Origin of the sequence: Leptothoe kymatousa TAU-MAC 1615, assembly GCF_018739865.1 — a bacterium.
Lineage (GTDB): Bacteria > Cyanobacteriota > Cyanobacteriia > Phormidesmidales > Phormidesmidaceae > Leptothoe > Leptothoe kymatousa.
Genome location: NZ_JADOER010000016.1, coordinates 1 through 57,671, shown reverse-complemented (window position 1 = coordinate 57,671; position 57,671 = coordinate 1). Strand labels below are relative to the sequence as shown.

Annotated in this window: 55 protein-coding genes and 1 tRNA gene (1 of these 56 running past the window's edge); 36 read left to right on the top strand and 20 right to left on the bottom strand. The window is 49.6% G+C overall.

Annotated features, from left to right (window positions below):
- Positions 1-1,055, bottom strand: the 5' portion of a protein-coding gene (gene lepA / locus IXB28_RS16035) for a translation elongation factor 4 (RefSeq protein ID WP_215619616.1). It extends 751 nt beyond the left edge of the window; the window shows 1,055 of its 1,806 coding nt (coding positions 1-1,055); the start codon lies at positions 1,053-1,055; its stop codon lies off the left edge, out of view.
- Positions 1,056-1,514: 459 nt separating this feature from the next.
- Here lepA and IXB28_RS16030 point away from each other — a divergent pair, with 459 nt between their 5' ends.
- Positions 1,515-3,278 carry a GAF domain-containing protein gene (locus tag IXB28_RS16030; protein ID WP_246559831.1) on the top strand — a complete coding sequence of 588 codons (1,764 nt, stop codon included), beginning with the start codon at positions 1,515-1,517 and terminating at the stop codon, positions 3,276-3,278.
- Between the two features lie 157 nt (positions 3,279-3,435).
- Here IXB28_RS16030 and IXB28_RS16025 read toward each other — a convergent pair whose 3' ends face one another.
- Positions 3,436-4,299 carry a prephenate/arogenate dehydrogenase gene (locus tag IXB28_RS16025; RefSeq protein WP_216863060.1) on the bottom strand — a complete coding sequence of 288 codons (864 nt, stop codon included), beginning with the start codon at positions 4,297-4,299 and terminating at the stop codon, positions 3,436-3,438.
- A gap of 134 nt (positions 4,300-4,433) precedes the next feature.
- Between IXB28_RS16025 and IXB28_RS16020 the strand changes: the two genes are divergently transcribed.
- The 5 genes from IXB28_RS16020 to IXB28_RS16000 all read left to right on the top strand — a co-directional run bounded on the left by IXB28_RS16020 (position 4,434) and on the right by IXB28_RS16000 (position 9,082).
- Positions 4,434-6,002: an ATP-dependent DNA helicase gene (locus IXB28_RS16020; protein WP_215619614.1), complete on the top strand. Its 1,569-nt coding sequence runs from the start codon at positions 4,434-4,436 to the stop codon at positions 6,000-6,002.
- A gap of 31 nt (positions 6,003-6,033) precedes the next feature.
- Positions 6,034-6,249: a DUF2839 domain-containing protein gene (locus IXB28_RS16015; RefSeq protein WP_215619613.1), complete on the top strand. Its 216-nt coding sequence runs from the start codon at positions 6,034-6,036 to the stop codon at positions 6,247-6,249.
- A 481-nt stretch (positions 6,250-6,730) separates the two neighbouring features.
- The gene (locus IXB28_RS16010) at positions 6,731-7,072 is read left to right on the top strand and encodes a DUF1815 family protein (RefSeq protein ID WP_006517269.1); all 342 of its coding nucleotides are present in this window, start codon (positions 6,731-6,733) and stop codon (positions 7,070-7,072) included.
- Between the two features lie 99 nt (positions 7,073-7,171).
- Entirely contained in the window at positions 7,172-8,038 is an 867-nt protein-coding gene (locus tag IXB28_RS16005; RefSeq protein WP_215619612.1) for an alpha/beta fold hydrolase, read from the top strand.
- A 498-nt stretch (positions 8,039-8,536) separates the two neighbouring features.
- Complete coding sequence (locus IXB28_RS16000; protein ID WP_215619611.1) at positions 8,537-9,082, top strand: FHA domain-containing protein; 546 nt, start codon at positions 8,537-8,539, stop codon at positions 9,080-9,082.
- A gap of 78 nt (positions 9,083-9,160) precedes the next feature.
- On the opposite strand, the gene recA is transcribed toward IXB28_RS16000, so the two are convergent.
- On the bottom strand, positions 9,161-10,267 hold the full coding sequence (recA, locus tag IXB28_RS15995; protein WP_215619610.1) for a recombinase RecA: 1,107 nt from the start codon (positions 10,265-10,267) through the stop codon (positions 9,161-9,163).
- A gap of 300 nt (positions 10,268-10,567) precedes the next feature.
- Here recA and xseA point away from each other — a divergent pair, with 300 nt between their 5' ends.
- Positions 10,568-11,788, top strand: coding sequence for an exodeoxyribonuclease VII large subunit (xseA, locus tag IXB28_RS15990; RefSeq protein ID WP_215619609.1), 1,221 nt, complete (start codon positions 10,568-10,570; stop codon positions 11,786-11,788).
- A gap of 48 nt (positions 11,789-11,836) precedes the next feature.
- The gene (xseB, locus tag IXB28_RS15985; protein ID WP_215619608.1) at positions 11,837-12,064 is read left to right on the top strand and encodes an exodeoxyribonuclease VII small subunit; all 228 of its coding nucleotides are present in this window, start codon (positions 11,837-11,839) and stop codon (positions 12,062-12,064) included.
- A 7-nt stretch (positions 12,065-12,071) separates the two neighbouring features.
- On the opposite strand, the gene IXB28_RS15980 is transcribed toward xseB, so the two are convergent.
- The 5 genes from IXB28_RS15980 to IXB28_RS15960 form a co-directional block, all read right to left on the bottom strand.
- Entirely contained in the window at positions 12,072-12,791 is a 720-nt protein-coding gene (locus tag IXB28_RS15980) for a DUF4276 family protein (RefSeq protein ID WP_215619607.1), read from the bottom strand.
- On the bottom strand, positions 12,752-13,708 hold the full coding sequence (locus IXB28_RS16870; RefSeq protein ID WP_326521084.1) for an AAA family ATPase: 957 nt from the start codon (positions 13,706-13,708) through the stop codon (positions 12,752-12,754). The genes IXB28_RS15980 and IXB28_RS16870 overlap by 40 nt, the downstream gene beginning before the upstream one ends.
- 82 nt (positions 13,709-13,790) lie before the next feature.
- Positions 13,791-14,540: a sensor histidine kinase gene (locus tag IXB28_RS15970; protein ID WP_215619605.1), complete on the bottom strand. Its 750-nt coding sequence runs from the start codon at positions 14,538-14,540 to the stop codon at positions 13,791-13,793.
- 138 nt (positions 14,541-14,678) lie between these two features.
- On the bottom strand, positions 14,679-16,181 hold the full coding sequence (locus IXB28_RS15965) for a UDP-N-acetylmuramoyl-L-alanyl-D-glutamate--2,6-diaminopimelate ligase (RefSeq protein ID WP_215619604.1): 1,503 nt from the start codon (positions 16,179-16,181) through the stop codon (positions 14,679-14,681).
- A gap of 164 nt (positions 16,182-16,345) precedes the next feature.
- Positions 16,346-16,642 carry a glutaredoxin family protein gene (locus tag IXB28_RS15960; RefSeq protein WP_215619603.1) on the bottom strand — a complete coding sequence of 99 codons (297 nt, stop codon included), beginning with the start codon at positions 16,640-16,642 and terminating at the stop codon, positions 16,346-16,348.
- Positions 16,643-16,800: 158 nt separating this feature from the next.
- Here IXB28_RS15960 and cysH point away from each other — a divergent pair, with 158 nt between their 5' ends.
- From cysH to IXB28_RS15940, 4 genes are all read left to right on the top strand, one after another.
- The gene (cysH, locus tag IXB28_RS15955; RefSeq protein WP_215619602.1) at positions 16,801-17,547 is read left to right on the top strand and encodes a phosphoadenosine phosphosulfate reductase; all 747 of its coding nucleotides are present in this window, start codon (positions 16,801-16,803) and stop codon (positions 17,545-17,547) included.
- Positions 17,531-17,671 (top strand): hypothetical protein, encoded by a 141-nt coding sequence (locus tag IXB28_RS15950; protein WP_215619601.1) that lies wholly within the window; start codon positions 17,531-17,533, stop codon positions 17,669-17,671. The genes cysH and IXB28_RS15950 overlap by 17 nt, the downstream gene beginning before the upstream one ends.
- A gap of 96 nt (positions 17,672-17,767) precedes the next feature.
- A complete protein-coding gene (locus IXB28_RS15945; RefSeq protein WP_215619600.1) occupies positions 17,768-19,372 on the top strand; it encodes a glycoside hydrolase family protein in 1,605 nt (534 codons plus the stop codon).
- A gap of 50 nt (positions 19,373-19,422) precedes the next feature.
- Complete coding sequence (locus IXB28_RS15940) at positions 19,423-20,883, top strand: pyridoxal phosphate-dependent decarboxylase family protein (RefSeq protein WP_215619599.1); 1,461 nt, start codon at positions 19,423-19,425, stop codon at positions 20,881-20,883.
- Here the strand turns inward: IXB28_RS15940 and IXB28_RS15935 are convergent.
- Entirely contained in the window at positions 20,880-21,290 is a 411-nt protein-coding gene (locus IXB28_RS15935; protein ID WP_215619598.1) for a hypothetical protein, read from the bottom strand. The two genes, IXB28_RS15940 and IXB28_RS15935, sit on opposite strands and share 4 nt — an antisense overlap.
- 341 nt (positions 21,291-21,631) lie before the next feature.
- Here IXB28_RS15935 and sbcD point away from each other — a divergent pair, with 341 nt between their 5' ends.
- Positions 21,632-22,927 (top strand): exonuclease subunit SbcD, encoded by a 1,296-nt coding sequence (gene sbcD / locus IXB28_RS15930; protein WP_215619597.1) that lies wholly within the window; start codon positions 21,632-21,634, stop codon positions 22,925-22,927.
- Here sbcD and IXB28_RS15925 read toward each other — a convergent pair.
- Entirely contained in the window at positions 22,922-23,770 is an 849-nt protein-coding gene (locus tag IXB28_RS15925) for a M28 family peptidase (RefSeq protein ID WP_215619596.1), read from the bottom strand. The genes sbcD and IXB28_RS15925 overlap by 6 nt on opposite strands.
- Before the next feature lie 526 nt (positions 23,771-24,296).
- Between IXB28_RS15925 and IXB28_RS15920 the strand changes: the two genes are divergently transcribed.
- Positions 24,297-25,358, top strand: coding sequence for a septal ring lytic transglycosylase RlpA family protein (locus IXB28_RS15920; protein WP_246559830.1), 1,062 nt, complete (start codon positions 24,297-24,299; stop codon positions 25,356-25,358).
- A gap of 59 nt (positions 25,359-25,417) precedes the next feature.
- Here the strand turns inward: IXB28_RS15920 and IXB28_RS15915 are convergent, their stop codons facing one another.
- Positions 25,418-25,660, bottom strand: coding sequence for a 2Fe-2S iron-sulfur cluster-binding protein (locus IXB28_RS15915; protein WP_215619664.1), 243 nt, complete (start codon positions 25,658-25,660; stop codon positions 25,418-25,420).
- An 83-nt stretch (positions 25,661-25,743) separates the two neighbouring features.
- Positions 25,744-26,175: a hypothetical protein gene (locus IXB28_RS15910; RefSeq protein ID WP_407659218.1), complete on the bottom strand. Its 432-nt coding sequence runs from the start codon at positions 26,173-26,175 to the stop codon at positions 25,744-25,746.
- 177 nt (positions 26,176-26,352) lie between these two features.
- Here IXB28_RS15910 and IXB28_RS15905 point away from each other — a divergent pair, with 177 nt between their 5' ends.
- Positions 26,353-26,628, top strand: a complete 276-nt coding sequence (locus IXB28_RS15905; protein WP_215619595.1) for a DUF2470 domain-containing protein — start codon at positions 26,353-26,355, stop codon at positions 26,626-26,628.
- A gap of 38 nt (positions 26,629-26,666) precedes the next feature.
- Here IXB28_RS15905 and IXB28_RS15900 read toward each other — a convergent pair whose 3' ends face one another.
- Complete coding sequence (locus tag IXB28_RS15900) at positions 26,667-27,305, bottom strand: pentapeptide repeat-containing protein (protein WP_215619594.1); 639 nt, start codon at positions 27,303-27,305, stop codon at positions 26,667-26,669.
- Positions 27,306-27,642: 337 nt separating this feature from the next.
- Between IXB28_RS15900 and IXB28_RS15895 the strand changes: the two genes are divergently transcribed.
- The 3 genes from IXB28_RS15895 to IXB28_RS15885 all read left to right on the top strand — a co-directional run bounded on the left by IXB28_RS15895 (position 27,643) and on the right by IXB28_RS15885 (position 31,258).
- Complete coding sequence (locus tag IXB28_RS15895; RefSeq protein ID WP_215619593.1) at positions 27,643-28,347, top strand: DUF3747 domain-containing protein; 705 nt, start codon at positions 27,643-27,645, stop codon at positions 28,345-28,347.
- A 52-nt stretch (positions 28,348-28,399) separates the two neighbouring features.
- Positions 28,400-29,632 (top strand): DUF3747 domain-containing protein, encoded by a 1,233-nt coding sequence (locus IXB28_RS15890; protein WP_215619592.1) that lies wholly within the window; start codon positions 28,400-28,402, stop codon positions 29,630-29,632.
- Positions 29,633-29,923: 291 nt separating this feature from the next.
- Entirely contained in the window at positions 29,924-31,258 is a 1,335-nt protein-coding gene (locus tag IXB28_RS15885; protein ID WP_215619591.1) for a TrkH family potassium uptake protein, read from the top strand.
- Between the two features lie 9 nt (positions 31,259-31,267).
- On the opposite strand, the gene IXB28_RS15880 is transcribed toward IXB28_RS15885, so the two are convergent.
- The 4 genes from IXB28_RS15880 to IXB28_RS15865 all read right to left on the bottom strand — a co-directional run bounded on the left by IXB28_RS15880 (position 31,268) and on the right by IXB28_RS15865 (position 35,425).
- Complete coding sequence (locus IXB28_RS15880; protein WP_215619590.1) at positions 31,268-31,870, bottom strand: hypothetical protein; 603 nt, start codon at positions 31,868-31,870, stop codon at positions 31,268-31,270.
- A gap of 10 nt (positions 31,871-31,880) precedes the next feature.
- Complete coding sequence (locus tag IXB28_RS15875) at positions 31,881-33,362, bottom strand: M16 family metallopeptidase (protein ID WP_215619589.1); 1,482 nt, start codon at positions 33,360-33,362, stop codon at positions 31,881-31,883.
- 77 nt (positions 33,363-33,439) lie between these two features.
- On the bottom strand, positions 33,440-34,987 hold the full coding sequence (locus tag IXB28_RS15870; RefSeq protein ID WP_246559829.1) for a M16 family metallopeptidase: 1,548 nt from the start codon (positions 34,985-34,987) through the stop codon (positions 33,440-33,442).
- A 159-nt stretch (positions 34,988-35,146) separates the two neighbouring features.
- On the bottom strand, positions 35,147-35,425 hold the full coding sequence (locus tag IXB28_RS15865; RefSeq protein WP_215619587.1) for a hypothetical protein: 279 nt from the start codon (positions 35,423-35,425) through the stop codon (positions 35,147-35,149).
- A 470-nt stretch (positions 35,426-35,895) separates the two neighbouring features.
- On the opposite strand from IXB28_RS15865, the gene IXB28_RS15860 reads away from it, so the two are divergent.
- Entirely contained in the window at positions 35,896-36,681 is a 786-nt protein-coding gene (locus tag IXB28_RS15860) for an MlaE family lipid ABC transporter permease subunit (RefSeq protein WP_215619586.1), read from the top strand.
- A gap of 9 nt (positions 36,682-36,690) precedes the next feature.
- Here IXB28_RS15860 and IXB28_RS15855 read toward each other — a convergent pair whose 3' ends face one another.
- Positions 36,691-37,134, bottom strand: coding sequence for a RuvC family protein (locus IXB28_RS15855; RefSeq protein ID WP_215619585.1), 444 nt, complete (start codon positions 37,132-37,134; stop codon positions 36,691-36,693).
- A 362-nt stretch (positions 37,135-37,496) separates the two neighbouring features.
- Between IXB28_RS15855 and smc the strand changes: the two genes are divergently transcribed.
- From smc to ftsE, 4 genes are all read left to right on the top strand, one after another.
- Complete coding sequence (gene smc, locus IXB28_RS15850; RefSeq protein WP_215619584.1) at positions 37,497-41,234, top strand: chromosome segregation protein SMC; 3,738 nt, start codon at positions 37,497-37,499, stop codon at positions 41,232-41,234.
- 206 nt (positions 41,235-41,440) lie between these two features.
- On the top strand, positions 41,441-42,238 hold the full coding sequence (locus IXB28_RS15845; RefSeq protein WP_215619583.1) for a PRC-barrel domain-containing protein: 798 nt from the start codon (positions 41,441-41,443) through the stop codon (positions 42,236-42,238).
- A 161-nt stretch (positions 42,239-42,399) separates the two neighbouring features.
- Positions 42,400-43,161 carry a WecB/TagA/CpsF family glycosyltransferase gene (locus tag IXB28_RS15840; RefSeq protein ID WP_215619582.1) on the top strand — a complete coding sequence of 254 codons (762 nt, stop codon included), beginning with the start codon at positions 42,400-42,402 and terminating at the stop codon, positions 43,159-43,161.
- Between the two features lie 187 nt (positions 43,162-43,348).
- The gene (gene ftsE, locus IXB28_RS15835) at positions 43,349-44,182 is read left to right on the top strand and encodes a cell division ATP-binding protein FtsE (RefSeq protein WP_215619581.1); all 834 of its coding nucleotides are present in this window, start codon (positions 43,349-43,351) and stop codon (positions 44,180-44,182) included.
- A gap of 87 nt (positions 44,183-44,269) precedes the next feature.
- Here ftsE and IXB28_RS15830 read toward each other — a convergent pair whose 3' ends face one another.
- Both IXB28_RS15830 and IXB28_RS15825 read right to left on the bottom strand, forming a co-directional pair.
- Positions 44,270-44,671 carry a hypothetical protein gene (locus IXB28_RS15830; protein WP_215619580.1) on the bottom strand — a complete coding sequence of 134 codons (402 nt, stop codon included), beginning with the start codon at positions 44,669-44,671 and terminating at the stop codon, positions 44,270-44,272.
- Between the two features lie 9 nt (positions 44,672-44,680).
- Entirely contained in the window at positions 44,681-45,277 is a 597-nt protein-coding gene (locus tag IXB28_RS15825; RefSeq protein ID WP_246559828.1) for a CPBP family intramembrane glutamic endopeptidase, read from the bottom strand.
- 637 nt (positions 45,278-45,914) lie between these two features.
- Between IXB28_RS15825 and IXB28_RS15820 the strand changes: the two genes are divergently transcribed.
- The 13 genes from IXB28_RS15820 to IXB28_RS15760 all read left to right on the top strand — a co-directional run.
- The gene (locus IXB28_RS15820) at positions 45,915-46,199 is read left to right on the top strand and encodes an Npun_R1517 family heterocyst differentiation transcriptional regulator (RefSeq protein WP_215619579.1); all 285 of its coding nucleotides are present in this window, start codon (positions 45,915-45,917) and stop codon (positions 46,197-46,199) included.
- Between the two features lie 132 nt (positions 46,200-46,331).
- A tRNA-Glu gene (locus tag IXB28_RS15815) sits at positions 46,332-46,404 on the top strand.
- A 297-nt stretch (positions 46,405-46,701) separates the two neighbouring features.
- Positions 46,702-47,103: a hypothetical protein gene (locus tag IXB28_RS15810; protein WP_215619578.1), complete on the top strand. Its 402-nt coding sequence runs from the start codon at positions 46,702-46,704 to the stop codon at positions 47,101-47,103.
- Between the two features lie 315 nt (positions 47,104-47,418).
- Complete coding sequence (locus IXB28_RS15805; protein ID WP_215619577.1) at positions 47,419-47,775, top strand: CU044_2847 family protein; 357 nt, start codon at positions 47,419-47,421, stop codon at positions 47,773-47,775.
- Positions 47,776-49,614, top strand: a complete 1,839-nt coding sequence (locus tag IXB28_RS15800) for a VMAP-C domain-containing protein (protein ID WP_215619576.1) — start codon at positions 47,776-47,778, stop codon at positions 49,612-49,614.
- A complete protein-coding gene (locus tag IXB28_RS15795) occupies positions 49,611-50,633 on the top strand; it encodes an AAA family ATPase (RefSeq protein ID WP_215619575.1) in 1,023 nt (340 codons plus the stop codon). Before IXB28_RS15800 ends, IXB28_RS15795 begins: the two co-directional genes overlap by 4 nt.
- Positions 50,633-53,620, top strand: coding sequence for a formylglycine-generating enzyme family protein (locus tag IXB28_RS16955; RefSeq protein ID WP_326521073.1), 2,988 nt, complete (start codon positions 50,633-50,635; stop codon positions 53,618-53,620). The genes IXB28_RS15795 and IXB28_RS16955 overlap by 1 nt, the downstream gene beginning before the upstream one ends.
- A gap of 28 nt (positions 53,621-53,648) precedes the next feature.
- On the top strand, positions 53,649-54,716 hold the full coding sequence (locus IXB28_RS15785; protein WP_215619574.1) for a formylglycine-generating enzyme family protein: 1,068 nt from the start codon (positions 53,649-53,651) through the stop codon (positions 54,714-54,716).
- 59 nt (positions 54,717-54,775) lie between these two features.
- Positions 54,776-55,600: a formylglycine-generating enzyme family protein gene (locus IXB28_RS15780; protein ID WP_215619573.1), complete on the top strand. Its 825-nt coding sequence runs from the start codon at positions 54,776-54,778 to the stop codon at positions 55,598-55,600.
- Positions 55,601-55,839: 239 nt separating this feature from the next.
- On the top strand, positions 55,840-56,064 hold the full coding sequence (locus IXB28_RS15775; RefSeq protein WP_215619572.1) for a hypothetical protein: 225 nt from the start codon (positions 55,840-55,842) through the stop codon (positions 56,062-56,064).
- Between the two features lie 132 nt (positions 56,065-56,196).
- The gene (locus IXB28_RS15770; RefSeq protein WP_215619571.1) at positions 56,197-56,574 is read left to right on the top strand and encodes a transposase; all 378 of its coding nucleotides are present in this window, start codon (positions 56,197-56,199) and stop codon (positions 56,572-56,574) included.
- 7 nt (positions 56,575-56,581) lie between these two features.
- Complete coding sequence (locus tag IXB28_RS15765; protein ID WP_215619570.1) at positions 56,582-56,890, top strand: transposase; 309 nt, start codon at positions 56,582-56,584, stop codon at positions 56,888-56,890.
- Positions 56,890-57,671 (top strand): IS3 family transposase (locus IXB28_RS15760; RefSeq protein WP_326521083.1); only part of this gene is annotated, 782 nt, incomplete at its 3' end. The genes IXB28_RS15765 and IXB28_RS15760, both read left to right, overlap by 1 nt.

The following is a 57,671-nucleotide window of genomic DNA, read 5'->3' as shown; positions in this document are numbered from 1 at the left end:
TGCAGCAGTCCTAAAAAGCCGCAGCGAAAGCCAAACCCCATCGCGCTGGAGGTTTCGGGTTCGTATTGTAGGGCGGCATCGTTGAGCTTTAGTTTTTCGAGAGCCTCCCGCAGGTCTTCGTACCGGTCGGAGTCGGTGGGGAAAAGACCGCAAAACACCATGGGATTTGCTTCTACGTAGCCGGGCAGAGGCTCTTCGGCTTTTCGTTTCACTAGGGTGATGGTGTCCCCCACTCGGGCATCGGCTACGGCTTTGATGGATGCAGAAATATACCCCACTTCGCCAGCGTGGAGTTCGTCGACTTCTACCTGGTGGGGGGATAGGACGCCAAGTTCATCGATTTCATATTCTTTGCCGGAGGCCATCAGCCGAATGCGATCGCGGCGGCTTAAGGTGCCATCTACCACTCGGAAATAGACAATCACTCCACGATAGCTGTCGTAATAGCTATCAAAAATCAGGGCACGTAGCGGTTTTTTCGTATTGTCTTCCGGTTCGGGCACTGTCTCGACAATAGATTCGAGGATGTCCTCAATGCCAATACCGGCTTTGGCAGATGCCTCAATGGCGTTGCTGCAATCGAGGCCCACAATAGTTTCGATTTCCTGCTTTACCCGTTCTGGATCGGCACCGGGCAAATCCACCTTATTTAAAACCGGGATAATTTCTAAATCGTTTTCCAGTGCCAAGTAAACATTGGCTAGGGTTTGTGCTTCTACACCCTGGGAGGCATCCACGACTAGCAGCGCCCCTTCGCAAGCGGCCAGTGCTCGCGAGACTTCGTAGGAAAAGTCCACATGCCCAGGCGTATCAATCAGATTTAGCACATACTGCTCGCCATCCTCACCTTGATAGTTCATGCGAGCGGCCTGGAGCTTAATGGTGATGCCCCGTTCCCGTTCCAGGTCCATGGTATCCAGGACCTGGGCTTTCATATCCCGTTCACTGATGGTTTTCGTTTGCTGCAGTAACCGATCGGCCAGGGTCGACTTTCCATGATCGATATGGGCAATAATCGAAAAATTGCGGATGCGAGAAACGGGTGCGTCGGTCATGGAAAGGAAAATCCGGAGGGGTCATCATAGAAGCGCTTAGCTTATCTTAATGCTTCATTTCAATACTTTGCCTATCCGTGGAGCGAAAGGATTATTTGCAGTCATCGTAAAAAGCCATGCCTTGTTTGTATCTTATTTAGTCAGTAGTGCTTCCCCTTGGGTGTGTGTTGATTAAAAATTGGACTAAGGGATGACCATTGAGAAATCCCGTGACAAGATGAAAGAGACATGTGGGGTCTTACCCATGAAAAATTTTGGTGTGACCAAAATTTTTTAGTTTGCCTAAATTGTTGAAAATTAGTCTTTCGTGGCTAGAAAACTTAGGCCATAGGGCTGCATGTGAATCAAGATCGGTGTAGATGTTTCTGATCTAGACAGGGCAAACTCGTAAGCAGTAGAGACAGGGCCCATAATTTCTTCCGGATTATGCGATCGCAATTGACAGCTGACTCAGAGCCTATGGTCGTTCCCGCTACAGTTGATAATTTGTCCCTAGAAATTATTCATGATCCTAGCGGTCGAATTGTTTCGATTCATTGGCCTCAAACGATTCCAGGTGAGTCCGATCGCTATCTCCATGAATCCATTACTAAGTTGCTTGGGCCTGTTGCTACTGTTCCCTATCTACAGCGAGTTAACCAAGTTCTGGCAGATGGTCAACCTCAGCAGTTTCAGTGTGTCGCTCGCTGCGGCCCCCATCCCGTTGGCCTCGACTTTAGTCTGAGCGTAGCTGAGGACATCGATGAATCGGGTCAGCAGTACCTGAGGGGAAAGGGCTCCGTCTTGTCGGGGGCAGGATCGGTGATGATGCCGTTACATTTGCACACCATGGGTGTGGTGGCGGATCCGGCTGCGAATGCCCAAGCGGGCCTACTGGCCAATCTTTCGAATTACCACGGTGTCCTCACTAGTATCGCGTCCAATATTCGTAAAACGCTTGATTTAGAAACCATCTGGCAGCAAACCGTAGATGGTCTCGGTTCCCTGCTCGATTTACATCGCTGTTTGGTCTGTGATTATTCGGTGGCGATGCAGACACTAGATGTCGTGGCCGAGTTTTACCAGCCCACGCTGGAACCTTGTTTGGGGCAGACGTTTGAACTATCCAACAAAAACGACTTTCGCTGTACCATCCATACCCTCAAGCCAGTGCTATCCGACTTTGATCGGAAAGATACCGATGCCGGCCCTTACACAGTTCTAACGGTTGCCACTTGCTACCGCGACGAGCCTAACAGTGTCTTGCTGTTGCAGATGCCCCCCGACCGCCCCTGGCATCCTTTGGAAATCGAGTTGGTCAGTGAATTAACCGATCAGGTGGGCACGGCCATTGCCCATGCCAAACTATTTCAAGCCAGTCGTACCCTGGCGGACGATCTCCAAAAGGCCAATGAAAAGCTCATCGATAAAAATGATGAGCTAGAAGAAGCGAGACGATATGCGGAAGAAGCATCCCGCCTAAAAAGTGAATTTTTAGCTAATACATCCCACGAGTTGAGAACGCCCCTCAATGGCATGATTGGCTTTTTGCGACTGGTGCTGGATGGCATGGCCGATGATCCAGAAGAGCAGGAAGAATTTATCGAAGAAGCTCATAAGTCGGCGCTCCATCTGCTCAATCTAATTAACGATGTTTTGGACATCGCCAAGATTGAAGCAGGCAAAATGGAAATCGATCTGAGTGCCATTAGCCTGCAAGAGCTGTTTTGTGATGTGGAGAATTTTACGCGTCCGCAGGCAGAACAGCGCGGGCTGTATTTTGACATGAAGCTGCCTGCCACTTTGGATGAGATCAAGCTCTATGGCAACTATCAGCGTATTTTGCAGGTCTTGCTCAATCTCATCGGGAATGCCATCAAATTTACCCCTGAGGGCGGCGTGACCGTCAGTGCTGAAGTGAAGACTCAAGAAGTGCGCTTCCAAGGGCGGAAATGGCCCGGACATATCAAAATCAGCGTTGAGGATACTGGGATTGGTGTTTCCTTGGAAAAGCAAAATCGTCTCTTCCAGACCTTTAGTCAGGTCGATGGTGAGCGCACTCGTCAATATGGTGGCACCGGCCTAGGATTAGCAATTTCCCAGAGGCTGATTGAGGCCATGGGAGGCAAGGTGCAGTTTATTAGCATGGGTGAAGGTCTAGGCTCCACGGTGACCTTTACGGCCATCCTGTACCAAGAGCCAGTCATTATGGCAGAAGCGGAAGGCAAGCAACCTGCCGCTTAGGAACGCGAAATCAATTAAATTCATCGTTTTCACAACTAGCCATAGAAGACTGAGCGGAGTCCTTGGTGCAACGTCTCCCTCGGAGTGAGTCCGGCAAAATTGGAATTTATGTAATCGCCATTTTTTATGGTTATTTTCAGTGTCGGCAGGTGACGCATCACAGGTAGTGGGGGCGTTCTTGCTGGCTGCGGCTTAGATGTTGGTTGAGCGTGTCCCAGTCTTCTTTTTCAATTATTTGGGTGATGTCGTCTAACTGATGACGATATCTTTGCAGGGTTTTTAGCAATGCCGTGCGGTTGTACTGAGCCATCATGGTGCCTAGGTCTGGATTGCCACCTCCGACTCGGCTGGTATCGCAAAAACCACTGCTAGCTAGATTCTGAGCCAAGGTTTTAATGAGTTCATTGTCTTCGTTGAAGCAGGTGTGGAGCAAACTTGCGCTCACCATTACGGGTAGATGGGAAATGGCGGCTACGGCATGATCATGCTCTGTTGGGCTGGCGGTATACAGCCGGGCGTTGAGCTGTGTGGCGATCTGTTTTATTTGGGCGAGGGCCTGGAGGCGCGTGGTTTTAATGGGCGTCACAACATAGGGGCGGTGGTCAAACAAGCCGGGTTCAGCGGCTGCTAGACCAGCCTCGGCTTTGCCTGCCATGGGATGTCCCCCCACAAAGTTTGGCCAGAGTGCAGTTGCTGCTGCCACAATTTCCGCCTTAACCGAGCCGACATCTGTGACCACTGTGGAGGTAGATAAATGCTGGGCTAGCTGTCCTACTGTGGGCACAATAGCGGCCATGGGCGTGCATACGAACACGACATCTGTTTGCCCCATCAGCGCTAAATCGCAGCTCGCGCGGGTAACGAATCCTTGCTCTAGTGCCGTTTGAGCCGTGGCTTCACGGCGAGTTACTCCATATACTCGATAGCCCAATTGCTGTAGGTCTAACGCTAAACATCCACCGATGAGGCCTAAGCCCACAATGCCAATGGTGATCGCCTTGTCTGAGGTTGGGGTATTCATAGGTGGGAACGACTCTAGGGTCAGTAAGAATCAGAGTGCAATAATGAGTGGGGATCTGGGATTGTCAGCCATAGACTGCCTCCCCCAAGGGAGTATGTCACAATGAAATACAGCTAACGAGAGTCACCGTAAACGTGATTGAAGCAGAGGTTCACCAACTACTTCGACAATTTCTACGCCATCAAGGGGCTAGTCAGTGGCCCCATCATTTGACCATGGCAAGGTTGGTGGCTAGGGCTTTGCGTTTGGGGCGTAGTGCTTTGCTACAAACCGGTAGCACTGCTGCCTATCGAGGGCGCTATCGTTTGAGCTATCTGATGCCGGCGCTAGTATGGCCTGGGCCTATCGTGTTAGTGCTGCCCCAGGCTATTCATCAACAGTTGGTACAAAATGAGATCCCCACGCTGTTGCAGACAGTACCGACGATTAAGTCTGTTCATGTGGGTGATCACTGGCCGAGTGAAACGTTTCAAGGGCTTTTAATTACTACCCCCGAGGCCTGGCTATCTGCCCAGCTGCAGGCCACAGGTCAAGGGCACGGATACGGTGGCAGTGGTCACGCTTTCCCGAGGGATATCGTGACTATTATCGATGGTTTGGATGCCATGGTGGATTGGGTGCGCCATGAGCTGACCTGTAGCTTGGAGGATGAAGATTGGCACCAGTTAGGGTTGGCCTATCCATCGCACCAAGCATCCATTCGGGATTTGCGAGTGCGTCTGACCCATTTAGCATTTCAGCATCCTGACAATCCCTATAGCTGTTACCTTGCCGATGCCGAAGAGCGTGACTTACTGTCTCAGCTCTATGATTTGCTGGCTGAGACCCCATTAGGCTTAGAGGCTTTGCCCCATGTGTGGCAGCAGTTTCGGCAACAATTTTTAGAGCAAGATGATGGCCTGGCCTGGTTGCAGCTCAACCGAGACTCTGGTCAGGTGACGTTGCAATGTGTGCCGGTAAATTTGGCAGAGATGATGGGGCCCATTTGGCAGCGGCAACCAGTAGTTTTAATTGGGGCTGCTGTGGATGAGGATCCTCGAGCAGAAAATTATCGTCAACGTCTCGGTTTAGAGGACCTGACCTGTCTTCGGTTTACCCCTGATCGCCATCAAGATGGCATTTTGCTATATTCTCCCGACCGGTTGCCGATGCCCAACAGCCATGAGTTTTCTAATGCTGTTTTGCAGGAAATTCGTGGATTGTTGCAGCTGCCAGAAACCCGACACCAGCCCACGGTGATTTTGGTGGGAGATAATCCCTTAAAGGCCCAAATCGGTTCAATTTTAGCGGCGGAATATGGATCGCGGGTCCAGGTAGAGCGTTCGGAGCTGGCTGAAAATGGAATTTTGGTGGCTGGTTGGGAATTTTGGCAAGACTATCGGTTACGTTGTCCGCCGCCAGGCTTGCTGATTGTGACGACGTTACCGATTCCGTCCTTGGAAAATCCTTTGGTGGCTGGACAAGTTGCCTATTACAAGCGACGGCGCCAAGATTGGTTTCGGTTATTTCTATTGCCGGCGGCGTTGCAAACACTACAGCTTGCGATCGCGCCCATCAGTGCTAGGCAAGGAAAAGTGGCCTTGTTAGATAATCGCATCAACCATCGCAGCTATGGCCGTACTATTCTGGAAACCCTAAATCCCATTACCCATAGTAATTATCTAGATCCCAACTGGTTAGCGCCTATGAATCAAGCGCTATAATTATTCCTGCACTACAAAACTGGTTCAAATTATGGGAGAGGCAAAGCGACGGCAGTCAAAGCTAGGTGACGACTATGGACAGCCTGAACGCATTTTGCCCTGGCTGCCAATTACTAAACAGCAATCTGAAGCTTTCGTCACTTGGACAACCCGTGGCGCATGGTTGGGTATTGCCTTGATGGTACTGTTTTGGGTAACAGTGCGATTTATTGGCCCGGCGGTAGGTTGGTGGACCTTGGTTGAATAATTCCACAATATTTATAAAGGTAATCCGTAAAAACTACTATTTTTGGAGAAACCGTTACAAAGGAGACCTTATCCCTAGACAGATAAGCCTAAGGTAGTTATTGTGTGGCTAATGTCATAGTTTAATGACTAAAAACGTCGCGCATCTTACCTGAAGTAGTCTGAGTTTTTGATACTATTCTTTACAGATAGGTTGATAATTCAGGACCTTTGTGATCCTTTTGTGGGTGTATCAGCGTCGCTGGGTACTTTTAGAGAAGCTCACATACCAACAGCATTTGAAATTATTGCTAGGTGTGGGTCTGTATCAGCTTCGCTATTATGATGCAGTTAAAAAAATCAATAAATACTCAATTGTTTTGGCCTGAATTACGGCACCCACAATTGGAAGTTAAGGAAAGCTAATCAAATAGTTTATAAAAAATATTAAGCAAGATTTAAGATTCAACCTTACAATGTGACCGGTGGGAAGGAGAACGCAAATGTTTGTTCGACTTGCAGAGCAGCACCGCCAATTCGTAAAAGATTTGGTCCTTAACCTAAAAGCGCTAGCCATTGTCCTTGAAAATCAAGGCTATTTAGCGTCGTGTTATACCTGCGGTGATCAGCTCAATAGTGCTTCATTTATGGTCAGTCTTGGGAATGATCATCTTATCCGTTTCTTAGTGTCTGACTATGGCATTACTTGGACGGAAATGCGTGATGATCGAGAGCTGATGAAGTTGGAAGGCGCTGAAGCAATTAATCAGCTTCAGGAGTTAGCGAATTTGGTCAAGTATCGCATTCAGCCTGTTGAGTATCAGGTCGCATATCGTTCCGCGTAGCTAACGTTAGCTGAGCTTGGGCGATAGCCATGTATTCTATAGGCAAATCCGTGACTCATCTAGCAGTCACGGATCTGTTTTTGTGTTGGAGCCGTAGCTTTGAGTTGGGAACATAAGTACGTAAAAGCTAATTCGGTAAAGCTGCATTATGTGACCCAGGGCAAAGGGAAGCTTGTGATTTTGCTCCATGGCCTGTTTGAATTTTGGTATTCCTGGCGCTATCAGCTCCCCTATTTATCTCGTCATTTTAAGGTTGTTGTACCAGATCTACGCGGCTACAACGATTCTGATAAACCCCATAATGGCTATGACTTAGACACGCTGAGTTCTGATATTTGTGCTCTGATCCAGGGATTGGGCTATGAAAAGGCCCATATCGTTGGTCATGATTGGGGCGGGAGTATTGCTTGGCATCTCGCTCGTCGCTTTCCTGCTAGCGTTGATAAGCTGGCTGTGCTCAGCACCCCTCAGCGCTGGCAAGCGGTTTTAAGTAATGGTTTATCCAATGGTTGGGGGTATTTGCAAAACAACTGGCATTTATTGGCATTGCAAACACCGGGAGTGCCCCAGTGGTTAATTAAGGATAACTTGCCGTCTTTGCTGACATATTTATTTCAGCAACAGGCAGTACGTAAGAGCCCTTTTACTCGTGCCAACGCTGAACTTTATCGTGCGGCACTGCAAAAGCCTGGTGTTGTGCCTGCGGTCTTGCAGCATGTTCGTCATTGCTTGAATTTGAACGATTGGTTGGGCAGTTGGTTGGGAAATGCTCGCTTAGGGCAGTCAGTTCTCCCTACCCTGATTATGTGGGGGGAAGATGATGTGTTGCTCCCTTCGGCGATCCCAGGAGTGCAGGGATTATCTGGGGACTGTGTGATTAAGCGTTCAATACCCGACTGTGGGCATTGGATTCAGCAAGAAGCGCCGAATAGCGTCAATCGCGAACTGATTGAGTTTCTAACCTGATGATCGTCAAGGTTTTGCTACGTGGCAGGATTTTCTGCCGTTGCTGATTTAGGGCATAAACGGCTCAGGGAATACTGCAAGTTATTGCACTCTCCTTGAGAGAAGTATTCTGAGGATTAGCCAGGCCGGTTTTCTAGTGGGAATGCGTTGTGTAGTTGTTGTCGGTCACCAAGTGGACTGCCACTTTGGTGGTACTGATTATTAATATTGATCGCTAAGATGACTACCTTCGAAATGTCATCTTAGCTATTGAGCATTTGCATCCTATCAGAACGATTAATCCGGATAATTAACGGTCTTTTCATAATCTATCCGATCAAATTCAAGGTTTTATAGGAAAAACATAAGATGTCCCATATTACGTAGGTCTTGACGAATACTAGAACTATAAATCTATTTATTTAAATCTGTTATCGTCACGCAATTCAACAAGGTTCTGACTAAGCATTCTATTTGACCATTTTTATGGCTTATCCACACGACCTAGCGGAGTATCGTATGATGCTTTCTGGTGAAGACGAAATCGACTCCCCATCATCTAAGCTAGGCATATTTCAAGCATTTTCTAAGCTGTATGAGCATGATCGTGAGTTGCTAGACAGCATGATGGCGCTTGATGCTAATGCTCCGCTGAAAGTAGCGACCTACATTCAGGGTATGGTTTGCGATCAGCAGGTATATATCATTAGTAATCTGGCGACTGGGAAGTCTAAGCGCTTTAACTCCGTGGATGGACTCTGGACGCTAGGTCGCGATCCTCGTCAGTCGGATATTGCCATGCCTGATAAGCGGTTGTCTCGATGTCACGCGGCATTGCAGTATAGTGCGGAACAAGAATGCTTCATTCTGTCCGATTTAGAAAGTACGAATGGCACTTATGTGAATGGGGACAAGTTAAAACGGGTATATGCGCTACGTGATGGAGATCGCATCCGTATCGGCAGCTCTTTATTTAACTTCTTTACTTGTACAACCGAATCGGGCTCAGTTGATATCCCTGAGCATGCGTCTGAAGGTACAGAGGATAAGAGGACGCTGCACTGATTCTCCCTGACACCTAAAAGTGTGCAGAAAACTTAGGAAACGAGTGCTCCAAACGTTACGTGCAGTCCTCTTATTTTCCTAGGCTTTTTCTTTCGCTTTTCTCGGTGTTTTAGCCTTACTGGCCGGTTCTTCCTCTGCAACAGGTTCAGTTTTTGCTTCTGGAGAAGCCGTCGCCTCATCGCCATTAATGTCTAGCGCTATGCGTAGCTGCTGTTCAATATCAACGGTAATTTCAGGATTGTCCATCAGATAGCGAATGGCATTATCTCGCCCTTGGCTGATGTTATCTCCTTTGTAGCTATACCAGGCACCCTTACGAGTAAGAATATTCTGCTCTTCTGCCAGGTCTACAATGCAGCCTAAGGTGGAAATTCCTTCACCAAAAATAATGTCAAACTCAGCAATTCTGAAGGGTGGGGCAATCTTATTTTTGGCTACCTTTACTTTGGCCCGAATTCCAAACTGCTCATTGCCCTTTTTGAGCGTTTGAATGCGTCGGATATCTAAGCGAACCGATGCATAAAATTTCAGGGCATTGCCCCCACTGGTGGTTTCAGGATTACCGTAGGTGACACCAATTTTGAGACGTAGCTGATTTAGAAAAATTACCGTACAGCCAGATTTGCCGATATTACCGGTGATTTTTCGTAGGGCCTGACTCATTAGACGAGCTTGGAGGCCCACATGGGAATCACCCATTTCTCCTTCGATTTCAGCTCTGGGGACTAGAGCCGCAACAGAGTCGATAACGACGATATCAATTGCGGATGACCTGACGAGTTGGTCAACAATTTCTAAAGCGGCTTCACCGGTATCGGGCTGAGACACTAATAGGTCATTAATATTGACACCCAACGCTGCTGAGTAGACAGGGTCTAGGGCATGTTCTGCATCGACAAATGCGGCTACGCCACCTTGTTTTTGGACTTCCGCGATCGCATGCAGAGCCAGGGTCGTTTTACCCGAACTTTCAGGGCCATAAATTTCAACAATACGTCCTTTGGGGATGCCACCACCTAGCGCTAAATCCAGGGTCATCGCTCCCGTGGGGATGGTTTCGACTTTCATCCGCTGCGCATCTCCGAGGCGCATGATGGTACCTTTGCCGAAGTTGCGCTCAATCTGATTGAGCACCATATCCAGGGCTTTTTTGCGCTCGTTGTTCTCAGTGGATGTTTTTGCCATGCTGCCTAAGAGTTGAGATTAGTGTGGCTGAATTCAGCCAATTATACGTTCACAATGTGGGAGCAAACTATGTTGCTGGGGGCAAAACCGAATGGGTGATGAATAGCCTTAACCTGACTTTGAGATTATAATCATCACTCATACAAATGTACTATAAAATTGGGAGTGTTTCAGTTAGTTTTGCGATAGTTAGCAGGAATATTCGCATTAGTTCATACAGAGTAATAGGGTAAAGGTAGACAGGTGATTGTAGCGATATGCGCTCAGTTAGCCATCCCTTCGGAATAGCAATCTATATATATGGTGGCGGATACTTTAGACTTCAAAGCAGTCAGTGTGGCTGGGGTAACTGAGTATATTCAACTCCTATTGGAAGGTGATGAAAACCTGCGCAATATTTGGATCATCGGCGAGGTTTCAAGTGCCCGTAACCATAGCAGCGGTTGTTTCTTTTCGCTGCAGGAACCCGATGGATCTGCCACCCTCAATGCAGTGGTTTGGCGTAGTCAGCTACCTAAGCTCAATGTTGTGCCAACCGTAGGTGAGCAAGTTGTCGTGTTGGGGCAGTTGAAGCTTTACCCTAAGCGGGGCAGTTATCAGCTCACAACTTGGCAGGTGCTACCCGCCGGAGCTGGGCTCCAGGCATTGCGCTATCGTCAATTGCGTAATCGGCTAGCGAGCGAGGGGCTATTTGATGAGGATCGTAAACGTCCGCTGCCGCTTTTCCCAAGGTGTATTGCGGTTGTCACCTCTCATCAAGCAGCGGCCTGGGGAGATATTCAAGAAACGCTGACTCAACGGCATCCAGGTTTGCAGGTGCTTTTGTCCCCCGCCATTGTCCAAGGAGAGCAGGCACCCAAATCGATTGTGAAAGCGATTGATCGGGTGGCTGAGGATGGTAGAGCTGAGGTCTTACTGCTAGGGCGTGGGGGTGGTGCGGTTGAAGATTTGGTGTGTTTTGATGATGAGCGGGTGGTAAGGGCGATCGCAACCTGCCCTATTCCTGTTGTTACCGGTATTGGGCACGAACGAGATGAATCCCTGGCCGATCTAGTGGCCGATGTTTGTGCCCATACGCCGACAGCCGCCGCTGAGCAAATTGTCCCAGCCCTTCACGATTTGCGTAATTATCAGATCCAGCTACTGCAGCGTCTGGCCCAAGTAACAGGGGGGCAGTTATATCAACATAAAACCGGCCTTGAGCAACTGGCGCGAAGATTGCAGCGCCTACAGCCTGAGCGTCAGCTCAACCAAGCCTGTCAGGAACAGAACTGGCGCAGACAACGGTTGCTAAAAGTTGTAGCCCAACATTTGCAAGCCGCCCAACATCGCCATCAGTTACTCAGTGAAAAACTAGCTACTTTAGATCCCGAAGCGGTCTTACGCCGGGGCTATGCCTTGGTTAGAGAATCGTCTGGCAATCTGGTTACCACGACAGATGATGTGGCTCCCGGTGATGCCATATCGATTCAGTTGGCTCAGGGCCGAATTGCTGCAGAGGTGATTAATTTGGAGAATTAAATCTACAGCTTTAATCACATATGCCCCCACTACGATTAAAAAAATACGATGCCCAAAGCTAAAAAAACTGCTGACAACTGGAACTATGAGGCCTCCGTTGACCAGGTTGAAACTATCATTGCTGAGTTAGAAACGGGGGACTTGCCCCTGGCCGAAATTTTTCAGCAATTTGAAAAAGCGGTGACTGAACTCAAAAAGTGCGATAACTTTTTGCAAGAAAAGCAACAGCAGGCCCAATTACTGATCGAAACCCTATCGCCAGCAGAGTCGGAGTAAATCTCAGTTATTGGGTCTTAGTTTTTTGAGTATCAAGCTCTAGTAAGGCTTGGCGGAAGGCTTTGAAAGAAGGGCAAATATTAGCTACGACATCTAAGCTCATTACATTAGCCAGTTTTCGTCGAATATCAACTAACTGTCGGGATGGTTGTGCAATGTCCTTACTCCATTTTTGTAAGTTTTGCTTCGCTGCACGACAGGCTAAATTTTCAGGGGCTTGGCAAGTATTCTCAACTTTGCCAATTACCTGGCTAATAGCTTGAGCATCTGCTATCAACCAAGATTCAAATTCTTTGACAGCAACGCCAACTGCCCCTCTCAATAAATTTCTCTTCAGGGCTTCTTCTAAAATTGCAGCGCGTTCCGCTGGTGGCTGATCATCACTGTCTACAAGTAAAACGATTAATGGAGGGGCTAATAGCCATCCTGCAAGAATTTCGTCGAGAGTGCTCGGCTTTAGTAGTTGGCTCCCCTGGGCACGAGCCCCGGTTTTGGTGCGTAGGGGTTCGACAAAATCAATTGCAGCGGCAGGAATTTGAGCGCCTTCAGTCAAAATCCGCTGCACAATAATGTGAGCTGGGCCCAAATCATCTGGCTGGAGTGAATCTTTGGGTGATAAATCCCAAGGCGTTGTTCCTAGATCTCCGGGGCCTTCTGCATGGACCACCATACAAACTGAGGTCATATCTAAATTCCAGGCACTCCACCAAGAGTGCCAGTCATCCACATACCTCCTAAGGAATTTTGAAATTGGTCATAAACTTTTTGCCAGTTAGGGTTATCTATGGGAGCTTTTTGGATTTCGGTTTCGCCAGTTTCACGGCTACGGCGAATAAATCGCACTTCCTCTGGTTTTAGGCAGTTTAAGAAAGATTGTGAGTGTGTGGTACAAATAATTTGAATGGGTTGACTGCCTAGCTCTCCCTTACTCAGTTTTTTGAGCATTTCAACCACATGCCTTTGTAAATAAGGGTGTAGGCCATGATCAGGGTCTTCGATCACAGCTAGCATTGGTGATTCTTTTTGAAAAGACAAGCTAACCAGGGCCGCGGTAAGCATAGTGCCATCTGAAACTTGATCTGGTTCGTACCAAAAATCTTCCTGCCAGCGGTCTAAAAATTGCAAGCGAGTACTACCCTCTTTGGCTCTGACTTTAACATCAGAGTACATTGGGACTAAATGGGTAAACGTATCAACGTATCTCTCTTGGTCCTTTCTTGAAAGAGTATCGAAGACATTGGCTAAGTTGCTTCCCGTTGAGTCAAGCTGCCATTCTTCATTGGCCTCGTGCAATGCTCGTAATGTACTCAATAAAAATGAATACTTACATCTTTGTCCAGTCAAAATTTTAGCGGGATCATGAGACGTCTTATCATCCTTCTCCCAGATAGGACGTTCTTTACCTTGCCAAAAATGACTTTTTTGCAGAATATCTCTATATTTTTCTTCCGAATAACGAGGGTCGTCTAAATTTCCAATAAAATTCTCTCCAGGAATTAATAAATCTTGTCGAGAGTAGGTTAGAGCATCTGCGATCGCACTTTTCCCCGAAGCATTAGGACCCACAAATACCGTAAACGGTCCTAGTTCCAGGGTGACATCCCGAAGACAGCGAAAATTTTGAATGCGGACGCTCTCTATCACAGCGATTTCTAGGCGCAATTTCCAGAGCTAGACCTAGCTCTGGGCATATCATAGCGCCCTTAAGTAGATTAATTGGCGTTGTTTAGGCTGAGGCGGCGGACAGCAAAATAGTGAAAGCGGTCCCTTCTCCGGGGGTGCTACTGACCGAAATGGATGCTCCACAGTGGGCCAACCATTGCTGGACTAGAGTTAATCCCAATCCATTGCCGTCGGACATATGTCGATAAAACGGATTGAATACCTGAGATAGGGCCGAAGGTTCAATGCCGCGACCATCGTCCTGGATCACAAGGGCAACTTTGTCTTCTCCATGGGGATGGGCTTTGACCCAAATGCGGCCATCACTTTTTACAAACTGAATGCTATTAGCCAGTAACCCGACTAAAACTTGCTTTAGATAGGATTCAATGGCGAACACTGGGGGTAAATCTTTGGCCACTGTGTAAGCCAATAGAATGTTATTTTCCTGGGCTAGGGGCTGATATGTGCTGACAACACCCGGTACTAGATCCCAAAGCTGTACTTGCTCCAGAGTATTTTTTTCGGTGGTTAGCTGTAGTTCGAGTAAATCAAAGGCATGGTTAATCAGGGTGCTTTGGCGATCGCACGCTTGACCAATCATGTCCAAATATCGCTGGCGCTGCTGCGGTTTTAGGTTAGACGAATTAAGCAGTGTGAGCGCTGTTTTAATGGTTGTAATTGGATTGTTCAGTTCTTGGGCAGCGGTTTTTAAGAACTGAGGCGTAATCTCTGAGGTGGATGATTGCGTCGCTGATGCACGTAAAGCATGGGGCGAGATTAATGCAGATGATCTAACTCGAGAGGCGTCCATAGTTGTTCTTAAACGCGCCCAAGGCGAATTTGTAATATTTATCTGTCTAGATTAATCAAGAAGTTACAGGGATAAATGGGTATTCCCACTTAAATTTCCGTGATAGCACTGAGTGCATTCCTTGATCTCTTGTTCTAACTAGGCGGATAAACGGTTTGCTAGGGCTAGTCTGGCCTGTTCTCGATCATCAAAGTGAATTTTCTCTGTGCCGAGAATTTGGTAGTCTTCGTGGCCTTTGCCGGCGATGAGAATGCCATCGCCGGGCTGTGCTGACAGGACTGCTTGCTGGATGGCGATGGCGCGATCGCAAATGACGGCATTCTTATCTAACGTTGCGTCAATGCCGGCGACCACATCTGCCAAAATTTGTTCTGGATTTTCGGTACGAGGATTATCGGACGTGATGACGATGCGATCGGCTTGCTCGTAGGCGATTTTGCCCATTTTGGGTCGTTTGGTGCGGTCTCGATCGCCGCCGCAGCCAAACACACAGATCAGGTTGCCACTAATAAATGGGCGGGCGGCCCGCAGCGCATTTTCCAGGCTATCCGGTGTGTGGGCATAGTCCACAATCACGCTGATATCCTGCTGCGGGTGAGCCTGGACTCGTTCCATGCGGCCGGGGACTCCGCCAAATCCTTGCAGTGCTGAGATTACTGACTGTAAAGGCACCCCTAGCTGGAGGGCAACGCCCGTGGCAGCCAGTAGGTTTTCCAGGTTGAACTGGCCCACCAAGGGTGAGGTGAAGGCTGCACTACCCATGGGACTGACCAAGGTGCCAGCCATGCCTGTGGAGCTGTAGCTGACATCTGTGGCATGGAGATCTGCCCCTGGGTCATCAATGTGATAGCTCCAAACCCGTTCCCTGGGGAGGCGTTCGATTAGTTTTTGGCCATAGGGATCCTTGCTGTTAATAATGGCGCGGCCTTTTAAGTAGTCAGCACTGAAGAGCAGGGCTTTGGCTTCAAAATAGTCGTCGAAATCCTTGTGGTAGTCGAGGTGATCCTGGGTGAGGTTGGTGAAGACTGCGACTTCAAATGGGCAACCCCATACGCGTTTTTGGGCCAGGGCATGGGAGCTAACTTCCATAATGGCGTGGCCACATCCTGCCCCAGCTACTTTGGCTAATTCTCGCTGTAAATCTACGGGAAATGGAGTGGTGTGGATGGCGGTTTCTTGGTGCCCTGGCCAGCGAGTGTAGAGGGTGCCTAGCAGCCCCGTAGGCAGTTCGGCCTTGTTGAGTAAATGCTCGATGATGTGTGTGGTGGTGGTTTTGCCGTTGGTGCCGGTGACCCCCACCAGCTTCAGGGTTTTCCCCGGATGGTGATGAAAGGCGGCGGCTAATTCCCCACAGACGGTTGGGATATCGTTGGTGGGGATAAGCAGAACTGACGGATTTGGGGCTGGTTTATTGTGGAGGGCGCTAGGGGAAATGATGGCTGCGATCGCGCCATTTTCCATGGCGCTGGGCCAAAATTCTCCACCATCTACCTGAGTGCCGGGCATGCCAATAAACACATTTCCTGGCTGGCAATTCCGAGAATTGGTACACAGACCCGTGACTGGTTGCTCTAAGGCTGGATGGTTCACGGTAGGGACTAATCCAGTGGGTAACTGTGCCAATAACTCACGCAGCGTCATGGAATCCTCTCTGTATATATATGCCGTTATTTTGTCTCGAAAGGGCCTTGATCAGGCTATCGGTGGATGCTGTTATTCTGTCTCGAAAGGGCCTTGATCAGGTTATCGGTGGATGCCGTTATTTTGTCTCGAAAGGGCCTTGTTCAGGCTATCGGTGAATGCCGTTATTTTGTCTCGAAAGGGCCTAAATAGTTATGGAGCATTTGCTCCAATTGCTTTAGGGGAGCCCGAGGCGATAGCCGGGGCAAGGGCTGTTCTTTTTCTAGCTCAGATGTCTCAGGCTGCTTGATTAGGCGACATAGTACCGGAATTTCATACTGATATTCTGCAAACCAAGCTGGGTTTTGGGTAATGTCTCTCATTTCGAGGTCGATGGGCAAATGGCTAAGGTTCGCCAGTTTTTCTTCTAACCCTTCGCAGAGGTGACAACCTGGTTTTGTGTAAAAAATGAGCTTTTTCATGAAGTTTATTGTCCTACGCTAGGGGGCAATCTGGTGACGTTACGGTTAACGCTACCAACTCAGTCGGATAAATCTACATTTCCCCGGTGGGTTATGTGTGATTCTTGCGATAAGATGATTTCTAGTGATCGTTTATGGGCTGGAACCCAATCACATCTATGGTTTCTTGTGTAGAAGCACCATTATTCAATACGCACTCTTTCGTTGAGTCAACTGCGTTCGACCCGACTCAACTAGATTTAGTTGAACTCAATAATCGGTTTGAATCTGCTACACCCCAGGAAATTTTGTCGTGGGCGATCGCAACGGTGCCCAACTTGGTGCAAATGACGTCGTTTAGCATGGGGGCCATTACCCACATGCTATATAGCGAGCTCCAGACCAAGGTGCCGGTGATCTTTTTAGATACGCTGCATCTTTTCCCCGAAACCCTCGCCACCGCGGAGAACGCAAAAGCACGCTATCAGCTAGACCTGCATGTATACAAAGCGGCGGATAGCAGAGAAGACTTTATTGCGCGCCATGGCGATTATCTCTGGGAGCGGGATGTGAGTCAGTTTCATCAACTCACCAAGGTGGAACCGATGCAGCGGGCATTGGCAGACTTATGTGTGCAGGGATGGATTACGGGGCGTCGTCGCGATCAGTCAACCAACCGTAGCACCATGCCTATTGTGGAGTTGGATCAAGATGGGCGGTTAAAAATCAATCCCCTTGCCAATTGGACCCACAAAGATATTTGGCGTTATACCTTTGCTCAAAATGTTTTGTATAACCCTCTGCACGATCAAGGCTATTCCAGTATTGGTGATCAGCCCCTAACGACTAAAGTGGCTTCTGGCGAAGATGAGCGGGCCGGACGTTGGCGCGGCAGCGAAAAAACAGAATGTGGCATCCACCAATAGTATTGGCCTTGAGCTTCTCTCGGATGACTATGCTCGGTTGCAGCCGTTGTCCGGTTTAGCGCTTTCTATTCATCAAGCAATTTTGCTCTATTCCGAAATCCTACCGTTTGACATTGAGGCATAAGTATGTGCTTCAAGGGTTTGGCCTGGTGGGAACGGATAGTTTCGGCGGGCACCTCCTACTCGTAGGGCATCCACTACTCGTATAGAGCAAATGCTTATGGAAACTGCTAATCAGGTCGAGGGTCAGGTGTGGCGTAGCGTAACGGTCGGTGGTGCCGGGGGCCAACATTTTTCGGATATTGCTTGGCCCCCTGGAGCTAGCGATCGCGTCCTGGCCCAAGCCGCTACTCCGATTGAAGTGCGAATTCGCTTAGGTCGCTACCTCGACCAAATTCAGATGGTTTGGTCTAACTTTGAGTTGCCCACCCATGGTGAAGAGGGGGCCGATCTGGAGGTTTTGGTGCTGAACCCTGGGGAGTCCATTGACAATGTTCGGCTGACAGCGCCTGGCGGTCGCTATGTGGGCTCCGTTGAATTTATCACCAGTGCTGGCCGCAGTTTTATCTTTGGTAAGCAAAAAGGCGATATTACGGATCTTCGCGTTCCTCCCAATTCCCACGTTGTGGGGTTTTATGGCCAAAGTGGCCGCTGGGTTGATAGTTTGGGTGTGATCACCGTCCCTAAACGCCCTGGCCGCATGCCCCGTGTGCCGGAAGTGCCGGAAGTGCCTGTATCGCCGGAAGTGCCCCGCCATGGGCGACCCTCTGATGGTTTGCTGGGGGAGATTCCTCGTTCGGGCATTGAGCTGATTAAAGAATTTGAAGGCTATGCTCAGGCTCTACCCGATGGTCGGGCCCAGGCCTATGAAGACCCTCTCCATGGTTGGGATGTGCCTACGATTGGCTATGGTACGACCCGGTATCCCGATGGGACTCAGGTGCAGCAGGGGGATACGATTACCCAATATGAAGCGGAAGAGTATTTAATTCACCATGTGGATCAGTCTTGTCGGGGGTACCTAGAGCAAATCCCCACTTGGAGCCGCATGAGTAGTAATCAACGGGGGGCCATTTATAGCTTTGCCTATAATTTGGGCTCTGGTTTCTATGGTGGGGCTAATTTTGAGTCGATTACGCGGGTGTGTGATTCGCCGGAGCGTTGGCAAGATAGTCGTTGGGTGGCGGCTCAATTTGTGAAATATCGCAATCCAGGCTCGTCCGTTGAGGAAGGGCTGCGTCGCCGTCGGTTGGCGGAGGCCGATCTATTTTGTCAGGCTGCGACCTCGGCAATGCCCAATTGGGATGACGATCATGACGAAGCGGGAGAGGCGGGAGACCATGCTCCAGAAGAACGGCTAGAGCGGATTGAGCGCGATGTGGCCGGTCATCAGCCGGTTGGGGCTGCCCTCACCCCTGGTATGCCCTTTGATACGTTGATTACGCCCCACATTACCTATGGCGAGTTTGCCCTGTATCAGGAGGAACGCCGATTTCTCTATGGTTATCAATGTCAAACTGCCTATGAAATTTGTTTATTTCTCGAACGATGTCGAGATTATTTTGGTGGCAATCCGTTGGTAATTACGTCTGGCTATCGACCGCCTGGGGTGAATGCCCAAATTGGTGGTGCCAGACGTTCTGAACATCTGTACGATGCTCCAGATACGGGGGCGGTGGATTTTTATATTAAGGGTGTCAGCGTCCATGAGGTGCAGGACTGGTGTGATCGGCAATTTGCTTACAGCATTGGTTATGGTGCGGCTAAAGGTTTTGTGCATTTAGGTATGCGTCCTGGCAGACCCCGGGTGCGGTGGGTCTATTAGTGCCCCAAAGCTTTACCCTAGTAAGGCAACTTTAATCATCTAGAGCAACGGTGGATTTTTCGGCCCTGCCAACAACGGCATTTATTCGGCCTGATGGTGAAAATCAGGCTGCGATCGCAGCTCTCCTACATCAGGTGGTCGATCTTTTGGTAGAGACAATGACCCAGGCTGCAAACCGTTCTCCCCTGCCCCAGCCGGCAGAGCGCGAGCCATGGGCCGAGATTCCTGAGATTCCGCAAGACGTTGACCGACTATTGGGGGACGTGCGATCGCAGCTGCTCCACTCTATGAATGCGGCCCATCCTGGCTATATCGGCCATATGGACTCTATTCCCACCACCGTCTCGGTGATTGGGGACATGGTGGTGGCGGCCCTCAATAATAATATGTTGAGTGTGGAAATGTCGCCCATGTTCTCCCGATTAGAACACCAGGTCCTCAGGCACATCGCCCAGCTTTTTGGCTTAGGTGCAAGCGCCAATGGCGTCTTGGTCAGTGGCGGAAGTTTGGCTAATTTACAGGCTCTAATTGTTGCCCGCAACGTTGTTTTCAATGCCCTTAAAACAGGTGTTCCCGTCGATAAACACCCGGTGTTTTTTGTGTCGGAAGTCGCCCACACCTCGTTTCAAAAGGCTGCCATGGTCATGGGACTGGGGACCCAGGCGGCTATTCCCGTGGCCACCAATCCAAACTCTCAGATTGATGTGGCCGATCTGCAACGCAAGATAGACCAAGCTCATGCCCAGGGACAGCACCCCTTTGCCATTGTGGCCACGGCCGGGACTACGGTCACAGGCAGCATTGATCCCATCTCTGCCATGGCGGCTGTGGCCCAACAACATCAGCTGTGGTTTCATGTCGATGCTGCCTATGGTGGTGCGCTGATGTTTTCAGATGTCCAGCGCCATCAGCTAGCAGGAATTGAGTTGGCTGATTCGGTTACCTTTAATCCTCAAAAATGGCTGTATGTGGCTAAAACCTGTGCCACGGTCATGTTTCGAAAATTTGACCAGCTGCACCAATATTTTCGGGTGCTGGCCCCCTATATGCACGATCATGACGACTGCCCCAATTTAGGAGAATTTACGGTGCAAGGCACTCGTCACCCAGATATTCTCAAGCTGTGGCTATCGATGCAGCATCTGGGTCGGCAGGGCTATGGGGCCATTATTGACCACAATTATGCTCTGGCCAAAACCTTTACAGATGCGGTAAAAGCCCGCCCCTTTCTGGCATTGGCCAGTCAACCCCAGATGAATCTGATTTGTTTTCGTGCCGAGCCTGCGGGCATGGGGCCACACCAGCGGGATACTTGGAATGCTCAGTTACAGCAATGGCTGTTGACCCAAGGGAATACGTTTCTCTCGTTGCCGACCTATCGGGGAGAGAAATGGCTCAAGGCCGTCCTGCTGAATCCCTTTACGACATCAGACCATGTTGAGCGGCTGTTTCGCCACATTGATCAATACTTTGCGGCCCATCAATCCGTTGCTTCTATGGCAAAAACTTAAGCTCGGTTGAGCCAGTGGGCTAAGTTAAAGCAGCCATCGTCTGTGCAGATGACGTTAACCCCTACCATACGCAGGATGGGTTCTTGTTTGTAACTGACCTGTATCTTGCCATGGCAGGTGGGCTGTAAACTGACTTCACTAACGCGAATGTGGCGCAACCACAACAGGTGGATGCCATCTTGTGCGTCAATCACATTGCAGCTGTCGCCAGGGGCATAGACATAGGTGTGAACGTCCGTTCGGGGTGTCTGATAGACAGGCTCTTCCCGTAAGTTATTGGCCCCCCATAGGGACCCCCATAGGGACCCCCATAGGATAGAACTCTCCTTAGCGGGCTGTTGGGTCCGGGGGCTTGTGGTTCCTGGGTGAACAGTGGTTCCTGGGTGAACTGATGTCGCCGGAGTCATGGGGTTTCTTGATAGCAGTACCTACCCATACATTGAGGCCTTTGCCAATCGGTCAATTTTAGGTGGCTTCAGCAGGGTTTCATCTATCGTGTGGATCCCTTATCCAACAAGGCTTTGATGCATTTGTCTGGGTTGTTATATTCCGTCGTTTTGCAGATGGAATTGGCAAAATTTATGCCATCTTGAAAAAGTTACCGATGGGACAACTGTGATATCGCTGTCGTTTTTGGGTCGATGGAGTCTGGACGGACTAAACTAGGACAAAGATACTGATAGCGATCGCATCCCTTTCAGCATTCGATCCGTAAAATCTTCTAGCAGCAATTGGTTTCCAGCCTGCCATGGTTAAGCTACTTCATCTTTCCGATATCCACATGGGTAGTGGCTTTAGCCATGGACACATCAACCCAACCACGGGCCTAAATACTCGCCTTGAGGATTTTATTGCCACCCTCAGTCGCTGCATCGATCGGGCCCTCAGTGAATCGGTTGACTTGGTGCTGTTTGGCGGTGACGCTTTCCCCGACGCTACGCCACCGCCCATTGTGCAACAGGCCTTTGCCCAACAGTTTCAACGGTTGGTAGAAGCCCATATCCCCACTGTGCTTTTGGTGGGTAACCATGACCAACATGCCCAGGGCATGGGGGGCGCCAGCTTATGTATCTATCGCACCTTGGGAGTGCCCGACATCATTGTGGGGGATAGCCTTGCCACCCATTGCATCGAAACCCCGTCTGGTCCGGTGCAGGTGATTACGCTTCCCTGGTTGACCCATTCCACGTTGTTGACCCGGCCAGAAACCGAAGGCCTTTCCCTCAGCACTGTGAGCGAACTGATGTTAGAACGTCTACGGGTAGCCCTAGAAGCGGAAGTGCGACGTCTCGATCCAGGGATACCCAGCATTTTGCTAGCTCACCTGATGACGGATACCGCCCGCTATGGGGCAGAAAAATATTTAGCAGTTGGCAAAGGCTTTACCGTGCCTATGGCGCTATTAGCCCGTCCCTGCTTTGACTATGTTGCCTTAGGCCATGTCCACAAACATCAAATTCTGTGTCAACAGCCCCCGGTCGTCTACCCCGGTAGTATCGAGCGGGTGGACTTTAGCGAAGAAAAAGAAACGAAAGGGTTTGTCCTCGCCAATGTGAAACCGGGGGCTGCTGTGGTAGAGTTTTGCCCCTTACCGGTGCGTTCCTTTAAGACCGTAGAGATCGATCTCTCCACGGCTGATAATCCCCAAGGGTGTCTGGAAAAGGCCTTGACTAAGGCCAAAATTGATGACGCGATTGTGCGGCTGATTTACAAACTTACTCCGGGCCAGGTAGAGCACATTGACCAAGCTGCATTACACCAGTGCCTCTCGTCGGCCCACAGCTACACCATTCACCCAGAGCTTGTGAGTCAATTATCCCGACCCCGTTTACCAGAACTCACCTCTGACCAGACCCGCGACCCCATCAGTGCCTTGCAGACCTATTTGGCCAACCGCAATGATTTGGCCGAACTCAGTGATGAAATGCTAACGGCTGCTCAGACACTGTTGGCAGAACATGATCACCCCGCTGATGCCCTAGAAATGACGCCCCACGACAGTGCGATCGTGGACGATGAAAATCAACAACTGCGGCTCCTATAGCTGCGCTATTCCCTGCTGTAGGCCTTGACAAACCTGGGTTAAAAATTTCAAGTCGAGGGTATCAAATGTGTCTGTACGCTTGTGGTAGTGAGGGTTGCGGAGTTCTGCGGTATCGGTCACAAGAATCGCATCGTACCCCGCATCCCAAAACGGAGCATGGTCGCTGCGGCGGGTGGCGGGTATGGGCTGGCCACGATTGACCATGGGTAACCATGCACACGGCAACCCTGTTTTTCTAAATTCCTGTTGTAATCGCCAGAGCGTAGGCACCAGTTGCCAGTTACCGATCAGAGCAATAAAGTCTCCATCTGTTGGATAGATGTACTTTAAGGCGGCCACTGGATAGTTCTGGCTAGGACGTTCTGGGATTTTCGCTGCACGGTAACCGAGCATTTCCAAGGACAGCATCAGATGAATGGGCTGGTCAATCTGTGTTTGCACATAGGCTTGGCTCCCAATTAGCCCATATTCTTCCAGATCAAAAGCGACTAAGTAGACGGGGCGTTGGGGAGGCTGCGCTGCAAAATATCGAGCGAGTTCTAGTAAAACTGCAACACCTGTTGCATTATCGTCTGCACCTGGGCAACCCGGCACCGTATCGTAATGCGCGCCAATCACAATCGGAGCCCGGTCAGATTGACCCGGTAAATTGAGGCCAATGTTGTAGTGCACCTGCCCGCGACAGGTAAACGGCATTTGGGTTGGAGTGCCCCACTGGCTCAATTGAGTATGGATATAGTGGCGCGCATAGTAATGTCCTTGACTACTTACGTAAGGGTCTCGCTCACGAATTAATTCGTGGAGATGGGACACTAAATTGCTGCGAAGTGAGTCATGGATCATAGCAAGGTTACAAGTCTCACTTTCAGACTTCAGGGAAAATACTGTATCCTATCGAACTTTTTCCTTGGCTAAAAATATTTGTTTTTCTTATCAGTTATTCCCATGTTTAATTCTAAAAAAATCAGGCAATCACTTGCCATGTCATCTCTTGAAGAGGATAAGGGTAAGTTAATTATCGTTGGCGGCAATTAAAGGGTTAATGACAGACCGAATTAAGCGTTAGAACAACCTGTATACTAATCGAATTGTAATTTTAGATACAAAGTCTCGGCCAGAGACTAGCGTTATTTCCTTTATCTGGCAGAAGCGAACATCAAAACAAAAAATGTTGAAACTACGGTTTTATTTTTCGCTTTGAAGTTGCTTCTTAGTAAGAGTGTAAGAGTGTTCACCTGTCAGTTCATTTATGTTTAATGTACCGGTTTTAGAAATAGCCGTACCTTCAAGCTCCTATCAAGAAGGAAGTTTGACCCAAAATAATCATTTATCAACACCACATATTCCTGCGGCTTTATTAAATGCTTTTATGGCGTCACCTAAGTCACCCAAGGCAACGGTGAATGTAACTACTGCGCCAGCGGTGAGGACCCTCTTGCCCCAAGGGTCATTTCAGCAGCTTGAACCTTTGAATTTGGCGGATGTAGCTGCGGATGTAGCGGTCGTCTTGGATCAGGTTTTGACGTTGCCGACTCAAGCGCCGACTAAAGTGCAAGCATTAGTGTCGTCTGTGGCTGTGGCTGATACGGTAAGTGCGGCTCCCAAAAAGGATGATTTTGCTGCCAGCCTAAAGAGCGATACTGCTTCAGCGCGCTCAGGCAAAGCGAGTGTTTCAACGCTGATGTCCAAGCCTGTCGTGATGGAACTGCAAAAGCAGACGTCTGCGCCAGTGGTATTGCGCGAAGAGTTAGCCCAGTGTGTTGATGCTGAGCGGCCTGAATCCGGGGCTCCAACGACGACGAACTTTCAACTGCTAAAGCAAGGTGTTGTCGTGGGTAATATGCCCGATATCAGTGCCACGGAGACGTTAATTGCGTCTTTAGGAGCCATGCTGGGGGCTGAAGCTATTGACCCTGATGCAATTCGCCCTGTCTTAGATCAGGATGAGCCTGCGATTCAGCTCGGACAAGACGTGCTGCTCACCTTTACTAATCAGGATGGTGCTCTAGAGCAATCGTCTGGCGTAGGATCTGAATGGACGGCCATCACTTGGAGCGATCAGCTCCGCCAATCGATGGGGGCCACTCCCTTAGATCCTGGCCAAATTCAGGTGATGTTGAAGCAATTACAGCCCTCTGGGCAGGAGCTGGACGGATTAGCGTCTTGGTATGGCCCGTATTTCCATGGCCGACTCACGGCTAATGGCGAAATTTTTGACCAAGATACTTTGACGGCGGCCCATAAGACACTCCCGTTTGACACGGTGTTGCAGGTGCGTAACCTCAAAAATAACCGTACGGTCGTCGTTCGCATTAATGACCGTGGTCCTTACATTGGGAAGCGTTCTCTAGATTTATCTAGGGCCGCCGCTCGCTGCCTAGGGGGTGAAAAAGTGGGCGTGATTCCCTATGAGGCAGTCATTATGGACTAACCGGCGTCGGAGTTGCCGCCAGCAGACAGCTAGGGTTTGGGCCCATAGTGCGGTAATACCTACCAGGTTGGGTCAACATATAGGTTGACCACATAGGGTGATTGATTTGCGGGGACTGCGGAAATACAGGCGCATATCGTGTCTTCTTGCCCTTCAATCTCCACTTCGCAGGCATGGCACGAGCCCATGAGGCAGCCCGTGGGAATGTTAACGCCTGCGCGTTCGGCAACTTGTAGTAGGGGTTCCCCTGGTGTGGCACTAACGGTGACGTTATCAGGTAAAAAACGAACTTCGACGGTCATAGGATGTTCGTCAATATGAATCACACGAAAATCTTAACAATCCTTTTGCCGGATTTCTAGGGATGGTGGCGAGATTATTTTGCCTATTGTGGAGATTCGAGGGGGGTGCTGTCGAGCATGGCGGTATTAGCCGTGCCATTAGCCGTATGTTGCTTTAGATAATATTGTTTGGTGTGCCACCACTGTTGCATTTCGTTGGATAGCTTGGCGGTATATAGGGTAATGACAATGGGCTGGGCCCGATATCCTTGCCCGACAATTTCTACGCAATAGGATGGATGACGTTTGGTGGCTAAATCGACGATAAATCGTCGACCAATTCGTCGCCAACTGGGTTCTTTGCCGCGCCATTGAAGACGGCAGCAGGGCCAGGGTAGCTGCTCGCGATCGAATAGTTGGCAGCAGGGTCCGATGACACGATAGGTCAGGTGGGCACCGGGGCTTTGGAAGATATGTCCCGTGGGCCAAGGGTGCTCACCCTGGGGGGGCTGTGATGATACGACTGGGGTCAAAATTTTGCCGAGGTTGCTGTTAGTGGTCACATGTTTGCTCGGATGAAATAAGTCTGAGGCTCAGCAACGGCCGGATGTTTCAAGGCTTTAAGATAGAAAGCCAATTTGATCAGCAAATATTCTATGCGTGAGAATATTTGCTATAGAACAGTAGTGTACGAAATTTTGTAGGAAAATTCTATGGCTGACGCAATCACTCCTCCCGTTAGCGATCGCATCTGCAAACACATGAATGATGACCATGCGGATGCCGTGCTGATCTATGCCCAAAAATTTGGCGATGCCACGTCAGCTACCGCCGCCACCATGAAATCCATTGATATCAATGGCATGAATTTAGAAGCGACCGTTGACGGTCAAAACACCCCTGTGCGCGTTAGCTTTGAGCGTCCTTTAGCCGATGCCAAAGACGCCCACCACAGGCTGGTGGAAATGCTGAAGCAGGTCAAGCAGTAGATTGGTTCTCAATCCAAGGGGAATGGCAGGCTCATCTGCTATTCCTCTAAATCACTCACCGGCACATTACAAGCCCGTCGATAATCATTACCGCCCCAATAAGTAGAGCCGCACAGATTAGCATCGGTTAAATCAACATCGTGGACAAACGTAATCTCAAAGTTAGTCCGCTGCAATTGAGAGCCCACAAACTGTGTCTTAAAAATATAGGCTTCTTCAAAATCAGCTTCCATCATTTCAGCGCCCGAAAAGTCGGCATAGTTCATCAAGGCGCTGGCCAGATTAGCCCCAATGAACTGAGCCGGAATAACGACCGACTCGCCCGTCTCATCCATGGCGTCGGTGATCAAGGGGATGGCCCTGGCATAGGCCATATTTGCCGACTGTAAATTTGTGCCCGATAAATTTGCGCCATCTAAAACCGTATAAAACAGGTTGGCCTTTTTGAGGTTGGCACCTTCTAAATTGACACCCGTTAAATCCAAACGTCGTAAATCGGCTCCTTGTAGGTTGCAGCCAGGGCATTCCCCTGTCTCCAGCAGCCGTTGCAGGTCGTCTTCATCGAGGGCGTAGGCACCAGAGCCATGTACAAAAGTCGAGATACAAGCTGTGACGACTGCTAAAGCGACCGGAGCCTTTGCACATTGCTGTATCCACTGGGCTATTTCTTGAATCATCGGTTGCACTGGGGACTGCTCAAAGACATCTCTATCGTGTCAAATGCATCCCGCATGCGGCAAGTCCCTGGAGCTGCTTCTGTCGGTTTAAGTCGCCCCATCAGTTGACCGATTGTTGTTTCTGGTCTTTTTAAACCATGCTTTATCCATAAAAACACCGTAACGTTGCACGTTTTGGATTATTAGGGAATATTCAAAGCGGCATTGCTGATCCCAGGGATGACGTTGACTGAAATATCGTGCATTTCACCCCCATGTGACGGATCTAACTATTTTTTAGATCAGTAATCGCTTCACATCAGGTCCTGCTCATAGTTCAGTTTTAACGACCCTACATATGCAACCACTACGTTTAGCTATTACCGCGGCAGCTGCACTGACCTTCTTTGGAGTCATGCCCCGCGCCAATGCCCAAGACTTTGGCAATGTTGAAGTTGACCAAGAAAATTTCGTTCTCGTTGCCGCTCCGGGGGGCGGTTTGTTAGGGCGACCCCAGTTCATGATTATTGAGCAAAAGACCAATGCTCAACAATGTTGGGGCGAATCTGAATCAATCGATCAGGTGCCATTCATCGATGGGTCTGAAGCCGCTGATGAATCAATAAATGAGCTGGCAGCAAGCACCGTGCAAATTGAACCATTGCTTTTGAACTTCAACTTTTCCGGTATTTGCGGGCGTAGCACCGATAGCAATGGCTACTCCATTCGCACAGGGGATGGCGATGCGGGCAGCAGCTTCAATTTAGAAATTAAAGAACAGGACGGTGAGTATATGCTCATTGGCAGGCCCAGTTCTTTTCCCGCCAATCCCTATCGCGGTTCCTCACCGATTTATTTAGGCCGGACTTTTGGACAGGCTAACAATGGGTTTACTAAGATTTTCCTCAATTCTGGGTGGCGTTTGACTCGTCGGTCCCTAGATGGACGTACCCTGGGGCATGTTTACCTAACCCACGACGCCCCCCTTGGTAACTTGATTGCCCCCAATGGTGGACCTACTGTTAAGAACCCACAGGTTTTAGCCAATCCTCCTTTAGATTAGTAACGGCTCTAAATCAGGTCCTGCTCATAGTTAAATTTCAATGAACCACACTATGAAACCTCTACGTTTAGCTCTTGCTGCTGCTACCGCAGCCACACTTACTTTGTTTGGGGTAGCGCCCCGTGTGAATGCCCAAGCCTTTGACAATGTTGAAGTAACTCAGGAAGACTTTGTTCTGGTGGCAGCCCCCGGTGGCGGCTTGCTCGGTCGTCCCCAGTTCATGATCATTGAACAAAAAAGTGATGCCCAGCTATGTTGGAGCGAGTCTGGCTCCAACCCCACCCAGATCGAGCCCCTGCTACTCAATTTTGATTTCTCGGGTATTTGTGGCCGCAGCACGGATAGTAACGGCTACTCCATTCGTGCGGGGGATGGTGATGCGGGCAGCCGATTTAACTTGGATCTGCAAGAAGAAGATGGCGAATATATTTTGGTGGGGCGACCCAGCAGTTTTCCCACCAATCCTTTTCGTAGTTCCGATCCGATTCGCCTAGGCCGTACGTTTGGTCAAGCTAGTAACGGCTTTACTAAGGTGTTTCTCAATCCGGGCTGGCGCCTAACCCGTCGTTCGTTTGATGGTCGTGCGTTGGGGCATTTATATCTGACCAACGATGCCACGTTAGCCTCCTTGGTAGAAGGTGGTGGTCCGATTGTGACTGAACCCCCGACCACTGAGCCGGAAACGCCTACTACCATTGCGTTCCGTGATGTGACTAACGATGTCTATGCGAATCAGATTAGTCGGGCCGTGGAAATTGGCTTTATTGCTGGTTTTCAGGATGGTACGTTCCGTCCCCGTAATTCTCTGACCCGTGAACAGCTTGTATCCATGGTGATTGAGGCTTTGGATGCCCAGGAAAATATTTCTGTGGCTCTACCTAGCCAGGTGACGGCTAACCCATTTTCTGATGTGGCCAGCAATCGCTGGAGTGCGGCAAAAATTCAGTTTGCTAGCCAAAATGGCATTGTGAGTGGTTATGAGGATGGTAACTTCCGCCCGGCCCAAGAGGTGACTCGGGCGGAAATGATGGCGGTGCTGCGCCGGGCGGCTGAATATCGCAAGCGTAGTCTGGGCCAGGGCACTGCGCTGACTCCGACTCAGCAGGCGTTTACGTTCTCTGATACCCAAGGGCATTGGGCCGCGCCTGTGATTTCGAGTCTGTCGGCATACTGTGGTATTGCGACTCCCGTAAATGAGTCGGGGACTGCCTTTGTACCCAATAGCGACGCCCTGCGGAACTATGCGGCTACTGCTGTTGTTCGTTTAGTGGATTGTGCAAATTAGGCTGTGCCCGTAGTTAGGGGATAACGCGCTCTGTTTTATCTGCTAACTAGACTGGTCGGTTAGCACCTGCTACACAGACTATCCATAAAACGTTGAAGCCTGGGTGGAGTTTGCTCCCCTCAGGCTTCAACGTTTATAAGGAGTAGGCGGTGGCGAAATGTGCAGCCAAATTGCGCGTTATGGCTTGTAAACAAAGGCCCGTTATTAGTGATGGGTTTCGCCCATCATAAGATAAGAAAACGGACGGCTACTGTAGCTATCCCCTGCTAGACCTAGGCGAGTAAATCATCAATGACCGTTTCAAGGACTGTGTGTGTTGGCTTTTTGACGGTGATCGCCGTTGGCACACTATTGCTAATGTTGCCCTTGGCGACGGCGACAGGTGAGTGGAATAGCCCGATTGTGGCGCTGTTTACGGCTACATCGGCGGTCTGTGTAACGGGGCTGATTGTGGTGGATACGGGGTCTTATTTTTCTCCTTTAGGTCAGGGGATTATTTTGCTATTGATTCAGCTGGGGGGGCTGGGCTATATGACGGCAACGACGCTGCTGTTGCTGTTGTTGGGGCGGCGATTGGGTCTGAAAGATCGGTTAGCGATTCAGCAGTCTTTGGATACGGCGGAGTTGTCGTCGGCTGCGTCGTTGATTAAGTCCATTATTGCGATGACGCTGATTTTTGAGCTGAGCGGTGCGTTTTTGCTGCTGCCTCGCTTTAGTGCGGACTATGGTTCTGGCCGAAGTTTATGGCTATCGCTGTTTCATAGCATTAGTGCGTTTAATAATGCGGGGTTTAGTTTATTTGCTGATAGCTTGGTGGGCTATGCGCGATCGCCTTGGGTCAGTGGCATTATTGCGGTTCTGGTCATTATTGGGGGCATTGGCTACCAGGTGATTATGGAGTTGTTTATTTGGCTGCGCGATCGCATCCGCGGCAAACGCAAACACCAGGTATTTTCCCTCCATTTCAAAGTCGTCACTAGTACGTCTCTAGCCCTCCTCGCCGTTGGTACTTTGGCCTTTTTTGCCGTCGAATTTTTCAATCCGGCCACCCTGGGACCTGAGCCGTTCAATATGAAGCTCCTAGAGGCGGGGTTTCAGTCGGTGATTATGCGTACCGCCGGGTTTAATTCCATTGATATTGGCTCGATGCGGACGAGTTCTTTGTTTATTGCGATCGCGTTAATGTTTATTGGAGCTAGCCCCGGCAGCACTGGGGGCGGCATCAAAACCACGACGGTGCGTATTTTGCTCAACTGCACCCGCACCGTGCTCAAAGGTGAAGATGAAGTGCTGGCCTATCAGCGAGAAATTCCCGATAAGCGGGTGCTGAAGGCCGTGGGGGTGGTGGTTGCCTCGGGCATGACCGTGGTACTGGTGACGATTTTGCTATCGCTGACGGATCCGGGCATCAAGTTTATTGATCTAATGTTTGAGGCGGTGTCTGCCTTTGCCACGGTTGGCCTGTCTACCGGCATTACGGCACAGCTATCGACCATGGGCCAATGTGTGATTATTGCCACCATGTACATTGGCCGAGTGGGGATTTTACTGATGATGTCTGCCCTGCTTGGAGATCCCAAACCCAGTACGATTCACTATCCCGAGGAAGATTTACTGGTGGGCTAAGGGCGACATTTAACCACTCTTGATCATCCACGCCAACATACCCAGGATGTTGGCCAGTGGAGGCAATGGATAGTCGGTCAAATCAATGGTTACTACCTTGTTTTCTAGCTTTAAAAATCGCCATGCGGTTCCGCTAGTCGTTGCACCATATATGACCGGAATTTCTTTCTCATTGGTCTGATTAAACAATTGAGCCGCAACCATCTCGGCAATACATTGCCCCAACCCAACGTTCAAGCTATCTCGCTTAGCTTCTACCAAAACCACTGCTGGCGATTCAATTTCTAACTGTTCCGCAGAGCGGCTAATTAAAAAATCGCAGGTGCCATTTAACCCCAGACTGGAATCTACTGTAAAATCGCGACCTGAAAAAATGCTGACATCTCTGTGCAGCAAACGCTTGAGCTCCCATAGGATTGGAGCGACAATCATTTCTGATTTTGCTTTTTCTGAGCCAACTGCGATCGCCCATGGCAAGTAAGAGTCAATCAGCTCTTGTAACATTGCGCTAGGTTCAAGCGGGGGGATCTCTGGCAAAAATCGCACCCCTTCAACGGTTGTTAAATCAAATGACTGTTTGACCTTTCTAAGGGTGAAATCACTATAGGCCATGGCTCTCCTCTCATACCGCAGGCTCTGGAATGGTGATATCAATGGGGGTGATTTTCACTTCCTCTGCCAGAGTGCCTAAATTCGGATCGATCGCATCTAAATTACCCACGACCACAGTGACAAAGTCACTGGGCTTCAGATTTCGTTGGGCTGCTGCTAAAACTTGCTCAACCGTCGTGGACTCCACTGCTTTTTGAAACTGAAAAACAAAGTCCTCTGGATAGCCATAATACTCATAGCGAATCAGCCGCGATAGGGTTTGTTCTGGCGTGGCAAAGTTAAACACAAAGCTATTGAGCACCGCATCCTTAGCAAATTGCAGCTCCGCTTCGGTGATCGGTTCCTGGCGGACCCGCTGAATTTCCTTATACATGGTTTGAATGAACGGCACCGTCGCTTCAGAGCGCGTTTGGCCACCGCCAATAAATAAACCAGGATGGTCGTAGCGAGGACTCCAAAATGCGTAAACCACATAGGCTAGACCCTGGCGCGAGCGAATATCGTTAAATAAACGACCGCCAAAACCATTGAGCACCTCATTCAAAATCACCATGGGTCCATGGTCAGGGTTATCTAACCGACCACCTAAATGTCCAATATGAATATAGCTTTGGGTGAGCTGAGGTTGATTTATGGTATATAGGCCATTGGTTTTTTGGTCTACCTGGGGAATGTCTACATTGGCCTTTGCCCGCACAGAGGGAGCCCAGTCAGCAAAAAACTCTTCAATCAGAGCCTTCATTTGGGTCGAGTCAAAATCTCCGCTAATGCCTAAAATTGTCCCCCGCGGCTGGATCGCAGTTTCATAAAAGCTCACCACGTCCTGGCGAGAAATATTGTCGATGTCGGCATACTCTACGGTGCGGGCGAAGGGACTTTCGTCACCGTAGATCAGCTTGCGAAACTCACGGGTAGCGACTTCATCTGGGTCGTCATTGCGTCGGGCAATGCTGCCTCGGTATTGACCTTTAATGAGGTCAATTTTTTCTGAGGCAAAGGCGGGCTGTTGAATCACCTCTGCAAAAATCGAAAAGACATCCGAGAGGTCTTCACTGAGGGAGCTAAAGCTGGCACTACCGCTGGTGCTACCGACGCTGGATTCTACAGCTGCAGCTCGCTGTTCTAAAAATTGATTTAGCGCTTCTGGGGTGTAGCTGGTGGTGCCGCCCGTCCGCATCGCTTCGCCCATGATGGCGGCTAACCCTGTTTTGTTAGCTGGTTCCATAAACTCTCCCGCCTTAAAGGTGGCGGTGCCACTGATCAACGGCAGGTCGTGTTGCTCCATTAAGTACACCACCATGCCATTGGGGAGCTCATAGCGCTCAAAGTCAGGAATCTGAATTTCCCCGAGGGGGGAAAATTCTAGATCGGTGTAATGGCGAGCGGTAACCGCATTGGCGGGTTTATTCCATCCCAAGGTGAGGACCAACCCGAGGGTGGCCATGGCCAGGAAAAAGCCTGTGGTCAGACGACGTTTGGAAAACCAGAACATAGAAGAGTTTCGGGCGAATAGGGAATAGGCGTTAGGTTGGGAATGGCCCTCCAAGGGGCGAAAACCCGCAAAATGAATCAAGATTCTGCCGATAGCAGTTTACCAACGGTGCGATTGCTGGGCTCAAAGGTTGCTTTAGCGACGCGCTGTACATCTTCCGCCGTCACGGCTTCAATGGCCTTGAGTTCTTCAAACACATTGCGCCAATCGTTGGTTTTAGCTTCATATTCGGTGAGCAGACTGGCCATACCCGAGTTCGAATCCAGGCTGCGTAGCAGAGATGCCCGAGCCTGAGTTTTCACCCGTTCTAGCTCCGTTGCGGTGACGGGTTCTTCCCTAAGCTGGGTGAGTAGGGTATCCATGCGTTCTCCCAACTCATCTACAGTGTGGCCGGGGGCTGTGAGCGCATATAGCAACAGGATATTGTCATAGAGGTCGCCAGGGAAGCCATTGGCACTGCCAATGTTGAGCGCTACCTGGGAGGTTTCCACCATGTCTTGATACATGCGTGATGTCCGCCCACCCACTAGGATGCTTTCAATCATGGAATAGACCACATGGTCTGGGTGATTAATGCCAGGTCGGTGGAAGCCTTCTAAATACCAGGGTTGGCTGGGTAGTGTGAGCTCAAAAGCTTTTGGTTCCGTTTGCGGTGGTTCTTGAACGGTGACCTCAGGGGGCAAACTGCGGGATTGAATCCGACCAAAGTAAGTTTCGGCTAACGCTTTGACATTATCAGGGTCAACATCCCCCACTACAGCGGCAATAAGGTTGCTCGGTCCATAGTAGGCGTCGAAAAAGTCAGAAACTTCTTCGCGGGTAGCGGTGCGTAAATCGTCTTGGTAACCGATGACGGGACGGCGATAGGGATGCTCGTCAAAGGATACCTCCAGGAATTTTTCAACAATTTGGCCAATGGGGGAGTTGTCCACGCGCATCCGCCGTTCTTCGAGGATGACTTCCTTTTCTTTGTAGAATTCGCGGAAGACAGGGTCGATAAAGCGTTCCGATTCTAGAGACATCCACAGCTCTAGCTTATTGGAGGGCAGGCTGTAGAAATAACGGGTGGCATCGGCAGATGTGGTGGCATTAAGGCCACGACCGCCTGATTGTTCAATAATTTGGCCAAATTTATTTTGATCGACGTAGTTTGATGCCTGGGCTTGGAGGTCTGCAAACTGGGCTTGTAATGCGGCTATTTGTTCCTCATCCTCCGCTTGTTCAGCGGCCATGAGCTGATCGAACACCACATCCATTTCCTGTAGCAGGGGCTCTTCTGAGCGATAGTCATTGGTGCCGATTTTGGTTGTGCCTTTGAAGGCTAAATGCTCTAGATAGTGGGCGACGCCAGTTTGACCATCGGCCTCATTGACCGCCCCGACTTTGGCATGCAGCATCATGGAGACGACCGGTGCCTGGTGTCGTTCTAGAACGATAAACTTCATGCCATTGTCCAGCGTAAACTCGCTGACGCCGTTGGCTACCCGGTCGAGATAAGGCTGAATAGAATTGGTTTGATCGGCGGCAATTTGTTCTGGCGTGACCAGAGTAGATTGCTGTGCCCATGTCGGTTGGCTGAATCCCAACCATAGTGAAACTGACAGAACTACTGTCCACAACCACATAGCTTTAGACCTAGCTGACGGAGTTACGCCCATATCACCTCAGCGCAAAATACCGTTACCAGCATAGATACTTTTCTTTATATTGTGTCAACAAGATATTGACGATTCGACGAAATGACAGGGAATTGCCCTTGGCCACGGGAGTAAATTCTTATCAGCCTACTTGAGATAGATATATTTGTAGAAGGTAAACATTTCAAACATGCCGCCTACGATGCTGATGGTAAGGCATATAACTACGATACCGTGCCCTAAATTGCCAGCACCAAAGGTGATTAAAAAATCGGCTAAATGCGACCGGCCTAGTTCACTGATGGCTGATAGGGGTGACCACGCACCCAAGGTTAGTGCGCCAAATGCTACGCCAACAACAATGGCTGGCAGCATAAAGCAAATGACTAACGTTAAGGCCAAAGAACTGAAAAGTTGAAAGCCCATTTATACCTCCTGCCACGTTGTGACCAAATGGGCGTAAGGAACCACCCCAACCATAGGCGGAATAGTTTGAAAAGGACGGCAACTTGAGAAATCTTAAATTTTCATAAAATTACAGAGCATTTGGCAGGCAACCTTTACTAACCATTAAATCATCACACCATTTAGCTACCGATTACTATACGTAGAGTGTCGTTTGGTAAAGCGTGGCTTGTTTGCTGTCGTGGTTGCCCTATTAGAGATGCGCAATGGAAGCAGATACTGCTGTAAGGGTTGGCAATATTTGGTTGCCCTTAGTAAGGGGCAATGCTCAGGGAGGGGCTGCGGTCGTTGGCGCAAGTGATCAAGCCCCTCAGCCTACGGCATCTCCTAACTTAAGGGGAGGCCGTTACTTAACGGAGTCTGGTTTGGGATTTTATTTTTGTGTATGCGCCTTGCCCTAAATCTCATAGTTCGCGAAGGAGCACTTTCTTTTGGCCGCCGTATTTTCTACGTTGAGTTTGGTGAAATGGGGGCAGCGTTTATTGGCTGCTATTCTTCTAGGTGGCCAAGTGGTTGTGCATCTATTGACGCGACCCCTCCATCGGCGCAACACCATGGAGCAAATGGCGGCGGTTGGTCCGGAGTCGTTGCTGATTACGCTGGTGACGGCCAGTTTTGTGGGCATGGTGTTTACCATTCAGGTCACCCGCGAGTTTATTAATTTTGGCGCCAGTACCGCTGTGGGTGGGGTGCTGGCGCTGACGCTGGCTCGGGAGCTGGCACCGGTTTTGACGGCGGTGATTATTGCCGGGCGGGTGGGGTCGGCTTTTGCGGCTGAAATTGGCACCATGCAGGTGACCGAGCAAATTGATGCGCTGCAGTTGCTAAAAACGGATCCGGTGGATTATTTGGTATTGCCCCGGGTGGTGGCCTGCGCTCTGATGCTGCCGTTGCTGACAATTTTGTCGTTTATTACGGGAATGACCGGTGGTTTGCTGATTACGACCACGATGTTTGATATTTCCCAGACTGTTTTTCTCGACTCGGCTCGGGTGTTTATGGATGTGTGGGACCTGGTGAGTGCCATGATCAAGGCCCTAGTATTTGGCACCCTGATTGCCATTATTGGTTCTAGCTGGGGGCTGACCACCACCGGCGGTGCTAAAGGGGTGGGGCAATCGACGACGACGGCGGTCGTGACGGCATTGCTGGCGATTTTTATTAGTAATTTTTTCTTGTCTTGGCTGATGTTTCAAAGTTCAGCTTTGAACTTTTGATGGTGGGATTTAGATGCTGACTTCGGTCAGTTTGTTGAGGTAGCGTTCGATTAGCAAGATGGCGACGATATCGTCGATGGGCCGGGGAATGCTGCGCATGCTTTGGGGTAAGAGGCGGTTCAAACCCTTGGGTGGAAACATTTCCCAGTAGCGATCGCGCGCTTCCAGGCTGCTGTAGCGTTCATCCACCAAAATAATATTCGGCCCCTCGTGTAGGCGGGAAAGCTCCTGCTTCCAAAGTTTGGCCCCGGTCTGATCGCCCATGACGATCAACGAGATGGGATAGGTCTGGCGCAACGTTTCAATATGCTCAACCACATCTTCCGATGCGATCACCTCGTGGTAACACAGAGAACGATCTACTCCCAAAATGGCTAAACCACACTTATTACGACCTGGATCAAAGCCTAAAATGACTGGCTGCGATAGCTTGGAAAAAACAGTAGAGGTCACAGAGCTGACTTTTATAGAGACGTTATAAAACACGAGTGATTTAACTATTCATTATTTTACGACCATCCCCAGGGCTGCTGTATGCAGGGAGGCAAATCTGGAAATTGGATAACGGTTGCTTGCGCTTTCAACAAAATCTGGCAAACTTAAGTCTGGCGAGTTAAATCACTAAATCTTTACCTGTCCTAGAACGACGGTGAAAATACATCATTGGTTCGTTGATTGATCTACCATTTCTTGCGGGTTGACATGCACTATTCACTTTCAGTGGCTGCGAATTTCGGTGGGCACTGGTGTTGAATAGGATGCAAATGCTATGGTTTAAGTACACTTGTACGCACTAGTTCGGGTGCGTTTGCTTTGTGCATGTAAAACGAGTTGAGCTTTCCCACTTTAAATCTTTCGGAGGGACGACTCAGGTTCCTCTGCTACCGGGTTTTACTGTTATTTCTGGCCCCAACGGTTCCGGAAAGTCGAACATCCTGGATGCACTTTTATTTTGTTTGGGGTTGGCCAGTTCCAAAGGCATGCGGGCAGAGCGCTTGCCAGACCTGGTAAATCAGAATCATGCCAGTCGGCGGTCTACGGCGGAAGCCAGTGTCACGGCTACATTTGATATTAGTGATGTATCCGCTGAGTTAATGCAGGATGAGGACGATAGCGAGTCTAGTTCCTCTAATACTTCAGACAGTGCAGAGGCTCCGGCTGAGCCTGCTACCGGGGATGATAGTGCCGAGGCAGATGCAGGGGACGGTGCCGTAGCCGCCGCTGAAAACGGGGCGATTGCTAATGGGGCCGCTGCGGCTAATGGAGCTAAGCCTGAGGGGAATGTGGTTCCCTTGCCGCGAGAATGGAGCGTGACTCGGCGTCTGCGGATTACGGCCCAGGGCACCTACACGTCTAACTACTTTATTAATGGTCAGCCCTGTACGCTGACGGAGCTGCACGAGCAGCTACAGCGGTTTCGGATTTATCCCGAGGGCTACAATGTGGTGCTCCAGGGGGATGTCACCAGCATTATTTCTATGAAGGCGCGGGAGCGTCGAGAAATTATTGACGAATTGGCAGGGGTGGCGTCCTTTGATCGCAAGATTAATCAGGCCAAGCTCAAGCTGGATATGGTGCGGGAGCGGGAAGAGCGGTTTCGCATTGTTGAGCGGGAATTAATCGATCAGCTAGAACGCCTCGATCAGGATCGGAAAAAGGCGGAAAAATATAAGCAGCTGAAGGCCACGCTCCAGGAAAAGACCCAATGGCAGACCGTCTTGGAGTGGCGGCAGCAGCAAAAGCAGGCAGAAACCCTAGAAGCTCAGCTGGTGCAGGGGAAACAAAAAGCGGAGCAATTGGCGCAGCAGCGGGAAGCGTTGGTGGCGTTGATTGACGTGACGGCCAAGGAGTTAGAAACCCTGAACGCTAAGGTCAAAGCCCTGGGGGAAGATGAGCATTTGGCGTTGCAATCGAAGCTGGCTACCCAGGAAGCCGAACTTCGCCAGTTAGAGCGTCAGTCTTTAGGGCTGGGGCAATCTACCCGGGAGCTGGCAGAAAAGCTGCAGACCACCCAGGTGGAGCTACAGCAGCAAAATCAGCAGCTGACTACGGTGGGGCAACAGCTGACGGACCTGAATGGCACCGAGTTGGTGCAGCTACAGTCCGATCGGGATAAAGCGGCACTGGCTGTGGAAGAGAGCCGGGAGGCGACGAGCGCGATCGCATCCGCATCCCAGGCCTGGGTAGAAACCCAAACCAACCTCCGCCGCGAAATCGAATCTTTGCTGCAAGTGCTAGAGCCCCAGCGATCAGAGCAGGTGCGGCTGCAAGAGCGGCTAAATCAGCTACAAAGCCAGATCACGGCTCAAACAGCTACAATCCAAGGCCTAGAAGCGGAATTTAATGCTGCCCCCCAGGAGGAAGCCGCCACCCTATCGACGGCTGAAGCGACCATTCAAGGGCTGGCCCAGGCGGTGTCTGCGGCTGAGCAAGAACTTAAGGTGCAGCGGGAAACCCGCGAGCGTTTGCTACGGGAGCAGCGAGAAAAGCAGCGTGAGTTAGACAAGCTCGAAGCCCAAGAGCAGGCATTGCAGGAAACTCGCGGCACCCAGGCGACGGAAGTGCTAGTTAAAAGTGGCCTCACGGGTATTTGTGGTTTGGTGGCTCAGTTGGGGCGAGTGGATCCCAAATATCAAACCGCATTGGAAATTGCTGCCGGGGCCCGGTTGGGCTATTTGGTGGTGGATAATGACGGTGTGGCCTCCCGAGGGATTGATATCCTCAAGCGTCAGCGGGCCGGGCGGGCTACGTTTTTGCCGCTAAATGCGATTCGCACCCCACGGGTGCAAAAGGTCGGCCGGTGGGAGCGCCCCGATGGGTTTATCGACTATGCGGTGGATCTGATTGAGTGCGACGATGTCTATCGCGATGTATTTGCCTTTGTGTTTGGCGGCACGGTGGTGTTTGAACGGTTGGGGGATGCCCGCCGCCATTTGGGTAAGTTTCGCATGGTGACCCTGGATGGCGAGGTGCTAGAAAGCAGCGGTGCCATGACCGGGGGTAGCCTGCGCCGCCAGGGACGATTGCACTTTGGCACGGTGGACCCAGGCGAATCGGCAGAGGCGAAGGCACTGCGGGAGCGCTTAGAGGAAATTGATCGGATTTTGGCGGGCTGCGATCGCGCCGTCGCTAAGGCCGATGCAGCGGTCCAAGCCCAGTCTAAGGCGCTGCTAGAGGCGCGCCAAAGCTATCGCGAACAGCAGTTGCAAAACACCCAGGCCCAGCAGCAACGCCAGCAACTGCAACAGCGCCTCGAAAAAGCACAACAGCAGCAACAGCAATACCAAACCGAATATGCGGCGGCTCAACAGCGGCTAGAGGAGCTAGAAAAAGCCCTGCCCGATCAAGAAAACCGCTTGCAGCAAAAACGCCAGGAACTCACTAACTTAGAAGAGTCCCAAACCCATAGCGAATGGCAGCAGGCCCAGGGAAAAGTGCGGGCGCTAGAAGCCGAGCTAACCTCTCGTCAGCAGGCACTGCAAGCGGCCCAGCAGCGGCAAAATGAGCTAGAAGCCCAGCAGCAGCGGCTCCAAGAAAAAATCCAAGTTGGCCAGCAAACCATCGATCAGTCCCGCCAGCAGCAGCAAGCGCAGATCAATCAGCAAACCGAACTCAACAAACAGCAGGCCACCCTAAAAGAAGACATCATCGCTACCCAGGCCGCCATTGCTGAACTCGATAAAACCCTGAAGGGAGAAAAGGTCGAGCGCGATCGCAAAGAGCACCAGCTACGGGACCAGCGCAACCAGCTCCAGCAGCTAGAGTGGCAACAGCAAAAACTGAGTGAGACCCAGCAAGAGCGTCAGCAGCAGCTCAACGAACTGCAGTCTGCCATTGAAGTAAAACAAGCCGAGTTGCCAGACCCCCTGCCCGAAGTCCCCGAGGACCTCACCCTCGAAACCCTGCAAAAGCAGCTCAAATCCTTACAGCGCCGTCTAGAAGCCATGGAGCCCGTCAATATGCTGGCCCTAGAAGAGTATGAGCGCACCCAGGAACGCCTCGAAGAACTCACCAATAAGCTCACCACCCTAGAAGAAGAGCGTACCGAACTGCTGCTGCGCATCGAAAACTTCACCACCCTGCGCCGCCACGCCTTTCAAGAAGCATTTGACGCCGTCAACGAAAACTTCCAAGCAATTTTTGCGGAGCTGTCCGATGGCGATGGCTATCTGCAGCTAGATGACCCCACCGATCCCTTTAATGGTGGCCTTAACCTCGTCGCCCACCCCAAAGGAAAGCCGGTCCGTCGTTTGGCTTCCATGTCCGGTGGAGAAAAATCCCTCACCGCCCTTAGTTTCATCTTTGCCCTCCAGCGCTATCGCCCATCGCCGTTTTACGCCTTTGATGAGGTCGACATGTTTCTCGACGGTGCCAATGTTGAGCGTCTTTCCAAGATGATTCGACACCAGGCCCAGCAGGCCCAGTTTATTGTGGTGAGCCTGCGACGACCGATGATTGAGTCCGCCGAACGCACCATTGGTGTCACCCAGGCACGGGGAGCCTACACCCAGGTATTGGGAATTAATCTACAGCGTGCCTCTGCGGGGGGCTAAGGGGGGCAATTTTTAGGCCTGGGGCACGCCCTGCCTCGAAAAATTGGATAGCACTATAGATCTCATTCGGTTTCACACACTGTCAAAAAACTGAAGCATAGGGTGTAATGTGGGGAGGCATATGTTTCATTCAGTTAAGAAACATACCCGCCGGTTAAGTGCACTATAGAGTGCACCCTTGCAATCCCACACAGTAGATCCCAGCGATGAGTTTTGAACAAAGTCGGCTGCGCTCCGACATGATTGGCACCCAAGTAATTACCCGCGCCACAGGCCGTCGTCTGGGCGTGGTCAGTCAGCTGTGGGTCGATATAGATCGATGTGAAGTGGTGGCTTTGGGCTTGCGGGATAATATTTTGTCTAAAGTGGTCTCTGGACCTGAGCAGATCATGATGCTCAGCAGCATTCGTCAGATTGGCGATGTGATCTTGGTGGATGACGATACGGTTATTGAAGATGACATTAGCCTGGCCACCTATAGCAATTTGGTGAAAAGCGAAGTTATTACCGAATCTGGCGAAGGCTTGGGCCGTGTTCGAGGATTTAAGTTTGACGTTGTTAGTGGCAAGCTCCAATCCCTAGTCATTGCCTCCATGGGGTTACCCCAAATTCCCGACCAGGTGATTAGTTCCTATGAGCTGCCGGTGGAAGAAATTGTCAGCACCGGTCCTGACCGCATTATCGTCTTCGAAGGGTCTGAGGAAAAGCTCAAGCAGATTAGTGTCGGCTTATTAGAGCGTTTGGGCTTGGGTGCGGCCCCTTGGGAACGGGAAGACGATGGCTACATTATGCCGACGTCGGCCAGTAATCAGCTGCCTTCTGGGATTAAGCAACCGGCCCCCCAGGCTCGGCGGGAAGTGGCTCCTCCCCAACGGTTGGAGCTAGAGCAGCCTACGCGCCAACCGATTGAGCAGCCCGTGCCCGAGGAAGAGCCATATCAGGCAAAGCCTTTGAATATTCCTCAAAAGAAAAAAGTAATGGAATACGAAGAAGAAGACTTTTAGGGTTTTGTCAGGATCGATATTGCCATTGGTGAAATAACCATATAGGGTATTGCGTGGTCGCTGTTCTAAGCCACGTGCCAGTTAAATTTGATTATTTATTTGATCAAAAGCTTCCCTACCTGGACGTGTGAAACGTTTATCAATTTGTTTATTGTGCGCTCATGGTAGCTTCACCCGTGCCCGTTATTCCTGCTCCATTGCAAAAGCTATTCGTTATGGGTTTGCCAGTACACCGTAGTGTGGACTACGTGGGGTGGCTTTTACAGGTGCTGCGGTCTGGGCAAGGGGGCCATGTGGTCACCTTGAACGCCGAAATGTGTGTCCAGTCTGAGACTAATGCGGACTTCCGGCAACTGATTCAAGATGCCACCTTAGTGATTCCTGATGGTGCAGGTGTCCAGCTTTACTTTCAATGGGTGCAACGCCAGCGGATAAAGCGCTATCCAGGTATCGAATTTTCGGTGGATGTGTTGTCGCGGCTGCAGGCCACGGAATCGGTGGTTTTTTATGGGGGTAAGCCTGGTTTGGCGACGGCCGCTGCAGATAGTTGGCAGGCCAAGTTTCCTGAGCTGAATGTTGCGATCGCTCAGCACGGTTACCTATCAGAGTTAGAACAAATCAGTTTTCAGCAAGAATTACAAGCTTTGCAGCCCAGCGTCATTTTTGTGGGCTTAGGGGTGCCGCGCCAGGAAATGTGGATTGCCAAACATCGGCACCTATGCCCCCAGGCTATGTGGATCGGTGTGGGCGGCAGTTTTGACATTTGGGCCGGAAACAAGGAGCGCGCTCCTAGCTGGATGTGCAATAACAACCTAGAGTGGCTCTATCGGCTTTACCAAGAGCCTTGGCGCTGGCGCCGGATGCTAGCCTTGCCCAAGTTTGTTTGGCGCTCCATTGGCTATGACTTAGGCTGGCGTCGCTAGGTCGCGTGCCTACGGTTGAGTCGTCGGGTGCGTGTATAACGGGTGCATGTATAACCAGAGCATGGCTACGTGAAGCAATAAAAAAAAGTCAAATAACTAGACATTTTACCTATTGCATATATCCTTATATAAATAAAATCTGCTTGAGATTTTTTAACCGTGTCGCTCTCCTAAACATTGCCCCCTAATGACATCTGCTGTGACTTCGCCTAAAGCTCGTTCTCCTCGTAGCCAGACCGCTTCAGTTCGGCGCGCCCATAGGCGAGGGCAGACGGGGCAAGTCGTCACGCCGCCTGCCCATGCGGCATCAACAGACACCCAGCAGACATCGCCTCCCCCTGCTAGCGCTGTTTCACCCCTAGTGAGCCTCACCGGTGTCACTAAGACCTATGACAACGGTAGTCAGGCTCTACGCAACATTAACCTGCAAGTCAAACGGGGTGATTTTCTATTTGTCACCGGTCCCTCTGGGGCAGGTAAATCCACCTTGCTCAAGCTACTCTATGGCCAAGAGCGAGCTACCGCAGGTGACATTATGGTCGATGACCAAAACCTGGCTAAGCTCAGGGGCAACCGACTGGCGATGCTAAGGCGCCGCATTGGCATCGTTTTTCAAGACTATAAGCTCATTCCCAGACGCACCGTGGCCGAAAATGTATCCTTTGTGCTATGGGCCCAAGGGTATAACCGTCGAGAAATTAATCGGCGACTGCGACCCACATTGCGCATGGTCGGTTTGCAGCATAAATCTAGTAGCTTTCCTGACCAGCTGTCGGGGGGAGAGCAGCAACGGGTGAGCATTGCTCGGGCCGTTGTCGGTACTCCGCCGTTGCTGTTAGCGGATGAACCAACGGGCAATTTAGACGGGGATAACTCCCGTCAGGTGATCAAAATTTTAGAAAAATTAAATTCCATTGGCATCACAGTCATTGTCACCACCCATGATGAACAGCTGGTGCGCACATCTAGCCATCCCGTTGTGCAGATTAAAGATGGGCGTTTGACCTACGTCAGACACTAGGGGGCATGCCTGTGTTTGCCTAGCAGGTGACCCATGGATGCAAAATTTAGCGATTTCACTAGGACTCTAGGTTTAAGGTGGCTGAGTTTATACAGCTTTAAACCTAGAGTCCTGTTTGATCACGGTTTCTATCAAGTTGCAGGCCCAGGGAGTCCAATGGTTGTCAATATTGGGTTGCTCCTGGGGCAGGGCCCGTTTTATGTATAGGGCAATAAATCCTTGGGCATAGGGCAGGATCACGAGGTTACCTGTCTTAGTGCGCATCATTACATGGTCTAACTGGGGTAACTCCATTTCATCCATTAAGAGCTGCTTCAGCCCCAATGCTTGAAAGGCTAGCCGGATCCAGTCATCATCCTGGTGCTTGGCGGTGGTGACAAAATACTGTCGCGGTAAGCCCTTTGGATCAAAAACCGCTACGCCTAGTATTTGATCAATGTTTGGCAAGTTGGTGGCTTGAAACGATTGGGGATTGGAAGTAGAGACCACGGTAAATGTCTAGTGAGTGGCCCAATGGGTGACCTTCAATTTCCAGATTAGGCTGGACACCATATTGGTAAATACATGGGCCACCACAGGAATGAGTAAATTGCCGCTGGCTAGGGCACTATATCCTAACAGTGCGCCTACACAGGTTGCCCAAAGCATGTAGGGCCATTGGCGCAAATCACTCATGTGAAGTAAACCGAAGCACAAACTCGATAATATTAATGCCGTCCAATTACTTCCCAATGCCGGTAACATCACGCCACGGAACAGTAATTCTTCACTAATGCCGGGTAATAACCCTAACCAGAGAACGTCCGGTAATACGAGTGGAGTCAGAATATAGTTCAGGTAAACGTTGGCACTGCGTCGATAGGTTGGCCAAAGTCGGTATAGGACACCACTAACAATCGTGATACTCGTGCCTAGCAGTATGCCGATACCTATGGGGTGCAGTCCTAGCTGAGTTGATATTTGCTGAACTGAGCCGAGCAGTAGCCATAGACGAGCGACTACAAATAAAACAAGAGCCGTCGCTGCGATCGCAACCAGAACCTGGATGCGCGACAAAGGCTCCATACTGGGGTTAGGTGGGGCAGGCTGATTCAAAAAACAAAGCGGCCGTTAGTAAATGCCGAACGAACTAGGCGATACCATATTACGCTTTCCCTGGTATTACGCCTATGCGTGAATCTATTTATCCATGGCTACATTTATAACGTCAGTATTTCCTACCAGGGGGGCTCATGTCCGCCTGCTAGTGATGCAGCATTAATTAATACGAAAAAAGAGTATTAAATGATACCTGCTAGGGACAGCTTAAAAGCCGAATTAATTGATTTATCCAAGATGGGTATCCCATGCCTATTAGCTGCTTTTATGCCTGGATATTGCTAGCACATATTGATGATTTTCTATTTCAGAAAAAAACTCTTGAATTTAATTTGATTGATGCTCTTTAGGTCTTGACTGCAAGGAATAGCACTGCTTGAATCTATCGATTTAATTGAAGAAAAATATAATTTAAATAATTAAAAAATGGCGTTAGAACAAGTTATCTTTGTGACCCTGAATATGTGAATAAACAACCAAATTAAATGTTAAAAAACTTCAATTATTGGGCTTCATTAAACTATCAGAATGCAATTCAAGTTAAATCAAGTTTGAGATTCATTATTTAATTCCACGATTTTCCATTACCCCTCATCTACCCACGTTGTGTCGTCTATATATATAAGATTCACCTATGGGAACTCCCTTTGATATTTCTGCCGCAAAAAAGAATACCGTCAATATCTATGAATGTGAGGTTCGTCTCAAATTTCGCATCATTGAAGAAAAGCTGGCTATAGATGGTCGAGATGACGGCTCATTAGTTGAGTCATTAGTGGATGCTTACACCTATGGTGAAGATGAATATTTTGAGTCCTTAGAGTCTCAGGTCAATATCCATGAAGTAGAGGCATTAGAAGCGTCCCCAGCGATGCGGCGCCAGCTGATTCGTCTGCGTAACTCTGATCGGTGGGATTAATCGGGGCGATTTCCCATACTGCAACCCATGCCGAAAATCGTCGCCGAAAAAAAATCCTACTAAGGGTTTGACATAAATTCCCTCGAATTTGTATATTAGTAAAGGCCAAGGCAAAGACGCCATGGCACCTACGCCCCCATCGTCTAGAGGCCTAGGACACCTCCCTTTCACGGAGGCGACGGGGATTCGAATTCCCCTGGGGGTATTGATTAAAAAGACAGGCTATGAGCTATCGGCTCATAGCCTGTCTGGTTTTAAAGGCATTTCTCTACTTATATATAGAGGGAGATGTCAGGTGATGTCGGTTAATTCAGGAGTCATTTTTAGGCTGGTTTTTAGGCATGGATATTACTGTCAAACTTGTCCAAGCAAATAAACGACTGAAGAGTGCCAATACCAAGGTGACTATTAACCGACGACATTAGGGCGTATGACGAACAGCCTGCATATAGATTCTGGCCAAGCTGGTAAAATAAATTAGACTAGTATCAATGTACTATTCATGTCTGATTTATTCATTGAGAATTGCCTGGAGTATCTAGAGATAGAGCTGGAGCATGATGGTGGTTATCCAGACTGGGAGGATCGATTTGAGAATCCTGATCAGTTAGCGGCGATTGAAACGCTGAACAATCAGGTTGTTGTTATCAATGCCTCTGAAGACTCTTCAATTCGTGGTGCTTTTTATGTAGTTGTTTATGAGAACTACCATTGGAATATGTCCCCTGGTCAAAGACGACTCTATGAAATATTGTTGGCCATGCAAAAGGGCTCGCTGTATTGCATTACCACCATGGGCCAGCTCACCAAAGCGTTAGATCTAGAGATTGTTTATGCGGCCTATCATCGGTTTACAAACTTAAAATCCATCAACGCTATTAAATCTGTGGTCAGGGAACAATAACGGACGGCAGAAAATTTAACGTTATAAGCCATCGGGTCTTTTTGGGAAATAAGACCCGATTTTTTATGCCTGGCCTGAGTTGTTAACCTGGCAAATACTCAGAATTACGACTCTTTGGTTAAACTCGAAATTTGAAAATGCATTTGCCGTTGGGTATTTTCGGAACTAGCCGCTACTCAAGACAACCTATCAGCCCAGTTGAGTCGATCAGAGCTGCGTTCATTTAGAATAAATCTGAAAAATTGGGTATTTCTGGAATTTAACAGCCATGATTGTTGATGGTTATTGGATGTATATCCAGAAATAAGGTGCTGTATGGATAGAGAACTAGCCCAGTTCACGCTTAGTGATGATGACGGTACTACATTTCTAGTAGAGGTAGATAAACCTCAATCTACAGGGCGTGGTCCTGGTGTGGAGCGGGTTTCTACACCAGATACTAATCGGATGGTGTACCAGGCTAGCCAAACTTTAGAAGAAGCGTTAGATAAGGTACAGCCTGTAGTTTCTAAGGTTGTGTCTCGCATGAAATCCGGTCTGACCACCCCGGCTAATGAAGTAGAGGTTACGTTTGGTCTTAAATTAGGAGCTGAAACCGGCATCGTCTTTGGCTCTGTCGGTGGTGAGGTTACCTTTGAGGTCAAGCTAAAGTGGGAAAAAGAGTCAGAGTAGATGCCAGCGATAGAGTTTGAGGTTGGAAAACGCGCCATTGTCCAGGTCTATCGCGGTAATGCCGATGAGATCGCAGGTACTGGCTTTTGGATCGGTGGTCGCTATTTAATGACCTGTGCCCATGTAGTGGGTGAAACCGCATCATTAGGGCAGCAGGTTGGTGTGATGTTTGATCAAGCTGGCCAGACAGAGTGCCTGACCGCTGAGCTGGTGTATCACTCATTTAATGCCGCTGAAGGCTACGAAGACATTGCTGTTCTTCGTTTGTCAGCTCCCATTGATGTCAATCCACCGTTAGTGCCAATTCAGTTCCCATCTAGTTTTCAAGACTATCTGGGAGCGACAGTGCGTACCTTTGGTTATCTGGCTGGTAATCCGGCTGGGCGTAACCTTTCCGCGCAAACGGCTGGTTCTACACGGAACTGGCTGCAACTGGAAGTTCCCCAAGGACTGGGAACGGCTATTCGTGAAGGGGTGAGTGGTTCACCTGTGTGGCACGAAGACACTCAACTGTTTGTTGGTCTAGTGGTTGCTCGAGACGCACTTTATCCAGATGATCGGCTGGGATTTATGATTTCCGTCGATCAGTTGCGTACGCCCCTAAAGCTAGTGCAGCGTAAACGGTTATGGGATGTGCTGGAGCTCCATGCGGAGACATTAAGGAGTCAGATCGCTGCTGCCTATCGTCTTTGCCGTGGCGAGAATGCTCGCGGAGCGCTTCATAACGACCCTGAAAAGATGTTAGAGGAATTGTCTAGCCAGGGCGCTGGTGGCGATGATGGTGTAGATAAGCTGGTGCAATTCACGGCTAGCCTAGTAGACAATTTAGTACCTCAGCAATTTGGGAGTTTAATTACTACATTAACTGCCTGGGCGAATGAGTTTACCGATGATTTTGATGCGGTTAGAACTCAAATGCGTACAGCCGCATTGGAGCGCCAAAATCAGGAAGTTGTTCCAGCATCGCCTGTACTATTAGTCAGTATTCATGACCGAGAACAAAACGCTGACCTTGACGCACATTTAGTGGATGCTTGGCTGATTCCAGATCCTGCCAAGTATGACCCTAAGGTGGAAGCTGGAGAGACCGTACAACGCTTATCGTTAGAGAAGTCGTTAGTGGAATCGCTGCAAACAGAGCAGCCGGATATCTATCAGGTACTACCCAAGATTATCGAGGCGTATTTGAATCAAATAGCCGCTAAGGATATCGATACCAGTGACCTGACGTTAGAAGTTTTACTGCCCTTTGCCTTGATGAATAAGCCCTTAGAACGATTGGGGATTCCATTTCTCGCGTTTCATGAGCCTCTAGGCATTGCTGATGACGATTGTCCTCAGGTTCTCCTGCGTTCACAGGCTCGGGTGGATCAACCTCGCGCACTATTGCCATGGCAAAAGAAATGGAAGGAAGTGAAAGCCCATCAAGCAACGGTGGCCCAGACAAAATTTATTGAAAAAGATAAAAAACTGAAGCGATCGCTTAAATCCGAAGCTGTATTGGGTTTAAAGCTTTCTAGTTCACCAGATCTCAGTGATGCTGGAGATATTGCATTGCTCGTCATTACTGGTACTCCCCTGGCACTGTGGGTGCGAGATAATGACCATGCAGGTTGTGATTGGTGTAAAACCCTGGATACTGACCTTTTGAGCCACCAGCTGTGCAAAGTGCCTGAAGAAGTTCTTAATCTTCGGCGTGAGACTGAGGAATTGGATGATGATACAGAATATTGTAAATCCGCTAAACTGGGTCACCATTTAGCGGTGTTATGGGAGAATCCCAACCATATCCCCCCAAGTACTGACAATCTTTATTCTCAAGCGCACGCGAATCTATGACCTCCTGGGAAATTTACAAAGGCAGTGGCACTCCCCATGACGATTTGGATCGCCTACCCGATCCACCAGGGTGGCGTGAGTTTCAAGATGTTGGCAAATATCAAGCTCAAAAGGGCACGACGTTTAAGGCTCGGCCTGAACAGATCCAGCTGGTGAATGCGGCGTTGTATTTACGTCGACCGCTCTTGATTACGGGTAGGCCCGGCACAGGGAAGACCTCGTTGGCCTATGCGGTGGCTCATGAGCTAAAGCTGGGGGAAGTACTTTACTGGCCAATTACAACACGCACTACATTAAAGCAGGGGCTGTATAGTTACGATGCCATTGGTCGTTTGCAAGATTCCCAGGTGCAACCGTCAGAATCTGCTAAGACGAACCAAAACAAGACGGCTGCCGAAGAACTGGAAGCGATCGGTAAGTACATTCGTTTGGGGCCACTGGGCACAGCGTTGCTGCCAGTATTGCCCGATCGGCTGAAGCGCCCCCGGATTTTATTGATCGATGAGATTGATAAAAGCGATATTGACTTGCCCAATGACTTACTCCACACCTTTGAAGAAGGGCGTTATCGCATTGATGAATTAGAGCGCATTAAAGAAGTGCTATCTACAGTAGAAGTGAGCACTTCCTATGCACAGACCACTGAGACCGCTGAGATTATCAATGGCCAGGTGCAGTGTAATGCCTTTCCCTTTGTAATTTTGACCAGTAATGGAGAGCGCGACTTTCCACCACCCTTTTTGCGTCGGTGCATTCGTTTAGAAATGGAAGAGCCCGATCCTAAAGAACTGGCCGATATAGTGTCGCGTCACTTGACTGCCCTGGATTCAGAGGTACTAACTAAGGCTCAGCCGATTATTGACGCTTTTGTTGAAAAGCGTAGTAGCGAAGAACTGGCAACAGACCAGTTGCTCAATGCGATTTATCTTCTTCTGCAGGAAGGTATCCCAGCGGCAGATGTAGAGAATAATAATCTGCTCGATAAGATATTAAAGCCGCTTTCTGGGCCTGGAGCATAATGACTCAGGTGGCACCGACAGCATTAGCGAAGTTGATTGCTCGTTTGCGATCAGCGGGTGTTGATTGGGATGGCGAAAATATCGCTGACTTGCTTTGGCTGGTCAACTATATCGATGCACCTGCTGCCCAGGCGAGTACAGAGCCTGATGACGATGACAGAGATGACTCTAGGGCCGATGAATCTAGAGATACAGGACCGTTACCCTCTGCTGCACCCAGTCGAGATCCAAACCTAACGTTATCGGCCCCGTCGTCCCGTGATAATCAGACCCAGCAGGATAAACCTATACAGCGCGGTATTCCATTTCAAACCCCTACTGCGCCAGCACTTCGTAAAACTCTTGCCCTGGGCCGTTCGTTACGGCCTTTGATGCGTAAGGTGGAGTCCTATACCCAACAGATTTTGGATGAAGATGCCACTGCAGAGCAAACGGCAGAACGGCAGTTTTGTATGACCGTGATCAAACCAGCCCGTGAACGCTGGTTAGAGCTGGTGCTGGTAGTCGAAGATTCAGCATCTAGTTTTCTCTGGCGTGATACGATTCGGGATTTTCAGCAGGTGCTAGAACGCCAGGGAGCCTTCCGCACCATTAGTACCTGGTATTTACAAACCACCTCTGCCGGAGAAATTACCTTATTTGCGAAACGTCCGGTTGGTAATGTATCCCCTCGTCCCCGTGCGCCTAAAGAACTGATTGATACGTCAGGCCGACGTTTAATTTTGGTGATCAGCGATTGTATTTCACCCGCATGGCAGACAGGTACCTTGCAGGCAAAGTATTTATCTCTATGGGCTAAACATAGCCCGGTAACCATTGTGCAGATGCTACCGGGGCGGCTGTGGTCTAGAACGGTGTTGAGTGCTGGGCTAAGAACCTCCTTTTCGGGGCGATGCCCAGGGGTGCCCAATAACCAGCTAATCAACCATTTACCCCTGACATGGGAAGACGATGGCGATCCTGGTCTAAAGCTACCGGTGATTACGCTGGAGCCATCGTCTATGGTGCAGTGGGCCAAAATGCTGGCTGGGTTTGGAGATGCCCAGGCCATGGGCATTTGGTTTGATGCTCAGTGGCAAGCGGCTCAACAACAAAACCCTCCACAATCTGTGCCCCCATCGTCAGGTAGTGAAGCGGAGCAGGCCCAGTACTTCGTTCGTCGCTTTAGTAAGACTGCATCTGATACGGCCAGAGAACTAGCATCTTTGATGGCCCTGGTGCCGGTGGAATTGTCGTTGATTTATATCATCCAGGCAAAGCTGTTGCCACAATCTACACCGTTGCATGTGGCCGAAGTGTTTTTAAGTGGTCTAATAAAACGTCAGCCAGAATCTGCCTCTGCTGCGAATGAAGAGAGTCAACCTGCTGTGGATGCTGTGGCGGACCAGGGGAGTTTATTTGCCACCAAACGCCGCTATGAATTTGTGCCAGGTGTGCGTAAGTTACTGATTGACACGGTGGATACGCCATCGGCAGAAATTGTTCTCAATGAAATTTCGACTTACATTGGCAAAAAACTGGGTAAGTCCATTTATAGCTTTACGGCCCTTTTGCGTCTGGAAGAAGAACTAGACGATGTAGGCGAAGAGTTTTTGACCTTTGCGTCAGTGACCAAGCAGGCACTGCGTCGATTGGGGGGGAGATATGCGGAATTAGTGGAAGCATTGGGGATGCCTGTTGCCCAAGGTGCATCTTCTTTGGATGAGGCTGAACCGATTTATTTTCCAGAGCTGGAAGAGTTTGAATTTATTGATGCTCGGTTTGAGGATGGTGTTGCTGAGATCGGTTTTCCACCAGCGCTGCAGACTGAAGAGTTTTTGATTCTCACCTTGGAAACGGATGGTACGGATGGTGGGGAAGCCTATGAACAGCAGAGAGCCTCTATGGTTGGGGCGTGGATAGAGGAATGGGGTGATTTGCCTGAAGAAGGGGATACAGTGCTGTTACTGCAGGCTGAAATAGAACAGCCACAGGAAGTTGTGATTAGCCGACCAGATTCGGTATCGGATTCATCTTATTTTTGGATTGTGCGAGCTGAAGAGAATTCAGAAGAACAAGTTGATATTCAAGATTTACGTCCATTATCTTATTTAGATACTTTAGAGAAAGATGATGAGCTGGAGCCTTTTGAGGTGACTGTTGTAACCCTCACTGGCAGCGGCCAGCAGTGGCAGCGCCAGGACCGACAGCAGACGGCTTATCGCTATGTTGAACAACTCCCCTCAGAGGTGCCGTTAGAGATGGTGGCTATTCCTAGTGGAAGCTTTGCGATGGGTTCCCCAGAGGATGAACTAGAGCGTTATGACAATGAATTACCTCAGCATGAAGTTACGGTGGCGTCTTTCTACATGGGTCGTTATCCGGTGACCCAGGCCCAGTGGAATTCTGTTGTCGCTTTACCCCAGGTAGAGTCGAAGCTAGATGCTGATCCTGCCATGTTCAGAGGAAAAGATCGACCTGTAGAGCAAATTTCTTGGCATGATGCGATGGAGTTTTGTTTTCGTTTATCGGCTTACACGGGGAATGAGTATCGTTTACCCAGCGAAGCAGAGTGGGAATATGCCTGTCGAGCCGATACAATTACACAGTTTCACTTTGGAGATATGATAACCACTGAAGTGGCCAATTACGATGGTGTTTACACCTATGCAAATGGCCCTCCGGGAGAGCGACGCGGTGAGACTATGCCCGTAGATCACTTAGGCTTTGCCAATGCTTTTGGTCTGAGTGATATGCATGGCAATGTGTGGGAATGGTGTCAGGATCATTACCATAGTAATTACAGTGGTGTTCCAACTGATGGAACCGCTTGGGAAGATAAAGGAAATGAGGATGACAAAGAGATTAATCGCGTGCTACGCGGTGGCTCTTGGCATGCCTATCCCAGGTATTGTCGTTCAGCCTATCGCTACCACCTTATGCCCGGACTCCGCACTTACAGCTTTGGCTTCCGTGTAGTATGTTCCGCGCCCAGGATTCTCCCATAGCTCTTTCTCTCTTGTGCCCTCTTGTCCTATGCAAAAAGCTAGCCCCTTTTCCATTAAAGAACGTCGAGGTCAAAACCGGTATTACGACGAACCCATTGCCGCAGGCGTATGGTCGCTGCAAATGATGGAGATACCGGCAGGTAGCTTTGTGATGGGCTCCCCGGCAGGAGAGCTGGACCGCTTTGATAATGAAGGGCCTCAGCATGAGGTTACCCTGGGCCGTTTCTTTATGGCTAAGTATCCGGTGACCCAGGCCCAGTGGCGAGCGGTGGCGGCGATGGAGCAGGTGAGCCAAAAATTGGAGCCGGAGCCCTCGCACTTTAAAGGAGAGCTGCATCCAGTGGAGAACGTCTCCTGGCATGATGCGCTGGAGTTCTGCGATAGATTAACCCTCCATACCAATCGTCAATACCGATTGCCTACAGAGGCTGAATGGGAATATGCCTGTCGAGCTGGTACGACTACTCCATTTCACTTTGGTGAAACTATTGATACTCAATTGGCTAACTATTGTGGCGATCACACCTATGGAGAGGGCTCCAAAGGAGAATATCGCAAAAAAACCACTCCTGTAAATCACTTTAAAGGGGCGAATGCTTTTGGTTTGGTGGATATGCATGGCAATGCGTGGGAGTGGTGCCAAGATCATTTCCATAGTAATTATGAGGGAGCACCGAATGATGGTAGTTCATGGGAAGATCGAGAAGCAGAAGATCGTCGCGTACTACGCGGGAGCTCTTGGTATGAGGGGCCGAAGTTCTGTCGTTCCGCTTATCGCCTTAACCTTACGCCTGGCGATCGATACAATAACCACAGTTTCCGTGTAACCTGCTCGGTATTAGAAGACTTATGTCAAGTAACTAATGAACTTCTAAATAGCTTGAGCCCTCGTCAGCGAGATGTTCTGCGTTTACGGTTTGGACTAGATGATGGACGTATGAAGACTCTTGATGAAGTAGGTCAAATCTTTGCGATTACCAGAGAAAGAGTCCAACAAATAGAATCCAAAGCTCTTCATAAATTGAAAGGGAGGCATCGATTAAGTATTGCAAAATTATTAAATTTTTGTAGATTGAATTGTGGAAGAAGGGTCTGACTATTTTGTCTACAGGATGTTTCAGAAGCTCTTTGTTAATTTGCTCACGCTACCCCACTATGTCTCCCAGACTACGCCGTACCTCACGTAAAGCCAAAGGGTACGTAGAACCAGATATATCCTTGCCGTCTGAGGTATTGCCGCTCCATATGGTGTTGGTTCCTGGTGGCACCTTTATCATGGGCTCACCAGAGGATGAATCCGGGCGAAGAGATAATGAAGGTCCGCAGCATGCGGTCACAGTTTCATCGTTTTTTATGGGGCGATATCCAGTTACCCAGGCCCAGTGGCGAGCGGTTGTAGCCCTGCCTAAGGCAGAACGAAATTTAGCCGAAAACCCATCGAACTTCAAAGGAGATAATCATCCAGTAGACTCCGTGAGTTGGTATGACGCAGTGGAGTTTTGTCAGCGCCTGGCACAGCACACCAAACTACCCTATCGCTTACCTAGCGAAGCGGAGTGGGAATATGCCTGTCGAGCAGGCACCCAAACGCCTTTTTATTTTGGGGATACCATTGCTAACAATTTATCTAACTACAATAGTAACTACACTTATGGCGATGGGAGAAAAAGTGATTATCGAGAAGCGACTACCTTGGTAAATGAGTTTGGCATTGCAAATGTTTTTGGACTTAGTGATATGCACGGTAATGTTTGGGAGTGGTGCGAGGATTTATGGCATAACAGTTATCAGAATGCACCGACTGATGGAAGAGGTTGGATAGCTGCAAAAGATTCTGATAATCGTGTACTCCGAGGTGGCTCTTGTCTTAACAATCCGAAGAATTGTCGGTCGGCTTTCCGAGATAATCATTCACCTGATGTCCATGACTTGAATAATGGTTTCCGTCTAGCCTGTTCTTCGCCCAGGATTCTGCAATAGTACTTTTCTCTCTCTTGCTCTTTTGGTGTGATGTAGCAAGCTACATGTTAGGAGCTTAGTGTAAGCTCCCCAACCGAGTGGAGAGCCGTCTCTCCCAGTGAATTCCGTTTCATTGTCCCCTCGTAAAGGAGTCTCAGACTCGAATGGCGCTGACTTAAGAATGTTGCATGGCAAAAAAATAGCCAAGAGCCCCACCGATAAAGGAGAATGGCCTTGGCTCACAAAAACATGCTTCTACTATGCTTCATTCTGTTGAAATACTCAAGCTCAAGCTGTCTGAGCGATCAGGCAATCCCTTTTCAGGCATCCTTAATGACCGTGTCATTGAGGATGCGTTGCACCGGGCAAAGGTCACTTACCGCAAACGACTGTTTACGCCTATCGTGACGTTGTGGGCGTTTCTGTATCAGGTGTTGGATGCCGATAAAAGTTTATCCAATGCGGTGAAGCAGATTCAATGTTGACTGGCCGTTGAAGACGCACCGTTACCTTCACTAAACACGGGAGGCTATGCAAAAGCGCGTCAGCGGCTACCGGAATCAGTTCTGTGCGAGCTCTTTGAGCATACGGGTGCAGTCATTGACGCTCAGACATCAATGGCCCATCTGTGGCTGGGGCGAGTGGTTAAAATACTCGATGGTTCAAACGTGGTAATGGCCGATACACCGGCCAACCAAGTAGCCTATCCGCAGCACTCGAATCAAAAAGCGGGCTGTGGCTTTCCCATCGCTAAACTCCTCGTCGTGTTCTCGCTAGCGACTGCGGCCGCTGTGGCGATCCGCATTGCCGATTTCAACACCTCAGAAATCACCCTGGCTCGTCAGTGGTATCAAACCTTAGCACCCGGCGATATCGTCCTGGCGGACCGAGCCTATGGTAGCTATGTTGACCTAGCCCTCGTCGCACACCATAAAGCCGATGGTGACCTTCCCCAAAAAAAGTGGACATATCCGATGAGTCGTAATGCAGGATAATGTTCAAATGACTAAAAAACCACGTCGCTACTTTACCGATGAGCAGAAAGCGGAAGCGGTCAACATCGTGAAGCAATCAGGCAAACCGGTCAGCCAAGTCGCCCGAGAAATGGGGCTGACAGAAAGTGCTCTGCGCAAATGGGTGAAACAATCCCAGATTAACGAACACCCGAGACTTGAGGGTGAATTAACGAGTGCCGAGCATCAAGAATTGGTGAGGCTGCGGCGTGAACTAAAACACGTCAAACAGGAGCGTGATTTCTTAAAAAAGGCCGCAGCCTTCTTTGCCAGGGAAAGCGCCGACTTTACGAGCTAATCCATGCCGAGAAGGCCAATTTCCCGGTTACCTTGATGTGTCGAATGTTGAAGGTCACGCGCAGTGGTTATTACGCCTGGTGTGAGCGTCAAGGCTCTCGCCGAGCACAGGAGAATCAGATCGTGTGTGAGCAAATGGTTGACATTTTTGAGACCAGTCGTGGTACCTATGGTTCGCCTCGGATGCATGCGGCCTTATTGGCTCGTGGCACTGAGGTGGGTCTCAATCGCGTCGCTCGCTTGATGTCCCAGCTTGGGCTTCGCGCGAGGCCGAAGCGTAAATTCAAGGCGACCACTGACTCTGAGCATTCCTTTCCGATTGCGGACAACGGTTTGAATCGGGCGTTTAAGACGGTTGAACCTGACCGAGTTTGGGTGGCTGATATGACCTATATTTGGACGAGACAAGGCTGGCTATACTTGGCCGTCATTATCGACTTATTTTCTCGTCGAGTCGTCGGTTGGTCGATGGCTGACCACATGCGCACCGAACTGGTTTTGACCGCATTAGAGGCGGCATTAGGTCAGCGTACTGCCTCGCCCCAGGGATTGATGTTTCATTCTGACCGAGGCAGTCAATATGCGAGCGCAGACTATCAACGGGCCTTGCAAGCGGCAGACATTCAAGGCAGCATGAGTCGTCGTGCAAATTGTTGGGATAATGCCGTTGCGGAGAGTTTCTTTGGTACGCTTAAAACAGAGTTAGTGCATTCTAGGATTTTCTCTGATCAGGCTGAGGCTAAAACCGTAATCGCTGAATGGATTGAGGTTTTTTATAATCG

Coding starts and splice junctions, on each gene's coding strand:
- IXB28_RS16030 (WP_246559831.1), top strand. CDS start 1,515: ATGGTCGTTCCCGCTACAGTTGATAATTTGTCCCTAGAAATTATTCAT.
- IXB28_RS16025 (WP_216863060.1), bottom strand. CDS start 4,299: ATGAATACCCCAACCTCAGACAAGGCGATCACCATTGGCATTGTGGGC.
- IXB28_RS16015 (WP_215619613.1), top strand. CDS start 6,034: ATGGGAGAGGCAAAGCGACGGCAGTCAAAGCTAGGTGACGACTATGGA.
- IXB28_RS16010 (WP_006517269.1), top strand. CDS start 6,731: ATGTTTGTTCGACTTGCAGAGCAGCACCGCCAATTCGTAAAAGATTTG.
- IXB28_RS16000 (WP_215619611.1), top strand. CDS start 8,537: ATGATGCTTTCTGGTGAAGACGAAATCGACTCCCCATCATCTAAGCTA.
- recA (WP_215619610.1), bottom strand. CDS start 10,267: ATGGCAAAAACATCCACTGAGAACAACGAGCGCAAAAAAGCCCTGGAT.
- xseA (WP_215619609.1), top strand. CDS start 10,568: ATGGTGGCGGATACTTTAGACTTCAAAGCAGTCAGTGTGGCTGGGGTA.
- xseB (WP_215619608.1), top strand. CDS start 11,837: ATGCCCAAAGCTAAAAAAACTGCTGACAACTGGAACTATGAGGCCTCC.
- IXB28_RS15970 (WP_215619605.1), bottom strand. CDS start 14,540: ATGGACGCCTCTCGAGTTAGATCATCTGCATTAATCTCGCCCCATGCT.
- IXB28_RS15965 (WP_215619604.1), bottom strand. CDS start 16,181: ATGACGCTGCGTGAGTTATTGGCACAGTTACCCACTGGATTAGTCCCT.
- IXB28_RS15960 (WP_215619603.1), bottom strand. CDS start 16,642: ATGAAAAAGCTCATTTTTTACACAAAACCAGGTTGTCACCTCTGCGAA.
- cysH (WP_215619602.1), top strand. CDS start 16,801: ATGGTTTCTTGTGTAGAAGCACCATTATTCAATACGCACTCTTTCGTT.
- IXB28_RS15945 (WP_215619600.1), top strand. CDS start 17,768: ATGGAAACTGCTAATCAGGTCGAGGGTCAGGTGTGGCGTAGCGTAACG.
- IXB28_RS15935 (WP_215619598.1), bottom strand. CDS start 21,290: ATGACTCCGGCGACATCAGTTCACCCAGGAACCACTGTTCACCCAGGA.
- sbcD (WP_215619597.1), top strand. CDS start 21,632: ATGGTTAAGCTACTTCATCTTTCCGATATCCACATGGGTAGTGGCTTT.
- IXB28_RS15925 (WP_215619596.1), bottom strand. CDS start 23,770: ATGATCCATGACTCACTTCGCAGCAATTTAGTGTCCCATCTCCACGAA.
- IXB28_RS15920 (WP_246559830.1), top strand. CDS start 24,297: ATGGCGTCACCTAAGTCACCCAAGGCAACGGTGAATGTAACTACTGCG.
- IXB28_RS15915 (WP_215619664.1), bottom strand. CDS start 25,660: ATGACCGTCGAAGTTCGTTTTTTACCTGATAACGTCACCGTTAGTGCC.
- IXB28_RS15905 (WP_215619595.1), top strand. CDS start 26,353: ATGGCTGACGCAATCACTCCTCCCGTTAGCGATCGCATCTGCAAACAC.
- IXB28_RS15900 (WP_215619594.1), bottom strand. CDS start 27,305: ATGATTCAAGAAATAGCCCAGTGGATACAGCAATGTGCAAAGGCTCCG.
- IXB28_RS15895 (WP_215619593.1), top strand. CDS start 27,643: ATGCAACCACTACGTTTAGCTATTACCGCGGCAGCTGCACTGACCTTC.
- IXB28_RS15890 (WP_215619592.1), top strand. CDS start 28,400: ATGAAACCTCTACGTTTAGCTCTTGCTGCTGCTACCGCAGCCACACTT.
- IXB28_RS15885 (WP_215619591.1), top strand. CDS start 29,924: ATGACCGTTTCAAGGACTGTGTGTGTTGGCTTTTTGACGGTGATCGCC.
- IXB28_RS15880 (WP_215619590.1), bottom strand. CDS start 31,870: ATGGCCTATAGTGATTTCACCCTTAGAAAGGTCAAACAGTCATTTGAT.
- IXB28_RS15875 (WP_215619589.1), bottom strand. CDS start 33,362: ATGTTCTGGTTTTCCAAACGTCGTCTGACCACAGGCTTTTTCCTGGCC.
- IXB28_RS15870 (WP_246559829.1), bottom strand. CDS start 34,987: ATGTGGTTGTGGACAGTAGTTCTGTCAGTTTCACTATGGTTGGGATTC.
- IXB28_RS15865 (WP_215619587.1), bottom strand. CDS start 35,425: ATGGGCTTTCAACTTTTCAGTTCTTTGGCCTTAACGTTAGTCATTTGC.
- IXB28_RS15845 (WP_215619583.1), top strand. CDS start 41,441: ATGAGTTTTGAACAAAGTCGGCTGCGCTCCGACATGATTGGCACCCAA.
- IXB28_RS15840 (WP_215619582.1), top strand. CDS start 42,400: ATGGTAGCTTCACCCGTGCCCGTTATTCCTGCTCCATTGCAAAAGCTA.
- ftsE (WP_215619581.1), top strand. CDS start 43,349: ATGACATCTGCTGTGACTTCGCCTAAAGCTCGTTCTCCTCGTAGCCAG.
- IXB28_RS15820 (WP_215619579.1), top strand. CDS start 45,915: ATGGGAACTCCCTTTGATATTTCTGCCGCAAAAAAGAATACCGTCAAT.
- IXB28_RS15810 (WP_215619578.1), top strand. CDS start 46,702: ATGTCTGATTTATTCATTGAGAATTGCCTGGAGTATCTAGAGATAGAG.
- IXB28_RS15805 (WP_215619577.1), top strand. CDS start 47,419: ATGGATAGAGAACTAGCCCAGTTCACGCTTAGTGATGATGACGGTACT.
- IXB28_RS15800 (WP_215619576.1), top strand. CDS start 47,776: ATGCCAGCGATAGAGTTTGAGGTTGGAAAACGCGCCATTGTCCAGGTC.
- IXB28_RS15795 (WP_215619575.1), top strand. CDS start 49,611: ATGACCTCCTGGGAAATTTACAAAGGCAGTGGCACTCCCCATGACGAT.
- IXB28_RS16955 (WP_326521073.1), top strand. CDS start 50,633: ATGACTCAGGTGGCACCGACAGCATTAGCGAAGTTGATTGCTCGTTTG.
- IXB28_RS15785 (WP_215619574.1), top strand. CDS start 53,649: ATGCAAAAAGCTAGCCCCTTTTCCATTAAAGAACGTCGAGGTCAAAAC.
- IXB28_RS15780 (WP_215619573.1), top strand. CDS start 54,776: ATGTCTCCCAGACTACGCCGTACCTCACGTAAAGCCAAAGGGTACGTA.
- IXB28_RS15775 (WP_215619572.1), top strand. CDS start 55,840: ATGCTTCATTCTGTTGAAATACTCAAGCTCAAGCTGTCTGAGCGATCA.
- IXB28_RS15770 (WP_215619571.1), top strand. CDS start 56,197: ATGGCCCATCTGTGGCTGGGGCGAGTGGTTAAAATACTCGATGGTTCA.
- IXB28_RS15765 (WP_215619570.1), top strand. CDS start 56,582: ATGACTAAAAAACCACGTCGCTACTTTACCGATGAGCAGAAAGCGGAA.